We start from the raw sequence: 57,671 nt of genomic DNA, 5'->3' as shown, positions 1-57,671 counted from the left end.
CCAGTCCGGCCCAATATTCACGTTCGGGCAGGGTGGCGAGTACATCGACATCGATCAGTACACCGCGTGGTTGCCAGAAAGCGCCGACCATGTTCTTTGCGCCGGGAAGATTGACGCCGACTTTGCCACCTACCGAGCTATCCACCTGCGCCAGCAGCGTCGTGGGGACTTGGAAGAACTGCAAGCCGCGTGCAAATGCAGCGGCCGCGAAACCAGCCAGATCGCCGACGACGCCACCACCGATGGCCAGCACGATGCTCTGGCGGTCGGCACCCTCCTCGAGCATTGTCTCCCAGAGTTCATGAACATCCTCAACGCTCTTGGATTGCTCGCCAGCATCGACAACTAGCACGTGAACTTCCCACTCGTCACCTGCGAGCTGATCTCCTAACTTGTCGGCATACAAGGGATCGACCTGATCATCGGTGACAATCACCACGTGGGAACCCTGGCACCGATCGCGCATGAAAGAAGAAAGTTCGGCAAGATTGCCGCTGCCAATCTGGATGTCGTAGCTGCGGTCAGCAAGATTGACACGTGTGATCAGGGGGGACTCGGCCACAACATAAACCTCTTATTTGTTAAACGCAGAGCACGCGGAGGCGCAGAGATTTTGGGAGTAGTCGTTCAACGACAGTCCTCGGCGACCTCTGAGCTAAATCCTATCCCACCAACTCCGATGCCCGCTCGATGTCTTCGTCGGTTACGTGGATGATACGACAGAACCCTGAGTGGACTCGCACGTACTCTAGGTTGGCAATTTCTTCGGGATGGGCGTGCAGCGCAGACGCGATTTGGTACTGACGCTCGGGATCGAGCTCACAGTCTTCGGGCCAGATGGTGGAAGTTTCTACGACCAATGCTTCGCGATAGGGATCAAACTTGTCGGCCATGGACGATGGGTTTCCTTCTAGAAATTCGGACTCGTGTGCAAAAGTGCAGCACTCCTAGTATACTGACCCTTGCGGTGCGGGAAAGTCTCCTCGCTGGCGACCCAACTTGTGGCAGGAAATTGAGGATTTGTGAGCTTAGCGATGCCAACTGGAACCAAACTGGTCGCGGGACTCGCCGTTTTGGCCCTGACCTTGGGGGTCGTTTCGTGGTGGTACCGATTTGAATCGGCCCATCGCAGCACCGAATTCTGGGGGCCCACGGCAGCCGAATTGATTAACCAATCCTCGCATGTGACTGCATCGACGTTGGCCCCAGCGACCGAGGCAACGGCGGACGAAGAAGCTGAATTACTTGTCCTGGACGACGAACAATTCATCCCGATTCGAGTGCATGATGTGACGAAAGTCCCCGGTATGCTGCTTCTCAGAAAATCGCTGCTTACGGACAGAAACTACGCTTGGCACCGTGAAGTGAAGTCTCCCCACTGGCACTATTGTCTGTTGTTTGCCGAAGATGGCCAGGAATCTCGGCTGCTGTTTTCCAAGGATTTCACTGTGGTGGGGATATTGGAAAGCGCACGACTCCGTGCCGTCGATTGCCAACCTATGGCGGAAACATTGCGCCAATACTGCACCAGTGCCAAGCTGTTCGATGCTAGCAAAACCTCAGAATGACCTGTTTATGCAATTGCCGAGCAACTATACTCCGCGCCCATTTTGAGCATTTGTTCAACGAAAAAGGTGCGTGGCATGAGATCGATCGCGATCATCAATCAAAAGGGTGGAGTTGGCAAGACTACAACGGCGGTCAATCTGAGCGCTGCATTGGCTGACCGTGGGCTGCGCGTCGGACTCATCGATATGGATCCACAAGCCCATGCCTCCCTGCATCTGGGACTGGGTCACCAACCAGAGTGCAAAACGGTTTACGATTTGCTTACCAGCGATGTGGACCTCTCGGAAGTTTGGCAAGATGCGGGTCCGAATCTGCGCGTGGCACCATCACACATCGACTTGGCCGCCGCTGAAGTAGAACTAGCCGGCGTGGTTGGTCGCGAACTGATTTTACGAGATAAACTGGCTCAATCGAGTGAGGATTTTGATTTTGTGCTGATCGATTGCCCTCCTTCGTTGGGCATTCTCACAATCAATGCCCTTTCGGCAGTCGACGATGTGTTTCTCCCGCTACAACCACACTTCCTGGCACTGCACGGCCTGAGTAAATTGCTGCAAACGATCAATCTTGTCGCCCAGCGGCTCAACGATCGCCTGCGGCTGGCCGGGGTGCTTTTCTGCCTGTTCGATACCGGCACACGGCTCGCTACCGAAGTTTCTGCTGATGTCGAAGCGTTCTTTCAGGACGCCCGCAATAAACCGGGCATCTGGCAAGAAGTGCACTTGTTTGAGACGCGGATCCGCCGCAACATTCGCCTGGCTGAGGCTCCCAGCTTCGGGCAGTCGATCTTCCAGTACTCGCCCCAATCAGCGGGTGCGGAAGACTATCTGGCACTGGCAGATGAGATGCTAGCGGTTGCCGATGGCAAGCAAATTCAGCCAGAACCGCTGCGACAGGCTGCTTGAAGAAACTATGCAGATCGGGAACTCCTGCCCGATTCGTGGCTCAATAGTCTGCCTACCTCACCTTGGGCGACAACGCCCCCTTCTACGGTGCCAGCAAGTCCCTGATATCCTATTCCGGTCTGGCAAACTTTACCGACTTGGAAGACCGTGCGTGTTGAACTTTAACGATTGCAACGGTCGTATCTCTTGCACCTAAAAATTCTTTTGTGCAGCTGGTTACCTCCTGCAACTTGTCCACCTGTAACGGTCGATTGGGATTTAGGGCGGAAACTACACCCCGCCGATTGTCCTGCCTAGTTTGTTGAGCCGGTTCGCCACCGGTGACAAGCTTAATTTGAGCTCGACACGATCCCGAAAGGATTTGGGATTTGATAAATCGCAAAGGAGACCCGCGAAATGAAACTCTCGACTACCCATCTGCACAGACTGACCGTGTTGGCAGCAGTCTTGGCCGCACCGACTGGGACCGTGTTGGCCCAGCAGTATGCGGCGTATGGTTATACCTCACCACAAACGCAATCCTCGCAGCAACCCCAGCAGACGTACGCCCCGCAATACGTGGCGGCTTATCAGCCCAATGGGGTGAATATGCCTTCGTACAACAATCTGGAATCGGTCCCTCCCGGACCGATGCAGCAGGCTCCCCAGCCTGCAGCCCAGTCGGCGCCGATGCAACCCAGTTATCGAATGGCCAGTGCCGAACCTGTTCCCTCACCAAGTCCCAATAACTACGAGAGCTACTCGGCTGATTGCCCTACAGGAAACTGTGGGAACACCTACGACACCTTTAGCGGTGGTTGCCCACCGTATGTCAACGGTGGGAACGTTTGTTATGGAGTCTGCGATCCTTGCTGCCCTCGTCGTCATTGGTTCGGTGGCGTTTACGGACTGCTCATGGACCGTGTGGGTTGCGGGAGCACTCCGCTGGGATTCGTGACCACGACCCCCGGTGTAGGCTACTATCCGACCGATGATGAGGTTGTCCTGACCACTTCTGACATCGAGAACGATGTCATGGGTGGTGCAGAATTCCGCTTTGGTGCAACTTGTGCTTCTCATGGTGGCTGCGGTGGCTACGGCGGCTGTGGCACCTGCGGCGATAGCTGTGGTGGTTGTGGTCCCCTAGCTTGGGAAGCGGCTTACTGGGGTTTGGCTGAAGACACTCAAACTGCCACCATCGTAGACAACAACGGTGACGGCGAACGTACCTACGGTATGGTCGATTTCCGCGGTCTGGTTTACGACGGCCGCCCCGTGAATGATTACTTCGACTACGGTCCACCAACCACGGACAACTCAGTTGGCGGCGACGTCGAAATTCGTCAGCTACAAGCCAGGAATAGTTTCTCTGCTCAGAATCTGGAGTTGAATCTACTCCGCTTGCCTCTGCTTGGAGGTGGATTCGCAGGCTGCTGTGGTGGCGGGTCATGTGGTGTTGGTTCAAGTTGCGACAATTCCTGCGGCGGTGGAGCATGTGGCGGAGGCTGCTGTAAGCCTTGCTGTTGCCAATTAACGACCATGATCGGTGTCCGCTACATGCGTTTCGACGAAGATCTCTACCTTCGTAGTGACTTCGAGTGGATGAACTCCGGTAACTATGGCTACTTGGGCTACAACGTCGAGTCAGAAAACAACCTGGTTGGTTTCCAAATGGGAGCCAACGGTGCCTACTACATGTGTTGTGGCGGTCGGTTTGCCTTGCAGTGTGGCACGAATGCCGGCATCTACCTCAATCACATTGAAGTGGATCAATGGATGAATGGACTCGTTGGTAGTGGAGATATCACCGTGAATCCTACGGGTGATGTGTTCAATTCAAGCTCCAACGATGACCGAGTCGCCTTCTTGGGTGAATTCCGCCTCGGGGCCAGCTACCAATGCACCTGCAATTGCCGGTTCTATGCTGGATACCGTGCGTTGGGTGTCACCGGCGTTGCTCTGTCCGCCAATCAGATTCCTGGGGCTTTCACGAGCCTGGGCCAAATTGGCAACATCGACTGCAATGGCTCGATCTTCCTGCACGGCTTGCAGAGCGGTTTCGAGTTCTGCTACTAGGCGCATCAACCCTGGCCTGGCCAGGGAGTTGATAGTCTCCTGCGACTACCCGGTCGGCGCGTGGAACGCGTCGGCCGGGTTTTTTTCGTGGTCCGCAGGTTGGAGAGGACCTACGGCGAACCATAGTAGGAATGAACCGCCATGAGGAGTCTCCCCGTGGTTTTGTAGTGAACGCCGTTATCGATGGCGGTCATCGTCACGGGTCCCTCGAGGGTGGCTTCAATCGTACGGGCTGTGCCAATCTCGATCGCAACGCTGCCAGTCGTCTCGATATGCAGCGGAGACTCTGCACTTCCAGTGGTGAAGATCGTAGCACTAAATATCGCACAAGGTGTTTCGTCGACGTCCCGCAGGTCTTCAAGTTGCAACTCAAATTTCTCGACGCTTCCCATCTTGTCGAACCCCATCATCCCGGCCGCGATTTCTAGTGGAACGTCGAGTGTGTCTCCTACGCGGATCTCGCGACCAAGCAAGTACTCGGCGAGCGGATTGGGTTTGCCAAAGTTTTCCATACTTCCTACGACGATTTCAAATTCTTGCTTCGAAGGAATCGCCCCTGTGTCATCGGTGACTTGAAGTTGCTCCCCCACACGACTGATGAAATACGTCTTGCCCTCAACGACTTGGGCTATTTCGGTCGTGGGATCAGGGTTCCCTGGAGACATTTGCTTGGCCAGGGGATAGGAAACTCGCGCGCGACGTGCCTGACCGCCGGAAACTTCCATCACTTCAATTTGGCGCTGCTGGCGAGTTCGCATTGCCGTCGAACTGTCGTTTGCGACTTGGCCCGCTTGTTTGATCACTGTGCGAAGGTCAAGCTCCATGCCGACCCGCTGGGCTACTCGATCTCCTACTTGCGTGGGTTGCTGTGAGAATGTGACTACTTCCCCAGAAGAAAAAACCCGGCGTGATGCGGATGCATTGTGAGTGGCCTGCTGAACAACGGACTCAGCGGCAATGGTGGGTTGAGATAGATACCTTGCCAGGAAAAACAAAAGAAAGAACAGCGATTTTATGCGCATAGCATCTGTCCAAGCTAGACGTAAGTAGAGGGTTGTACGACTCGGGAGATTCGTGCAACTACAGTCTGAAGTCAACAGCGATTCGTCCGCTAGCACTTTGAACTCTCTCTAATAGCCGTCCCCGGAAGGGGAGGGTTCAACAAGACTCGACCATCCCCTTTCGGGGGTCGGGGACGACCCGGCTCGCCTACTGCGAAAGCAGCGCATCGAGCGCTCGCCAGGCGACCTGCCAAGAGGAGGTGCCTTGGTGGTAGGTTTCCCACCATCCGAGTAGCTTCTCAGCAAGATCGGCAGGAGCATCTTGTTCGAAGCACCAGCACTGCAAGGCTCGGGTGATCGTGGACGCATCGCATTTTGCCCATTCCACGCTTTCAGCCGCTGTGAGTACTGCGGGAATCGTTGCCATCTGTGCCAACAACGCCAATCGCTCGCCGGAGACGGCGTCAGCATAGATCGGCGCGTCGGCTTGGAGTTGGGCCAGCAGCCAACCCAGACGCAAAGCCTCCGGGAGATCTGCGTGGGGATTGGCGAGAAGGCCTTCCAAAACGACCCGATTCGCACGGAGATACGCTCGCCCATACCCGCCAACATAGGGAGCGACAAGCACGACCTCAGCGGTCTCGGCAACGAAGGAATCTTCGGTCAACTGAGCCAACATGTGCATCAAGCCGGGTCCACGGGCTTCCCATTGCTCGTGCAAAGGTCGAGCTCGCAGGGCCAGTTCGTCGACCAACTCCGGCCGCTCAGCCAGCGTGCGGGTTTCCAAGCCACTAATTGCCGCCGCTAGAACGCTGACTCGCTCTTCAGTCGCTGACTCTCGGCCATGCAAACGAGAAAGTGACACCTCGACCAGTTGGCGATTGTTTTCATAGTCCGCAGACTGACAGACGAGCATTTCGAGAACCGCAGCCACTTCCAGGCCGCATCCCTCGATGCTTTGAATAAGACAGTCACCCGGTTCGTGCAGAATCTCCGCAAATGAATTGTTGGCAGCTGGCAAACCCTCCACCGCGCACAACACCGCATGCAACGAACTGGCAGAGAGACTAGCCTTCCAACGAAGATTCATGGTACTCATGAGGACAATAGTGCGCGCAGTGCTGGCAGAACGTCAAGGGAGATATTAGCAATTGGCTGAGGAAGGAGCACAGCAAGCAAACTCACCAACCTACTCACTTACTAACTTACTCACCTCCTAACTCCCCCCTCCCATTTCGCCCTGGTAAGCATGGGAAGCGATTGCTATGATCCCCGCCCCGTTGCCGACCAGACCTCGCGTCGGTGCTTCGATAGCAGAACTCTGCGGTACCTCGTTCCGCACCAAAAAGAGATATTTCCTATGCCCTTGTCGAAGAGAGTGTTGACCCTCGCTTTAATAACCTGCTTGGTTCCCGTGGCTAGTGGGGTTGCCCAGACACAACTGCCCGATCCCACGGCAACGAGCCCCCAACAGCTTCCCGCCGAACAATCGGCGTCGTTAGGGGACCTGCAACAACCAAGTCAAATCCAACCCGTTTTGCAGCAGAATCAATCGGCTGGCGCTCCCCTTGCGCAAGTGGCCTCGGTCCCCAGCCAGCAGCAACCTACTTCCCCCACCGAACAGCAGGGGTTTGGTCCTCCGTTCCAACTCGACGCAGTCGAGCAGCAGTTCGTCGATCAGATTTTGCAGATGTGGGAAAATGCCGGGGCAGATATCAAGACTTATGATTGCCACTTCGAGCGCTGGGAATACGACCCCGTGTTTGGTCCCCCCAACGACCCGGCAATCAAGTGCACCGGCCAACTCACCTACGCCAAGCCGGACAAGGGGAGTTTCAAGATCAACGATATCCGACGCTTCGTGCAGAAAGATCCCGAGAAGCCGGGCGAATATGTCCTGCAGAAAGACGAAGTGGGTGAACACTGGGTCTGCGATGGCAAGGCGATCTACGAATACAAGCACGAAAAGAAGCAACTTGTGGTGCAAGCGCTCCCCGAAGATATGCGCGGAAAATCAATCGTCGATGGACCGCTCCCCTTCTTGTTTGGTGCCGAGGCCGCCAAGCTGAAGGCCCGCTACTGGATTCGGAGTCGGCAGGGCAACGCTTCACAAATCTGGCTCGAAGCCTACCCTCGCACGCAAGCCGATGCCGCCAACTACCACCATGTCGACGTGATGCTCGAGCGCAAAACAATGATGCCCGAAGCAATTCAGATTCACATGCCCAATGGCCGCAATCGGGCCGTTTACATGTTTGAAAAGCCCTCGGTGAACGGCGCACTGAATCAACTGTTCGGCGCCTTGTTCAATTCACCACGGACCCCGCTGGGTTGGACGCGGGTCGTCGAAGAACTACCGACCGCTCCTCAAGCGGCTCAGCCTGCGGACACGCAGTTGAAGTAGCCAGGCATCAGCCCAGTATGTCGCGATACACTTCCGCGACATTGCGCGCCATCGTCCGGGCTGAGAAATTAGCCCCGTGCTGACTCCGAGCCTGCTCACTGAGCGAACCATAGTCGTAGTAACTATCTTCTCGGATGATCTCACCCACGGCGGCGGCAAGTGCTTCAGCACTGCCGGGCTCAACTAATAACCCATCCACTCCCTCGCGCACCGCGACAGGAATTCCTTCCACCGCACTCGCCACCACAGGCAACCCCGCTGCCATCGCCTCCAGCACCACCATCGGCAGCCCTTCACCAAATAGGCTCGGCAGCACGAAGAGATCGACCTTACGCAGTTCCGCATGGATGTCGCTCACAAAGCCAGTCCAAGTGATCTGGTCCGCAATCCCCAGTTTCTCAACAAGTCCCATGACCTCGGACTCGTAGGCAGTAGTTTCAAAAGGCCCGATCGCTCGTAGATGCACATCGTGACCTTTGCCTCGCAGCAACGCTAGCGATTCGAGCAACACCTCGATTCCCTTGCGTGGCCGGAAGAGAGCCGCCATGCCGAGTGTCCAACGGCCCGTGGGTCGAACACGGGATATGAATTCTACACCCGGTACCCCATTGGCGACGTAGGCGACTCGTGCTGGAGAGAATCCATGGGCAACCATCAACTCTTGCAGGCTTGGTGATACGGTGATTAAGCGTGTGGCCCGCCTGAGCAGCCACCGCTCCAAGCGCTCGTTGACCAGGTTTTGCAGCCACCGCGTGGAATCCCTGCCCGTGGGGCTGTGAACATGATAAACAAGTGGCACGTCCGCCAGCCGGGCGGCAATCGCCCCAGCCATCAGCGAGCGGGGCGTATGGGCGTGAACCAGGGCAAAATCTTCCTGACGAATTAGCTCGGCCAGCTTGCGACCACATTGCCAATCGAACCGACTCCGCATCGGAGTGCGATAGAGCTGCACCGATTGCGACACGCGCGCCTCAGGAAACCGATCCGGCTTCACACAGGCAAACGTCACATCAAACCCAAACTGCGGCAACTCCTGGGCAAGCAGATCTTGCACGCGTTCCGCACCGGAATAATGTTCGCCATTGATGACATGCAGGATTCGCTGCGTTGAGATCGCAGATGCGAGCGGCTCAGTGGGTGCAAAGAGGGCTTCCGTCATACGGAAAGTGTAGGTCACCCGGCGCGAGGTACGATTGTATCAATCATGCGGAAGCGTTACCTGCAATTCGAATGAGCGTAATCGCTAGTTATCGGACATTTTTCTAGCGGCGGTCGACAAAGCCGCAGAACATAGGGGGCACGCTAAACTGCTCAGGAGGATGAAGCCGACACAGGTTGCGTGACGTTCAACGTGTACCTATAAGTAGGAATTGAGATATATTTGACTCAGCAGTAAGCCTGAAGTCGGTTTAAGTTCAACAAGAACTAAGCAACATTATGCCTGAGAAACTTCCCAGCGACATTACCCAGCGAGTCATTGACGATTTTGGCCATGAACACGCCACTAGGATTCTGCAACACTTGCTGGATAAAATTCCTGACGGGTTAGCGAACGGCACGCGTCATCGACATCTTCGCTGTATTCTTTACCTGTCGGAAGGCGACGAGGTTCGCTTAGATGAGTACATTGAGATGTGCCTGCAGGACACGAGAGACGTGATGCTAAATGCTGAATACGAAGGCAAAGGGCTTGTTCGAAAGAGAGATTTTGACAGGCCTTTTGGCAGGGCCAACCTCGAATGAACCGTGCTCACGGTGCTGTCACATCGCCTAATGGACGAAACTTTCCTTAACGCTACGAGGCGTCGGAGTGAAACTCCGAGGCAGTTTGTGGAGCTAGCCGTAACCATCATACCCGTGCCAAACCTCGGAACTTAGCCGAGGCTGCCGATAGTAGCGGCGTGATGGGGGCCGAAGTTTGCGGTTAGTAAGGTGTTCGGTGACTCCACTCCACAGAAATAAGGTGTGAAACACACCAATGAGTGCGGCAGACTTCCTAGGAAAACGCCAACGCTCAGGGGTTGCAACCCCTGAGCGTTGAAGGAGAGTCTGACTTGTGCAAGAAGCTTTACGCCGGTTGCAGTTCGGCTTTACGTTCGGCGATGATGTCCGTCTGGATATTGCCAGGAACGGGAGCGTACTTGCACAGTTCCATCGTGAACGTGCCTTGACCCTGCGTCTGACTCCGCAGTTCGGTCGAGTACCCGAAGGTTTCCGCCAGAGGCACTTCGGCGATGATCTTGCAGATGCCATTCTGGGTGTCGGTCGAGACCACCATGCCACGCTTGCTGGAAATCTGACCTACCACGGGCCCTTGGAATGTTTCAGGGCATTCGATTTCGGTGAGCATGATCGGCTCAAGGAGCACAGGCTTCATTCGTGAGAAATTCTCGCGGAAGCATTCCTGGGCGGTGAGCATGAAGGCCATGTCGGAAGAGTCGACATCGTGGTAGGAACCTTCAACCAACTCAACTTTGATCCCCACAACCGGATAGCCAGCCAGTGGGCCCTTCTCGGTCATGTTGCGGAAGCCTTTTTCGATGGCCGGAATGAAGTTCTTGGGAATCTTGCCGCCGGTGACTTTGTCGATGAAGAGGAACTCTCCTCCTTCGGCTTCTTCGCGATCTTCGTCGGTCATTGGGCTGATCGTACCAACAATGTGACCATACTGACCGGAACCGCCCGTCTGCTTCTTGCGTTTGTGATCGTAGGCAAACGGAACCGTGCCGCTCTCGCGGTAGCTCACCTTGGGGGCACCCACTTCAACATCCACGCCATATTCGCGGCGAATACGTTCGACGTAGATTTCCAAGTGCAACTCGCCCATGCCTGCGATACACGTCTCGCCGGTTTCTTCGTCCGTGGCAACCTGGAAGGTTGGATCTTCCTTACGGAAGCGCTGAAGGGCTTTGCCCAGCTTGTCGGCATTGTCGCGCGAGAGGGGATTGATCGACATCTTGATCACCGGTGCTGCGACAAACATGCTTTCCAACGTGCAGTAGTTCGGCTGCGCACAGTAGGTATCACCACTAGCGCAGTCGATACCCATGATCGCCACGATGTCACCTGCCTCGGCCTTGTCGACTTCTTCGCGCTTGTCGCTGTGCATCTTCACAATGCGGCTGAAGCGTTCTTTTCTGCCAGTACGTTGGTTGTAGTACTGCTCGCCTTTGACCACGGTCCCTTGATAAACGCGGGTGTAGGTTAGCTGACCATATTCGTCGTCGACGATCTTGAACGCCATGCCGACAAAAGGATCTTTGGCGTCGCTGGTGAGAGGGATTTTCTTCCCCTCTTCCGAAGGGTCGAGAGCCACAAACTGGCGATCTAATGGACAGGGGAGATAGCGATTGATGGCGTCCAGAAGCGGCTGGACGGACTTGTTCTTGAATGCCGAACCCATATAAACGGGCGTAAAACCTTGATTGATCGTAGCATCGCGGATGATCTTGTGAATGAGTTCCGCGGGAACCTCTTCCTCGGAGAGCAACAGTTCCATCAATTCGTCGCTATACATCGAAAGCGATTCGAGCAGATGATGTCGGCCCTCATCGGCCGCCGCCTGCAATTCGGCAGGGATCGGTTCTTCGCGAATGATTTCGCCATGGACGCCGTCATTGTAAATCGCCGTCATCGTAATGAAGTCGACAATGCCCTTGAAATTGTCTTCCTTGCCAATCGGCAACTGCATGGCTACCGCGTCTGCACCCAACTTATCGCGAACTTGCTTGACAACCGAATCAGGATTGGCACCCGTGCGGTCCATCTTATTGATGAAGGCAAGGCGCGGCACGTTGTAACGCTTCATCTGACGATCAACGGTCATCGATTGCGACTGAACACCACCTACCGAACAAAGCACCAAGACGGCACCGTCGAGGACGCGCAAGCTGCGCTCCACTTCGACAGTAAAGTCGACGTGGCCCGGGGTGTCGATCAGATTGATATCGACCCCTTTCCATTTGACCGAGGTGGCAGCACTGGTGATCGTGATGCCGCGCTCTTTTTCGAGCTCCATGTGATCCATGGTTGCGCCATCGCCACCTCCGCGCACGTCCTCAATCTTGTGAATGCGACCAGCATAAAAGAGGATGCGCTCACTGAGGGTGGTTTTACCCGAATCGATGTGCGCCGATATACCGATGTTTCGTACGTTGCGAAGGTCCATAATTAAGCCTCAACCAAACAATCAACAATCCCATGAATTAATAAATCAAACACCAATACCACGTAGACCAAACCACGAGGAGGTGTCGCAGAGGAACTCCCGAAAGGCGACAGCCCTCCAGGCTAATACTCAGAATTCCAACAAGGGCAACTTAGAGTCACCCTGTCGCTAGGCGGGGTAGACTGCTATTCTGACTCGTTAGAACTCGATTAGCTAGTGCAAATGCGGTTTTTCCCGTGCATTAATCTCTTGCCACTGCTGGACACTTGTTCGGTCCAGCACCGCACAAGATTAGGCATCGGCGGCACTTGCGCGAATACCGATTTTCGTCTGACCCAAGCTTCCTAGCCCCTCCAGGCTCTGGAGTACACTGTTCGGCCCACTAGCTACGTCCTTAGAAAACTGATTGCTATAGCGTTAAGTGCTTTGTTTGTAGTGAGATACGCAACGAAGCTCGATCCAATGTGAGTTCAAGGAATGCTGGCATGTCTGCACCAAATGAAGATTCTGTGAACCAGACGGCAACGCCGCTCCCTGCGGGCTGGCTCTCTCGCTGGCCGGCGGTTACGTTTCTCCTGCCGTTTGCTGTATTCATGCTGGTGGGAAGCCTGGAGCCGACTCCTCCGAAATCTTCCCAGAGTGACAATCTAGGGGAGGCTGTCCTTGAGACCGAGTCCCTGGATGAAGTCATCGATTCGCCTGCAATCGACGATTTCTCGCCCGAAGAGGGGGGCCTGCTTCCCAAGATTCCCTATGCATACTATCCCTGGGTCTACACACTGAAAATTGTGCTGACCTTGGTTGCGATGGCACTCGTTTGGCCCGGCTATCGCACGTTTCCTTTTCGGGTGAGCTGGCTGAGCGTCGCCGTAGGGGTAGTGGGAGTCGTTCTGTGGGTCGCGCTCTGCCATCTCAGGCTGGAACCAAGAATCATCGGCCCAGTGGACCGCTTCCTGGGGAGTTTTATTCCAGGTCGTGAACCGGGGGAAATTCCTACGATCCACCTCCTGGATCTCCTGGGAACTGGCGAGCGAAGTGCGTACGATCCACTCACTCAGATGGCGGGCCAACCCGTCGCGGCTTGGGCCTTTCTAATCGTTCGCTTTATCGGTCTGGCCTTGATCGTGCCGATCATCGAGGAGTTTTTTCTCCGCGGATTCCTGATGCGATTCGTCATGCATCAACAGTGGTGGAAGGTGCCATTTGGCGAAGCCGATGCCACCGCCTTGCTGGTTGGTACGCTGGTCCCCATGATGATGCATATGGGGGAACTGTTTGCCGCGGCGGTATGGTTCAGTATGATTACCTGGCTAATGCTCCGCACCCGCAACATCTGGGACTGCGTGGTCGCCCATGGAGTGACAAACCTGTTGCTGGGGATTTACGTCGTGCTATTCGACCAATGGCAGTTGATGTAGAGGGGGAGTGAGTAAGTGAGTAAGTGAGTAAGTGAGTAAGTGAGTGGGTTTCTAGCACTACCTACTCACCTACTCACCTACTCACCTTTCACTTACTCACTCCCCTACTCACCCAAACGGCTCAACTCAATTCGACTGCCTCGAAGTTTTCAGTAACATTAAATATCACAAAACACCATGCCCAACTCAATCACCCCCGACTCGTCGCTCATTCCGCCGCGGTTTCTGTTTCGCTTCGCTGTCGAGATCCATCGCTGCGAACCCCTATGGAGTGCTGCAGGAGTTTCGTTGGACGAGAAATATGCGCTCCCCATGCTTGCGGAACTTGATGGCCAGCGCCAACTGGCCGAGGTGCGGATGGGATGGAGCTCGCAGGGTTTAGCCTGGTGGGTTCGTGTCGAAGGAAAGAGCCAACTCCCCTGGTGCCGGGATTCGCGCCTCGAAGACAGCGATGGGCTGCAGGTGTGGGTCGATACCCGTGCGACGACCAATGTGCATCGAGCCAGCCGTTATTGCCATCGCTATACCTTCCTGCCACGCGGAGGGGGGCACACGGCCGAAGAACCGGTGGCAGATCAGTTGCTGATCAATCGAGCTCGCGAAAATGCCCGCCCGATTCGCCCCCGCGAGCTGCAGGTGAAAGCGAAGGTAACCAAATCAGGCTACGAGCTGTCAGCCTTTGCACCGGTGGTGGCCCTCTATGGCTTTGACCCCGTCGGTTCGCCCCGGTTGGGATTTACGTACGCTCTCTTGGATCGCGAACAGGGTCTGCAAACCTTCTCAAGCGGTCCCGAGTTTCCTTATGAAGAAGACCCCAGCTGCTGGGCTGAAGCGATATTGGTGGAGTGATACTCTCCCTCAGCCGGACGGCCACGCCGTCCGGGATTGATCCCGGAGGACGTGGTCCTCCGGCCAAGAAGATCACTTGCCACAATAGTCAATAATTCGAGCGATCTCACTCTTGAGATCCGACCGCTCGACGATCCGGTCGATGTACCCATGTTCGAGTAGGAACTCGCTGGTCTGAAATCCCTTGGGGAGTTCAATGCGAATCGTGGCTTTAATGGTTCGCGGCCCCGCGAAGCCAATCAGCGCTTTCGGCTCAGCGAAGATGATATCGCCTAGCGATGCAAAACTCGCCGCCACGCCACCCATCGTGGGGTTCGTGAGCACAGAGATAAAGAGCCCTTGGGCTTCGTCATAGCGGGCCAGTGCGGCAGAGACTTTTGCCATCTGCATGAGCGAATAAATCCCCTCGTGCATCCGCGCCCCACCCCCCGATCCGCTGATAATAATCAACGGAAGGCGTTCCGCCGTTGCACGTTCCACGAGTCGCGTGAGTTTCTCTCCCACGACCGATCCCATGCTTCCCATGATGAACGCCGAGTCGGTGACGCCAAACGCCACTCGTCGTGCCCGGACCATCCCGGTGCCGGTGAGGGCAGCATCGCGGAGGCCGGTGCGCTTTTGTTCTGCAACAATTCGGTCGCTGTATTTTTTCTTGTCTTCAAAGCCGAGCGGATCGGTGGGGCTGAGATCGGCATCCCATTCCTCGAAAGTGCCGGCATCGAGAACGGCTTCGATGCGACCCCGCGCACTCAGATACATGTGGAAACCACACTCCGGGCAAACGTTCATCAGCCGTTCACACTCTTTGCGGAAGATCATCGCTCCGCAATCTTCGCAACTGAGCCACAGTCCACTGGGGACTCCGCGCTTCTCCCGAGCCGGCTTCGCCTGTTCTTTCGCCATTTTTGTTTCGCCGGTTGCCATGCTGGCAGGTTCTCGGTCGATACCAGAGGGGTTTGCTATTCTTTTCCGATAGTCAGACTAGTATACCAAGGGTGACATTTGCTAACCATGCCGAGGCCTGAATGTCCAATGCCCAATGACCAATAAATTCGAGTTTCCTGCCTCCCCAACTTTGTGCATTCCTATGAGGACGCCGAGGTGTCGGTTGGCCTGCTCCGAAGGTGCTTACTCTGCGCTCGGCGTACTGCCTGCGATTGCCAGGGGCTGGGGTGCGGGGATCAACTCCCAGGCTGGGCGAGACTGGCAACAGGACTGCCAAAGATTGCCAAAGTCGGCGTCCCGCAACACGTGAACAAGTATGCTTGCCAGCGGCTCTGGAACCACAAATGCGACGGTCCCCTCCTTGTGTTTCTTGCTCAGTTTGGCGACTACGTCCTGCAATCTTTCCTGAGCTGCTTGCAGGGTTTCTCCCTCAGGGGGGCAGACCGTCTCGGGATTCTCCAACCATTTGCGATACACCTTCGGCTGGTTGCTCTTTACGTCGGCGATGAGCATTCCCTGCCACAAACCCAGATCAAGATTCCTAAGGTTTTTGTTCGATTTCACTTTCTGATTCAGAAAATCCGCAACCAACTCGGCCGTCTGCTGCGTCGCCACGCCGGGACCCGCAAAGATCGCTTCCACAGGGATCTGACTCAGCTCTCCTGCAAGTCCAGCCACCTTCTGGCGCCCTTCATCACTTAAGGGGAGATCGATGGTCCCTTGGATTCGACCTTGTGTGTCGTAATCCGTCTGTCCAGTTCGTATGAGTAAGATGTTTAGCATAGTTCTTTGGTAGTTTACCGTGTGGTAGTTCTTGGTTGGTTTTACCGTTTGACTGTGTATGTTAGCGATTCACTTGGGCCAATCGCTGCAGTTCAACGAGACTTGCTGCGTAATCGGGTGTGCGGAAAATGGCCGAGCCTGTGACAAACATCTCAGCCCCGGCTTCAGCACACGCGGCGATCGTTTCAGCACTCACTCCACCATCGACTTCAACAAGCACCTCGGGGGGGAGCATCGCGCGCAATTCACGCACTTTGCTCAGAACGCTTTCATCAAATTTCTGCCCGCCGTATCCCGGCATCACTGTCATGGCCAGCACATAGTCGCAGGCTTCGAGATAGGGTTCAACAGCCGAAACTGGCGTGGGGGGATTCAGAACTAGCCCGGCCGCGGAACCGAGGGACCGAATCTGTTCGAGCAAGGGCCGCGGATCTTCGACCGCCTCAATGTGAATCGAGATGAGCCCTGCACCCGACTCGACAAACTGTGGAATGTACTTTTCGGGATTCGTGATCATCAGGTGCACGTCCAACGGCAACTCGGTGACACGTCGCACCGCTTCGATGATCGTGAACCCATAGGTGATGTTGGGGACGAAATGCCCGTCCATGATGTCCAAATGCAGAGCCCGCGCCCCAGCCTCTTCGACCGCCCTGACCTCTCGCTCTAAATTGCCAAAATCGCAAAGCAGCATCGACGGCAAGATCACCGGACGCGTGGCGCGCAACTGGGCAAACGTTAATCCGTTACTCATAGGGCTTAGCAATAGATTGAGTCGGCAGGATCAGGCTACGTACAAATCAAAAAGTAATTCGTTTTTGGCCGACAATAGGCGGGGATCTTCAACAGGGGGCAGATTCTAGCAATCTCCCCGGACAATCTCTACGGGGACTTACGTCGGGGAAATGGCATTATTTACGTTACTTATTTGTGTGTAACACTTTACGACGAATCTCTTCCTGCAAGAAATCCGGCCGTAGGGGGCCATTGCCGGACTAATTGTCGTCCAGATCCTCACTCTGTGGTAGTTCCGCTGGTGATTTGATATTCAGCAAATGGTTGAAGCGATCTGTCGTGCGATAGACGCGCCCGTTGGCATTTTCTGTAGGGCGATCCAATTGCAACAGCCCTCGGCGAATCAACTGATTCAGTAGCGCTGTGCTCCGCGAGCCGCGCACTTTCGCTACGTCTTCGGCACTCACCGGCTGACGGTAGGCCACAATCGAAAGCACTTCGATGGCATGCGGTGACAGTCGCACTTGGCGAGTATTGCCGCTGAGGCGTTGCCGCACTGCTTCCTGTTCAGCACTAAGCTGCATGCGATAGCCGGCACCTTCGCTCACGATCCGATAGCAGCAGTTGGTCTCGGCGTAGACTTCATTGAGTTCTTCGATCAGTGAATCGACTTCCTGCGGGGAGACATCGCGGATATGTGCTGCCATGGAACGATTGCTCAAGGGGCGCCCATCTTCTTGGCCCACGAACAGCATCCCTTCGACAATCATCCGGGGGGACAGAACTTGCTTCTCACATGCGTCATCGGACTGCCCTTGCTGAACCTCATCGAGCGACTGGGCCAACTCACGATTGGTGGCTTCTGGATCCGCTGGCTCGCCGGAGTCCGAAGCAGTCAAACGAGCAAAGGCAGCCGACAGGCGCTGGAGCGAGAATCTGCTCGCAGCATCCTCAGGCGCAGCCACTTTGTCTGCAGAGTTCTTTCCAGAATCAGTCTGCGGGGATTTGGACATCGCTGAGAATAATAGTACTCATCGTGTGCGAGCAGCAAGGGCGGTATTGATCTCGATGCTAGCATTCGAGTCTGGGCTCGACACGTGGAAAGTGCCTGAGCTAAAAATCGGTGAATTTCAATCAATTTCCCTCTCAATTTTTCAGAGTCTATGAATCTTCACTTACTCGCCCAAGCTGCCTCCACGGCCGCCAGTGAATCAGCCACGAAACTCAATGCCACAGAGATAGCACTCAAGCAGTTTTGGCAGAAGTTCTGGACAATGAACTGGAAGACGATCGAAGGAAGTGAGTGGCTCTTCGCGGCCCAGTACTACGGCTTTCGGGCGATGCTCGTCGTGGTGCTGATGATCCTGGCCTGGACTCTGTCCGGCTGGCTCTCCAGCGGGGTGCGTCGCGGCCTCACACGTATCCGATTTGACGAGACGCTTACAAAATTCCTGGCTAAATTGGTCCGCTGGGCCGCCCTGCTGCTCACAGCCCTGACTTGCCTGAGTTTCTTCGGCGTGGAGACCACCAGCTTTGCTGCCTTGATCGGTGCTGCGGGCTTGGCCGTCGGTTTAGCGTTTCAGGGGACGCTTTCCAACTTTGCCGCAGGGGCGATGCTGCTGATTTTTCGTCCCTACAAAGTCGGCGATACGGTGAACATTGCCAACCACTTGGGCAAAGTGAACGAGATCGCGCTATTCACTACCGAGATCGATACCTTCGACGGGCGGCGGATCATTATTCCCAATAGCTCGATCTATGGTGCGGTGATCGAAAATATCACCTACCACCGCTCCCGCCGCGTCGATATCGCGGTAGGAACCGACTACTCTGCCGACATCGACGAGACCCGCCAAGCCTTGGAACGCGCCATGGCCATCGTCCCGCATGCACTTCAGGATCCGGAGCCGGCCGCAGTGCTCTTAGAACTGGGTGCTTCGAGCGTCAATTGGTCGGTGCGGGTGTGGGTCAATCGCGACGACTTCGGGGACGCCAAACAGGCCCTCATCCGGGCGGTAAAAATGGAACTCGACCGCTCTCAAATCGGCATTCCCTTCCCGCAGATGGATGTGCATCTCCAACCAACCAGTGGTGACGAAAAGGCGGCCTAACTTGCCGCTGAGCCCTTTGGGCGTTAGCCTAAAGCTTGCCTGTTAAGAAAACCTTAGCCGGAGGTACACATACCTCCGGGGAATCTCCCGGATCGCGTGGCGGACCGGCTAGGGGCCACCTCAAGCGGGGAATATCTCAATGGACGTTCACAACCTGGAATCCGTCCCGGCTTTTACTACCAAGGATGGTTCGGAGATCCGCGAATTGCTAGCCCATCGCAATTCGTGCATCACAAACCAGAGCCTGGCCGAAGCACGGCTGCCAGTTGGCGAACGTACGGACCCGCACTATCATCCGCTCTGCGAGGAAATATACTATTTACTCGAAGGATCGGGCAGAATGCAGATAGAGGACGACGTGCAAGACGTTTCTCCAGGCGACGCCATCGCCATCCCGCCAGGAGCACGCCATCAAATCACGAACACCGGCAGCGAGACACTTAGGTTCCTCTGTTGTTGCGCCCCCGCCTACGAGCACGAAGACACCATCCTGGTCGACGACTGGCCGGCGTAGAAGATGGAACATATGCCGGAAGCTGACGCATCCGGCTCGCCAATATCAAACCACAGACAACCAACAACGGACAACTGACGATGCCACAATTCCGCACCGAACGCGATACGATGGGCGAGATGCAAGTTCCCGCCGATGCCCTGTATGGAGCTTCCACCGCCCGCGCGGTTGATAATTTCCCGATCTCCTTCGAACCAGTTCCCGCCGCGATGATCCATGCTTTTGGGCATCTCAAAGCGGCATGCGCTGAAGCGAATCGCCAGCTCGGCAAGCTCGACGGCAAACGGGCCGACGCGATCATCGCTGCCGCCAATGAAGTTGCCGAAGGGAAGCACGACCAGCAGTTCCCCGTCGATATCTATCAGACCGGATCCGGCACTTCGACCAACATGAACGCCAACGAAGTGATCGCCAATCTGGCAAACGAAAAGCTGGGTTTCGGGGTCGGCGCCAAGGGGACCGAAGGGGCCGTGCATCCCAACGACCATGTCAACATGGGTCAATCCTCGAACGACACGTTTCCTACTGCGATGCACATCGCCGCGGCCAAGGTGATCAAGGAGAATTTGATCCCCAACTTGGAGCGGCTCCAACAGGCGCTCGCCGAGAAAGCGACCGCCTGGGACAAGATCGTCAAGATTGGCCGAACTCACTTAATGGATGCCACCCCGATCCGCGTGGGCCAGGTCTTCGGGGGCTATGCTGCCCAGGCTGAATACGCGGTGGTACGGGCAAAGCAGGCTCTTAATTTACGCACAAATCTGGAAATTGGCGGCACCGCCGTCGGCACGGGCATCAACACACATCCACAGTTCGCTGCCAAGGTGTGCGCAGCCCTTTCAAAGCAACTCGGCATCGAGTTCGAAGAAGCAGCCAACCACCCCGAGGCCCAAGCCGCCAAGGATGCCTTCGTGAGCGCCCACGGCGAACTGAAAACGATAGCCGTCTCGCTAACCAAGATCGCCAACGACATCCGCCTCTTGGGTTCCGGCCCGCGCTGCAGTATTTTTGAGTTGTCGCTGCCCGCCACGCAGCCCGGCTCCTCGATCATGCCCGGCAAAGTAAACCCGGTCATTTGCGAGTCGGTCATGCAGGTAGCCTGCCGGGTGATCGGCAACGATGCAACCGTCACCACCGCTGGCTTGGGTGGCGTGGGTTCACTGTTTGAGCTCAATGTCGCCATGCCGGTGATGATCGACGCGTTCCTGGAATCGATCAAGCTCTTGGCCAACTCGGCCGGAGTGTTCGTTGATAAGCTCGTGAAAGATCTGGAAGTCAACGAGGAACGTTGCCGCGAGTTAATTGACCAATCACTGATGATGGTCACTTCGCTAGCACCCGTGGTGGGTTACGAGCAAGCAGCCACCCTGGCCAAAGACGCCTTCAAGCAGGGCACCACGATCCGCCAATTATGCCTCGACCGCAAGATCTTGCCCGAGGCAGAACTCGACAAGGCGCTCGACCCGGATAGCATGACTCGCCCGCAGGCGTAAGAGCCTTGTTGGGATCCTGCTTTGGTAGGCCTTTGCTAGCACCAAGCCCAGCTTTGCTGGGTGAATAGGCAATCCACCCAGGTAATTCCGATTCTTTTGAATGATTCGATTACAGCGACTTTGCCGCTGCAGACGATACCTAGGATCGAGGCGCTCTACGTTCAGGCGCCCGGTTAGTTTATTGGCTCTGCAAAGTCCCCACACTTGCGGATCGGAAATCATGAAAAGCTCTTTACCTACCTGTTTCGTTCATAAACTCTGCAACTCGATCTACCACACGCTCTGCGTAGTCGGTTGCCTCGTGGGTGCTGCCACTGCTAGTGCTGACGACGGGTCGTTTACGTTTGTCGAAGATACCTCGGTTGTTGAGGCTTCGCATGCGCAAGACTCGCCAGCATCTCGCAACGGGGATTCGTTCGTCTTCGTCGAAGAAACCTCCGCACCAGCGCAGACCGTTGCGCCACCAAAGCGCGGCGATATCAAGCTGGTCAGCGATATATCCGAAGAGCAGGCGATTTATCAAGAAGCGACCCAGCTCGAAGTATCGCAGTCGGCGATATCAAAGCCAGTCAGGCGTCAACCTACAATCAAGCAGCCCGCTGCAAACAAAATCAAAGTTTCCAAGCCTGCTCCGCTCAATGCTGTGGGACAACTGCTGGTGGATGCCCATTTTCTGTCGCAGACTGCCGGCACCACGACCGACTACTCAGACGTCATCGATCTCGGTGTGGAGGCCATCCAACTTGGAGCCAAGGGCGAGAACAAACAGTACGCCAATCAGTTGATTTCCTGGGCGTTGAATCGCCGCGGACAGCTTTATTCCGAAGAGGGAAAGAGCGACCTTGCAGACGCCGATTTTCATGAAGCACTCAAGTTCGATCCCAAGAACTGGCGAGCCCTTCACAATCGGGGTGTCTCCTACGCCGAGACGGGGCAATTCGCCGAGGCGTTTGATGATTTCAATCTGGTCCTCGAAATGAATCCAGAGTTTGGCAAGGCCTACACCAACCGGGCCACGCTGTTCGTGCAGGCAGGTGACCTTAGTAGTGCTGAACAAGACTACCAACAGGCCTGCCGCTTGGATAAAAAGCTCTCCTCGGCCCGATTGGGTCTAGCACGAGTCTGTCACATCGGCGGACGTTGGGATGAAGCCTACGCTCATTTCACCGCCGCCGCGGAACTAGCTCCCGAGAATCCGGCAATCCTCTGCAGTCGTGGTGATTTGCTGGCAGACATGGGCCGCTATGCCGAGGCACTGGCTGATTACGCCGACGCGATCGAAATCAAACCGAGCTTTGCCCATGCCTATCGCAACGGTGCCTGGCTGCTGGCCACCTGTCCGGACGAAACTTTTCGTGATTCGGAAAACGCCGTGTTGGGTGCACGCCAGGCACTCGAATTTGAGTACGGCGACCGCCATGTAGCGCTCGACACCCTCGCCGCCGCATTGGCAAATGCCGGCAACTACGATGAAGCGATACAAACATTGGAAGAGGCCATCGAAGTGGCCCCCTCGGCAAGCCGCGGTGATTATCTAGCACGAATCAAACTTTATGAATCGGGCACCCCCTTCCGTACCCAACCAGTAGCGGTTGTTTCGCAGGCGGCTTACGAGGGTGAGTAGGTCCCGCTTGCCGAGCGGGAACCTTTTGTTCGATATTGATCCGAAGCCAGGTTCCCTTTCGGCAAAACTGACCTACAAATTCACAATCTCTGCATCCATCGTCGCTAGCTCGACCACCGCCAAAGAGTGCGGGTTGGCACGGTAGAGGGCACCGGGATTCAATACCAGTGTGTCGCCTACTTTCTCAATCTTGGCGACGTGGGTGTGTCCATAACAGACCAGATCGAATTCACCGCTGGTGGTGACCTGTTGAAACTTGCGGTGATCGTCGCTGTGCAGCAGCGCAATCCGGCGACCGGCGATTTTCAAATCACCAAATACACCGTGACAAGTTTGCCCCGCCTCGGCGATTGCCGCAGCAAGTTCTTCGCGATCATGGTCGCAATTGCCGAAAACGAAATCGGTTGGCCACTCGGCAAACAGCTTTGCCACGACGGTCGAGCAGATGTCGCCACAGTGAAGTACCCGTTCGACGGACAGACTCTCAAGCAACGTGATCGCGGCCTGGGTATTAGCCACATGGGCATGGGTGTCGCTGACTACACCGATTCGCATGAGAAGAGTTCCTTATAGTACCATAGTAACATAGAGTTCTGACTCCAGCCTGGCGACTCGCTCACGAAGATTTTCTTCGACCTCGGCCAGGCAATCTCCGTCAGCAAGAACGGTGAGAATAGGTTCCCCGGTCGCAATTTGTGTATCCGTGTTGGGAATGTCCGCCAGCTCTGGGTTTTCGATTGAACCGGCGCGGTGGAGGAGTCCTTCGCTGATGTCGCGCGAAATCGCAAGTGGGCGTTTTGCGTAGAGAACAGCTTTGCCGGCGCAGGCGTGGGTGCTGGTGACCCTCTCTACCACTTCTGCCGCGGCGGAGGTACGAGGGTTGACTTCGACGGGCCACACATGGGAATCGTCGTAGATAAAATCCACTCCAAACGGTCCGCTGAGTTTGAACTCTTGCATTAAGAATTCACCCATGCGAACGAGCTCTGCTACTCCCGCTTCAGGAAGCCGCCAAGGCGAAAGTGTACCTGCGTATTGAAATTGGCGCGCCCCGGTCCAAGTTTCGCCGACTAGTTGGCGTGTGATGCCGAGCAATGAGCAGCTCGGATCTGACGCCAAGAACATGGCGGAGCCTGACAACCCAGGCACTCGACGCTGCCAATAACCTTGAGTTGACAGGCTGCTGGGATCAAGTTCGCTCACTCCACTGCCGCTGGCCCCTTGGCCCGTCTTGTGCAGCCAATCGCCCGAACCGGGGGGCTGACCATGGCAGAGGTGAGTTTCAGGAAAGTTGAGCCCAACTGAGGTGAGAGCTATTTGTAACAAGAGTGGATCGCGCACCGCTCGCAGCATCGAACCGGCGCTACCTCGCAGGGGTCTCAAAGCAGCCATTCGGTCAACGAGATCTGGATAGTTCTCTAAAGCACCCGTATAGAGCCATTCATCGCACTTGGTGCGTGAGAGCCATTCGGCCAAACCGTGCGGATAGTTGGTCACCTGCTCGACATCACAAACTCGCCGCAGGTCGGCATCGGCAAACAGATCTGCCGCGACGACGGCGTGGCCCTGGCGAAGCAAGGAAAATGCCGCTGCCCGAGCACTGGCACCAACTACGGCTATCCTGCTGCGCTCTACCATCACATACTCAATCCGCCTGTGAATTCTTGCCGCCAAATCGGCCGCGGAATTCGTCAGCCGGATATTTCTCCGCGTTCAACACCATCTTGCGCCGGTGGGCGGTGGCGATATCGATCCCCAGCGAATTGGCCAGGGCGAGCGTGTAACTCAGCACGTCAGCCAGTTCTTCGCCAATGGCCGTGAGCTTTTCCTCATCAGAGGTGACCTTGCGCGACTCAGGAAGGTCAACCCATTGGAAGTGTTCCATCAACTCGGCAGCCTCGACTGCCAGGGCCATGGCAAGATTCTTGGGGGAGTGAAACTGCTGCCAGTCGCGCTCGTCGACAAACTGGCGGACCAGTTCGCGCAAGTCGGCAAGGGTGGTTTGGGTGTCGTCCATGGAAGCTCTTTGCTGGGTACTGATTAAGAAATGGGACGCGGATAAACGCGGATGGGGCTGATTGACGCAGATCAAACTTGGAGAGATTGTAGCAAGAATTGCTCAATCATGCCGCGACGCGAATTGCCGAACCAGAATCGAAGCCGGGCAGCGACTTTTGGCGGGGGGGATTGCGACGCTCGAAGTAGCGCTGGCGATAACCGTCGGCCAGGTGTCCCATCACCTCCAGCACCAACAGATCGGCCCGATTCATTACATGCCGGGCACTCCGCGAGCCAAGTCCCTGGACCAGATCCTCAAGGACCGTCACATGCAATTGCAGCGCGCGTTGCGCAGAAACCTCCGACGCGGCAAGCAATTCGCTCAGCTCGGCCATCTCGTTGGTCAAGTTGCCGACGCCCATGATCACGTAAGTTCGCAACAACTCTCGATAGTGGTTGACGAGTGGCTCAGGCAAATTCAGTGGCACATCAACCGCTGCGGTGGCGGCTTTGGCGAGGCAATCGTCGAACTCGGTCAGCACGTCTCCTTGCTCCGAGGTGGCCGTGGGGTTCTTCAGCACTTCCAGGTCGGCGATCAACAAGCGTTGTTGCTCAAGCAGACGCTGTGCTTCGAGATGCTCCTGCTTGAGTCGTTGCCGGTCGGCTTGGACCATCCGCCGGTTTTCGCGCTGGAGTTGATGGCGTTCGATTGCTCGGGCAAACTTCCAGAGCAGGCCCCGGACTGTAGTCTCAGCGACACAGCAATAATCGTCGGCTCCTACCTCGTAACAGAGGGCATCGATCTCATGTGGTCGCTGCGAACCCAGCAGTATCATCGGCTCCTCGTTCCCACCAGCCCGCAGGCCTTCGACCAGATCCAAAGCGTCGAGCACGGGTGGCTCATGACTGACGATCACGGCATCGAACACTTCATCGCGGAGCTTGGCAAGTGCTGACGTGACTCCGACCACTTCTTCAAGCAATATCTGCGTCGCGCTATCGGCGGCAAAGGCCTCAGCCAACCAACCACCCGTGCGATTGAGCGTAGTGATGTACAGCACCTTCATCCGCGGCGGCAGCGAGCCCTTCATAGGGCGGCTGGGTGAAGTCGGCTCAGTTTTTTTGGCAGCGTTGTTCATAGCGAGAAAGAGTGCGAGAGGAAGAGCAATTGCCGCGCGAACTGTAGAACGGCACCGCGGGGGCGTCAAGAGAAGTGCAATGCTAGCAAAACTGCAGCGAGCCGGGTCGTCCCCGACCCCGAACATCCTTCAGCTGAGCTCTAATCGTCTCTCCGCCTCTCAATGTTCATCCACAAGAATCAGTATCCGCAGCTGCCTTTCCGAGTGTTCAAAGGAGTAAACTCGAATTGCCCCTCGAGTCCCTTTGATGCGATATAGGAAGCTGAACTGTTGCAATCGTTTAAAAACCTCAGAGTTGGAAGTTCCGCCATCATTCGTTCCCCCCTGAGATTGACCAACAATAGTACCGCCGAAACCTCTTACTTTCCGTTCGATGTATTCACGGAATCTTGGCATCACAACTTCTTGAAAGTTTTTGATGTCAGGTACGGTGAGTATGAGACTTGATTCTCTTTCACCTCCGCTCCAACTGGAATTTCCACTTCCGATGCTGGTTCCTCCAAATTCAATCGGCACGCTCAAATCAGCGCAAAGCGTTGCTAGAATTGATCTTTCCTCAAGCGTGGAAATAAATGCCGTGGGTGAGTATGGCCTATTGGTTACGTAAAGAGCTAAAAGCACTGCAATCAGCGCCATCAAGAGAAGCAATTCACGTATAGAAAATCGCCAGGTTCTACATTGAGTAGAGGATTCCATTCTTACAATTTTACAGTGCCGCTAGTGACTAAGCGAGAGTGCCTAAGATTAATAGGAACATGGGGCAGAAGGATTTGTGAGAAACTTGTTTCGTTCCCTTTCTCTATTAGTGGTCCGTTAATAAATGCGATAATCGAATCTATTCCAGGTTACTCAAATCGAGTTCATCCTGCTTGAATGCCCGGACGCGGTATATAACCACATAGCTGCCATCGATCGTGTAAATAATTCGATGGGTTGGCCTGCTGCCGAGACCAAAACTGACTTGCTGAATGCCTGCCTTGCGTAGTGACTTCTCGTCTGCTGGCGGATTCGTCTCGGCCGTAGAGGCCAGCTTGAACATCGCCGCATAAATCCCCTCTAGCCAGCGAAGGGCTTGCTCTGGCGAATGGTTATCGGCCCACCAGCGGTGATTGGAAAGAGTATCGGTTTCGGCTGGACCGGTGATGACAACGCGGCGTTTCATGCCTGGGAAGTGTCGATGCCAAAGCGTTCTTGAAGTTCCCCGCCAAATTCTGCGAGTGGTCGACAATCCCCCGCATTATAGGCGTCAATTCCTTCTTGCACGGCTGCGACTTCACGGGCTTCGGCCGCGAGCTTTTCGACATACAAGTTCACGTCACCGTGGAATTTCGCCAAGGTCTGATACGCTTCATCAGAGATTTCAATCATTCTCATTGCTGGTTCTCCTCTACGCTTCAGTATACATCGAATTGAATCAGTTAGTCAAAAGCGAGGTGATAGTTCTGTGTTGTTTGGTTTTCTACAAGCTGGGCGTGAGAAAAATCTCCGACTCACCCGTCTCGCTCCGACCAATCAACGCCGCTCATCCCCGCAAGTGCCAGCATCAACGCGTGCGTTCCACTACGAGCATGCCCTTGCTCGACAAGCTTGCCATAAAGCTCGTTTGCCAGCGCAAGCCCGGGCAACTTCAGTCCCATCCGCTCGGCCTCGGCCAGGGCGATGCCCATGTCTTTGACAAAATGCTCAACGAAAAATCCGGGATCGAAATTGCCTGCGATGATGCGCGGTCCCAGGTTGGATAAGGACCAGCTCCCTGCAGCTCCCGAGGCAACCGATTGCATCACACGTTCCAGGTCGAGGCCCGCTCGGTGGGCGTAGAGCAACCCCTCACAGACGCCGACCATGTTCGAGGCGATCAAGGTTTGGTTGACCATCTTGGTGTGCTGGCCCGCACCCGGTCCTCCTTGCCAGACCCAGGTGGTGCCCATGATTTCCCAGCAGGGGGCCAAGGCTTCAACCTGCGCTTCGTCGCCACCGATCATGATCGACAACGTGCCATTACGCGCCCCGACATCCCCGCCGGAAACGGGCGCGTCGATGTTGACAACTTCCCGCAGGGCAGCCTGCTCGGCGATTTCGATGGCCAGACTGGGGCGACTCGTCGTCATGTCCACCAATACGTTGCCCGGCTTCGAGCCAGCCAGTGCGCCGTTCTCACCTAAGATTGTCTGCTGGACATCGGCAGGAAAGCCGACGATGGAAAACACCACATCGCTCGCCTGAGCCACTTCGCGAGGTGAGTCGGCCCAAGTTGCCCCGAGTTCCAAAAGCGGCTCCGCCTTGGCACGAGTACGGTTGAATACGGTCGTCGTGTAGCCTGCTTTCACAAGGTGGCGACACATACTCTGGCCCATTACGCCGGTGCCGATCCAGCCGATACGGGTTTTCTCGGGGGAAATGGAGAGGGTCATGGGTTACTCATGGGAAGGGGAAAAAGAACTCAATTGCCAATTTACAATGAACAAGGCCCAATGACCAAGGGTTGAAATCTCTTCCAACCCTTGGTCATTGGGCCTTGGAAATTGGTCATTTCCTTTTCTTGCCCTGGCTGCGCAGCCGTCTACAATTAGGCAACCTATTCAATTAACCGGTTTTGCGCATGCACAGGATGGGCACTTTATTCATGGATAAATATCTCCCTAGTTGGAAAGCTTCCTTCGTCGGCTTCGTTCAGGATTTTCTACAAGAGTCGGTTGCTCAGCTACGGCTCTTGGCAGACGGCTCGCAACTCAACCGCCGCACGAAAGCAGCCTGGAGAAAAGGGCACAATGCACAGGCCTGCTATCTAGCAATGGGCCACCATCGACGCCGACTGGCACGTCGTGCTGAAATTCGCCAACTTGTCGAAGGTCCCGTGAGGTATGAATGACGATTAGTAATATCCCCTTTGCCATTGGGATTTAGTCATTCCTTCGTGCTTGGGTATTTCGTCATTCGTCATTCACCACTGGTGGCTTCAACGAATCGTAGATCGGTGGATCCTTCCACAACGTGGGGATCAACATCGCCGAGAAGCACGCGGCGAGCATCGGCAGCAACTGGGTGTAGCTTCCGGTGAGTTCGATCACCAGGATGATTCCCGTGAGGGGGGCTCGCACCACCGCTGTGAAAAAGGCGGCCATCGCCGTCACGGCATACGTCGTAGGGTTTGTCGTCACTGCTGGGACCCAGGTTTGACAAAGATTGCCAAACATCAATCCTGCTTGTGCGCCCAGCACCAACATCGGTGCAAACAGCCCGCCCGGTGTTGCTGCGGCGTAGGAGATAGCTCCCAGGCCGAACCGGATGAGAAACGCTAGAGGCAACATGAAGGCAACCGTTTTCAGATTTAAGGCGTTCTGAGTAATCGGGTCCCCCCCTCCCACGATCTGAGGAGCGTACCAGGCGAGTAATCCTACCGACCCCCCAATCGCTGCTGCGCGCATGACCACTGGCCAGGACTGTAGCTTTTTACTCAGCGAAATTGCACCCAGAATTGCACGATTGTACGCAACGCCAAGTACTCCCAGCACCACACCGAGTACCATCGAAGCACTCACCGAAAAAGTGGTAGGAAAGGGGAGCATTTCGACATCAAAATCAGGCCGATCCCCCAACAGCAATCTTGCGACTGTGATGGCACCTGTTGAAGCACCGAAGGTCGCAATCGTCATGCGAGTATCAAATTTTCGCACCAACTCCTCCAACACAAACACCGCGCCTGCAATAGGAGCATTGAATGCTGTGGCCAAACCAGCACCGGCCCCGGCAGCGAGCAACGAACGATTGTCCACTCCGCTCAGACCAAGCTTTCTGCCAAGCAGATGAGAAATGCTCGCTCCCATCTGCACGGTGGGACCTTCGCGCCCGAGTGCTAGACCCGAGCCAATAGCCAACAGTCCGCCGAGGAATTTAACGGGAACGAGCTTCATCCGAGTTGGTGGCCGCTCATCAAGCAAGACGGCTTCCACATGGGGAATGCCACTTCCTGAGGCCTCTGGAGAAAACCGCTCAACGAGCCACGCCGCAATCGCGGTTGCAAACGCACATGCGGCAACGACCAGCAGAAGTCCCCCTGCGCCATAACTTTGAGAAGAAGAAAGAACAGAATCCCGAAAGCGATCTGCATGATCCAAAGAAAGTCGGAAAAGGGCCCCAACCAAGCCCGCGCAGGCACCAGCCACATGGGAAGCGAGCGCTAATATCAAAAGGTGACATTGCTGTTGATCCGTTGCCGAGCTGATTGGCTTGCGAATCGACATGAACGCTACTTTGGATCGTCAAAATCAAACACGTAGCGATCGATACAGGCCAGCGCACCGACTGCGAGGGCAGATGCGACAAACGCGCCGGCAGCTTGGGCACTGTTCATCAGAAAAAGGGTGCTGTCCACATCGGCTCGATTGATAAACCATTGAACAAGCATCCAAACCGCTTCGCAGAGAAAAAACAGTCCCAGGATGAACGCCACCCAGGCGGCGAGTTCGATCATGCGTTCAAAGAGCCATTCCATGTTCTTACCTTGTCACTAACAATTAAGGACCCCGGGCGAATCGTAGAATCGCGACTATGTTGAAATGAGCCTTGCGTTGGGATTCTCCCAAAAACTTAACTACTTTGGCACCGTGTCGCAAGCAGCCAGGAGTTTTTCTACACCTTGCCGATGGCAGAAATCGCCAAACGACTCCTCTTGCTCTCGGGCCTCTTTGAAATAGCGGAAGACGTTCACCAGATCGGGAATGACTTCCTCTTCGGGTACCAAGTCTTTGTAGATGAAGTTGAGCCGATCGCCACAGACACGACCTCCCAGGAAGATCGTGTATTTGCCAGCCGTCTTGCCAACCAAGCCAATGTCGGAGTTGTAAGGCCGAGCGCACCCATTGGGGCAACCGGTCATGCGGAACGTAAACACTTCGTCCTTCAGATCTAGTTTGTCCAGTTCAACGTCAAGTTGGTCAATGATACTTGGGAGCACCCGTTCGCTTTCGGTAATCGCCAAACCACAGGTCGGCAGAGCCGGGCAAGCCATCGACCACCGCCGGGCGTTGGAGATATCTTCGCTAAGCGGCACCCCATGGCGGCGCAAGATCTCGAACAGCTTGGGACGATCTTTCTCTGCGAGATCGCAGAAAATAATGCTTTGATGGGGAGTCAATCGCAAGGGTGGCGCCATAGTGGAGCAAATCTCACGCAGCGCCGTCTTGAGACGAAAATCTCCCTCGTCCTTGATTCGTCCGTTTTCCACGTTAAGGCCATAGAACCACTTGCCGTCCCCCTGGGCCTGCCAGCCCATTCCATCATTGAAGCCGTGGACAACGACGGGACGCGGGTCGGGTAGATTTGCGCCATAGTACTCTTCGACCTTTTGCTTGAACCGGTCGAGACCCCAATCATGGATCAGGTATTTCATGCGGGCAACCTTGCGATCCGCGCGATTGCCAAAATCGCGCTGTACTTTGACGATTGCCGTCGCGACATCGATCGCCTGATTCGGAGTGACAAAGCACATCGCCTGTGCAACTGCCGCAAAGGTCTTTTTCGCGCTGGGAGTGACACCAAAACTACCACCGACGAGTATGTTGTAACCGACGATTCTCCAGTTTTCGCAGATGGCCAATAGACCGACATCGTTGGTGTAAACGTCGGCACTGTTGTCGCCGGGCAGACCAATCGCGAACTTAAATTTCCGAGGGAGGTAAGTTGGTCCGTAGATCGGTTCCACGACTTGTCCGTTACTGCCACCCGCCTGATGCTTCTCCCCCGTTTCCTCATCCGTGAGCCAAAGTTCGTAGTAGGCACCCGTATGGGGTGTCAGGTGAATTGCCAGTCGCTCGGCCAGATCCTGCATCTGGTCGTAGACGGGGTCACCCTTATAGGGGCACGGCGAGCACATCACATTGCGCTTCACGTCGCCGCAGGCGGCGATGGTAGTGAGCTTCACATCGTTGATCCGGCGGATAGCCTGCTTCAAATTCTTCTTGAGAACACCATGCAGTTGCAATCCCTGACGGGTCGTAATGCGCAGCGTACTGTTGGCAACCTCGTCGCCCAGATCCATTTCGGCTAGCAGTTGCTCGCTCGAAATGATGCCACCTGGAATGGCAGTTCGCAGCATGAAGCTATAGGACTTGCCTTCTTTGGACCGCTCGTCGCGGTTATCTTGCTGGTAGGTGCCGTGGTGCTTGAGTAGCTGGATACTCTCCTTACCAAAATGGTCCGTGCCATCGGCCAATTCCTGCGGAATCGGCTCGAGGAGATAGTTGCTCGCCAGCTTGATCTTCTCGACGGCACTCACTTTCTTGCTCTTATCGTCACTCATCAGAATCTTCGTTCGCCTGCTCGGCACAGTTTACCTATTTCAGTCAAAACCCCAGAAGAATCTATGATACTCGCCCGAACGGGTTTCGACCATATTGACCCCCAGTACTCCAGAAGAACTATAAAGTCAAAAATCACGGAACTGCAAATGCCCAATTTCCAAGGACCAATGACCAGAACAGTCGGGTTTTCTGCTGAAACTGGTCATTGGTAATTGTACATTGGTCATTTCTCCCACAATTGCTGACGAACTTCGCAGTTCACCTGACCGAGTGGGCTGTGAAAGAGTTGAATCAGCATGAATCTGGGTCTAGGATGCCCTGCATGAAACACAACCAACCGAGCGATTTCTCACTCAGCAACCGAATTGCCGTCTGGATTGCCACTGGTTTGGGCATCGGTTGCGTCAGCCCTGCTCCGGGAACCGTGGGAGGCCTGTGGGGAATCCCATTGGTCTGGGCTGTCAGTTACCTGCCGGAGATTGGCTGGCAGCTATTGGCGATACTTGCGATTCTCATTGTCTCCGTGGGCATCTGTACACACGCCAGTAGGCTGCTCGGTAAAAAAGACCCCCAGGAAATTGTTCTGGATGAAATCGCCGTGCTGCCTGTCGTCTTCCTGGCCACAGGAATTGCCAATTGGCGAGTTCTGCTCGCAGGGTGGCTCCTATTTCGGGTGTTCGATATCACCAAGCCTCCCCCAGCACGACAGGTGGAATCGCTCCCTGCTGGGTTGGGTATCATGGCCGACGACGTGGTCGCCGCACTCTACGCCTGTGCCGCCTTGTGGGGATTAGCGTGGCTCGACAAGGCATGGGATTGGGGACTGCTCACGACTGTCGCTTCGGGTTAGAATCTTTGGTTTAATCGAAAAAACAACCTTATAGCCTTGGGCGCCAGGCCCATGGTTTTCCAAATGTCAACCATGGGCTCCCGCCCACGGCTACTACTAAGATCATCCCGCCATGACCGCACAACTCCTCGATGGTAAATCGCTCGCCAAACAAATCCGCGCCGAGTTGGCCGAGCAGGTTGCCAAGTTCAAATCCGAATCAAATGTCACGCCCACACTTGCCGCGGTACTGGTGGGAGACGACCCGGCCAGCGATGTCTACGTGCGCAACAAGCGCCGCGATTGTACCGAAGTCGGGATCGAAAGCGTGCTTCATCGGCTTGGAGCAGACACTACTCAGACAGAACTACTCGCGCTGATCGAAAAGCTCAATTCCGACCCACAGGTTCACGGTATCCTTGTGCAATTGCCGCTTCCCAACCAGATCGATACTGAACAAGTCCTCGAAGCGATTGCGCCCTGCAAAGACGTCGATGCCTTCCATCCAGAAAATGTCGGTCGACTGGTACAAGGCCGTCCGGTGTTTCTCCCCTGTACTCCACACGGCGTGGTCGAGCTCTTGAAGCGCAACAATATCTCAACCGCCGGCAAACACGTTGTCGTAGTTGGTCGTAGCGACATTGTCGGCAAGCCCCTGTCGATCATGCTCGCGCAGAAGGGGGCCGATGCGACCGTGACGATTTGCCATAGCCGCACTCAAGATTTGCCAGCGGTAACTCTGCTAGCCGACATCCTGGTGGTGGCCATCGGCAGGCCAAACTTCATCACCGCTGACATGGTGCGTCCCGGAGCAGTGGTAGTCGATGTGGGTATCAACCGGACCGACGCGGGGCTGGTGGGTGACGTCGATTTCGACGCGGTTAGTAAGGTCGCCGGACACATTACGCCCGTTCCAGGCGGCGTCGGGCCCCTCACCCGAGTAATGTTACTCATTAATACCCTCAATGCCGCCCGAACCGCTACAAAGCTGTAGGCCGGAACAAGCCGTGGGCAGGGGGGGTGGCTGCCAGCGGCGTCCAAATTCTGTATCATGGGTAGCCTCTCGACTTGCACTTTGCGCAAACGTAATTTGGGACGCTTTCTCTTGATAACTCCTTTCGGACAACTCCTTGGGCAACTGCGCCGCCGTGCCGGCTTGGGCCTGCGAACTTTTGCCGAGCTCGTGGATGAGCGTGCTTCGACGGTGAGTGCCATCGAATGCGGCATGCGTACCCCCTGGCATCGTCAAGAAACGCTCTCATTGGTAGCTGATGTATTAGGCTTAGTCTCGAGTTCGCCTTTCTGTGATGAATTTTTCCAATCGGCACGCAACACGAATTCGGATGGTGGATCCGTCAAACAACCCCCTCCTGGCATGCTGGGTTGGTGGTGGACTACGGACCACGCTTCTGCCCTGGACCAGAGGGCGATTCAAGATCTGGCCGAATTCATAGGTGCAACAAGTGGTATTTCTGCAGAGTATTCAGCCGACGAAACGGCCACAGCTGCCCGCGAGCTGACCCGCTATCCAGCACTCACCGAACTTGCCGCTGAATGGCGCGTGCGCAAATTGCTCGGTCGACGCGAGGCGCAGTTTGCCGCCGCACCGGTTGACGTCGAGGCGGTGCTAGAAAACCAGGCCGGTGTGCGTCTGGAGATCATCCCCGGACTGATTCCCCATTTCAGCGTGCAAGCTTGTGCTGTGATGCGCTCGGGCGAGATCACTCTGTTGGTAGATCGAATCGTCGCCGACTCCAGGCCGCTCGCCTCATATCGGGAACTGTTGGCCCGCTGCTACGCGCCTCGGGCTTTGTGGATCGATGCGGCTAAGGATCTTCCGGCGGATTGGTTTTTGGAACTACAGCAGACTGAAGATTGGCCGCAACTTTTGCGAGATTGCGAACGGTTTGCCCTCTCCATGCTATTGCCAGCCGCACCAGTTCTCTCGGCCGCCTCTTCTGCTTACCGCGAAGTGGTCGAACAACAAGGTTGGGTCGAAACCGATACCGCGGCCTGTGCCGTCCGCAATCGCTTGGCCGAACAATTCGCGGTGCCCCCACTCTTGGTCCACACACGACTGGTCCGCTGGCCCTGCCACGTCTACGGTCGCATCGCTCAAGCCCTGGCGGCAGAAGAATTCGAACTACCGCCGGTGGATTGGTTCGAAGTACAAGAAGAACCACGGCAGCAGTTGTTGTTTGAGAAAAGCGAGCCGGTTCCACAACTCCCCTAGCCGGACCAACACCTTGGTCCGGGAGAGTACTGCTGCGCAACCGCAGGCAGCTGTGCCTCCAGCTGGAGATTGCAATCAATATGGCAGGTCACTTCGAGGAATCTTCAATTGAATAACACATCAACATCACTATTTCATCCCAGCCGCCGCCGCTTCCTACAAGCAGCGGCAGCCACCACCGCGCTGACGGCTCTGCCGGCACTAGGCACCGATGCCCTGAAGTTCGACCATGGCAAAACCCGCCGAGTCGGGCTCATCGGCTGTGGTTGGTATGGCCCCAGCGATTTGTGGCGGTTGATCCAGGTCGCTCCAGTAGAAGTCGTCGCACTTTGCGATCCTGACCAACACATGCTCGCCAGCGCCGTAAATATCGCGCAAGAGCGTCAGCCATCGCACAACAAGCCACAGACCTACAAAGACTATCGCCAGATGCTCGGCGAGCACGAGCTGGACATCGTGCTGATCGGCTCGCCCGATCACTGGCACGCGTTGCAGGCCATTGCGGCAATCGAAGCGGGTGCTGACGTCTACTTGCAAAAACCCATCAGTGTCGATGTGCTCGAAGGGGAAGCCATTCTCGCAGCGGCCCGCAAGCAGAACCGCATTGTGCAAGTCGGCACCCAGCGCAAGAGTACCCCGCATTTGATTCGTGCCAAACAGGAGGTAGTCGATGCAGGACTCTTGGGTGATGTTGGTCACGTGGAGATGTGTTGCTACTACCACATGCGAGCCAATGGCAATCCGCCGGTCGAGCCGGTGCCCGATTTCTTCGACTATGAAATGTGGACTGGCCCGGCACCGCTGCGACCCTATGATGGTCTGCCCCATCGGCGGTGGTGGCGGACCTTTATGCAGTACGGCAACGGCATCGTCGGTGACATGTGTGTCCATATGCTCGACACGGCCCGCTGGATGCTCGAATTAAAATGGCCCAATCGCATCACTTCCACCGGCGGCATCTACGTGCAGACCGACGGCAAATCAAACATCTCCGACACCCAAACAGCAATTTTCGAGTTCGACAATTTCAATGCCGTCTGGGAGCACAACACCTGGGGAGCAGCTACCGATCCCGACTACCCGTGGGCGCTGTTCATCTATGGAGATAAGGGAACCCTCAAGGCAAGCACCAAGCAGGCGGACTTTATTCCGCTAGGCGACTCCGCCAAACCAATCCACTTTGATTGCGTATTTGAACGCGAACAATATCCAGAGGATCTGGCTGAAAAAGACATCGAACTAAACGCCGCTCCCGCTACTCGCCGCCACATGCAGGATTTTCTCACTGCAATCGACCAGCGCACCCGCCCTGTGGCAGACATCGAAGATGGTCACATCTCCGCCGCAAGTTGTATCCTGGCAAACGTGGCGATGGAGCTGGGCCGCCCACTAGTTTACGACCCAACGCGAAAAATCATCGTCGAAGACGAAGAAGCCACCCAGCGGTTGAGCCGCGATTATCGTGATCCCTGGCAGCGCCCAAAATAGGTCCCTCTGCCGAACGGGAACCTTTGTTCACACCTCTTTCGACGCACCACAATGTTCGCAGGCCGGCAAGAGTCCGTAGCGGATTGCTCCACAGCTGTCACACTTCTCGAAGAGCGCGGTAGCACAAGCAGGACAAGTGTAGGGCTCGTCGGCCACGTTGGCGATCGGTTGCGACCGCTTGCGGAGACTCCGTGTCGACCAGGACATGAACTTGAGCGGGCCACGGCGTATTGGAAACTGACACACGGGGCAAAAGAATGATTCATAAGCTTCACGCGACTGTTTGAGCCGTGCATCTCGACTGGGCTCCGCCACCATCTTCAACAATCTCGCGAGCAGAAAGCCAATCACTACTAAGGAAGACAAGATGAGTACGTACTTGAAATAATCGGCCGGAAAGTATTCGTGCATCACCAGAAATACTTTTGCCAGTAAGGCTAAGTCCAGCGCGCAGATCATCGCCACGTAATTGCCGTTGCGATACTTAGCAAACAGAAACCCACCCAAAATCAACAGCGGGGTCAACACGCCAATTTTGATCGCTGCCAGTCGCCAATCATGTTTCCGCTGAAGTTGCGAAAACTCTTCCCTCACAGGCTTCAAGGCAGTATCGAGTCGCTGGCGATGTAGTCGCTGCTGTTCCTGCAGGTCGGCTAGCTGCTCTTGTAAAGCAGAAAGCGATTCATTGTATTCTTGATCTTGCTTTTGATTCTTCAGGAATAATTGCTGGCTCTCTGAGAGAGCCTGTTGTTGTTCTTCCGGAAGATCCGCTTGTCGCTCGATGCTGATTCGCAAGAGCTCAAGGAGTTGATTCAACGTCTTCTGCGAACTGGCCGTGCTGTCGCGTAGGAGCTTCTGCCGCCGCTGAACATTGTCAATTTGCCTCTTAACTTCGGTGATCGAGGTTTCGATTTCCTTCCCAGCAGTGCGCAGCTCCGGATCGATGCGGGCCGTCTCAAACTCATTCCAGTCGGGCCCCGGCAATCTCCCAATATCTCGAAGCACAAACCCAAGCAGCCAATAAATCAACAACGTTAGCAAGACACTAAACGCCCCGATCAGCACCCGCTGCCACCAGGTCCCCCGCCGCTCATTCTCCTTAGCAATTGTTTGCACAACTCCACCTGACGCCAAAAACTGATCTGCTGGTCATCTCCCGGCTTGTACTAATAGTCGTCGCTTGCAATGTCCTCCCGGCAGAGAAAAAAGTCAACCAAGAATATTGGTGCACGTAGGGTGGGTAAGACACAGCCCGCTACAAGCTCAATTCCCTAGACCACCCAATCAAAGAAATCTCTTGATGTGGGGTCTTTCTCGCCTTCTAGAACCACCGACTCCACTAACTCGTCTCCAAGCTCCATCTGATCTCTCGCCACAGGGCGGAAATCGGACAAGAACTGACTAGAAGTACCATAGACTTGCCATCTCCGCCACATACAAAGAGTAGGCTTGGCCAGATCCTGGCTAGGACAGGCGGCCACGATTGCGGTTTTAGGCAGCGAAAGTAAAATGATAGACATCCCGGTGTTCTGATATCCGATAACTTTTGCAACACGATCGCACATAACGAATCCGAATAGTGGGAGTGACCAGACTGATTGCAAGACGCGCGGGGTCGACCCTGTGTTGCTGATTCTAATAAGATAAGAGTTCCTTTATGGCGCAAAGATCACAGTGGCTACTAGCCACCAGTCTAAGCTTGTTCTTTGCGCTGAATGCCTCAGCCGATCCTCTGCCGGTGTCTGGATTGAAGGTATCCGAGCTGGACGTATTTGATGCGACCATGCAGAACTTCATGCAGCTCAATGGTATCAGCGCAGGTGTCGCTGCAATAATGAAGGATGGGGTTCCCGTGTATCGTAGAGCTTTCGGCTGGCAGGATGCGGCGCAAGCGACACCTCTCGGCCCGGACGCGGTCTTTCGATTAGCGAGCGTCACGAAACCACTAACGGCAGCTTTGGTTCGCAATCTCATCGCAGATGGAATGCTGAATCTGAACGATCGCGTCTTCAGCCTTGGCACTCCTGGTACGGGACTCTTGAACTACGTACCATTCGGGACGCCGGATCCTCGCTTGCAGAGTATTACTGTGGATCATTTATTGCGTCATCGAGGTGGGTGGGATCGGAACACCGCTGGACCAGGGGGCACATACCTCGATTTGACCTACCTCGAACAGCAAGTCGCATCTGACATGGGTCTATCCACCCCGCCCGGTCGCGACGCCACGACTCGGTGGATCATGGGAAAACCGCTGCAGTTCAATCCAGGTGCCCTCGATCGGTACTCCAACATCGGCTACCTCTTATTGGGCTTGATAGCGGAGAGCGTTATCGGAAAACCCCTCATTGACCAGCTCCAACAAGATCTTTTTGCCCCATTGGGTGTTACCGCCGAGAAAATTGTCGCTGGGCGCACATTCTCTGAGGATCAAGATAGCCGCGAGCCCTACTATGATTCTGCCGGCTCGATTTCGTCAAACGTATTTTATCCCGACCACAGTGCTCAACCTTTTGTCCCAAGCCCCTATGGCGGTTGGGATCACGAAGCTCGCATAGGGCAAGGCGGGGTTGTTGCCGATCCGCTAGCAATCTTGGAATACTTGGACACCTATCAAGTGAGCGGCGATGCCATTGGTGGACCTCGACCTGCGCCAGGCACCTGGAGGTGGAATCACACAGGCAGCCTGAGCGGTGTGCAGACGCTGGCGAGACAAAGAGGCGACGGAATCAATTACGTTGTATTCTTTAACAAACGCAGTTCGAGCAATTCCTACGCCAGCCAAATACGCAGTATCTTCGATGGCATCTTCGATACGGGTCAGATTGCAGCCTGGCCATCTACTGATATTCGCGATGTGGATAGTTTTCTGAGCGCGGACTTCAACACCGACGGTTTGGTCAATGACGAAGACCTCTCCTTCTGGCAACTTGCTTACGCTGACGGTCGCTCGTTCGGTGACGCCGATGGCGACGGCGATTCTGACGGGCAAGATTTTCTTGCGTGGCAAAGACAGGTTAGCCTCAGTTCCATGGCAACCATCGCCTCTCAATCCGTGCCCGAGCCAACAGCACTGCTCCTCCTAGTCGGAACATTATGCCTATCCGCAAGCTGCTCACGAGGGTGACCGTTTAACTATTACCGCAGCCTCACCGAATCGACGACTGGCTACCAACAACATCCCCACAGTTCCAAGCAAGGGAAAAGTCGAGGGCTCGGGAACGCTCGTTGCCCCGGCAATCGTAGTTGGCGTTGTACCGTAGTTCCCTTGCCAATTGGTCAGATCCCCGACGCTCGGGTCGCGTTGCCATGCCAGAAAGTCGGCGCCGTCTACGTCCAAATCGCCATCGAAATCAGCGTTGTCGTCCAGAAAGGTCGTCGGCGATCCCGCGTTGATCCAGGCCGTGTACCAGGAATTGGCAACCGCTTCAGAAGCCTCTTGAAACAAGACTTGAGTGATCGCGCCGGTATCGTTCCACATGCCTGAGTAGTACTCCTCGGTCGGAAGCCCTGCATAGAGATCGTCGGCGGCCAACACATCTGCGACGAAGGGGTAATACAGGTCGATTCCGTCGAAGACGAAATCGAGAACTGACGTCAGATACTCGGCGCTGGTCGGAGAAAAAGTCAACTCATCGAGGTGTCGCACAATCATTTCCCCTTCGTAACGAGCATGAATCCCACCGTTGCCGGTATACTGTCCGTTGTAATTCCTCGTAAGATGAAACGGGTTGTGCAAATCTTCGATGTAGTGCGCTTGTGCCGCCGCAACATCCAAGAGTTCTATCCAATCGTTCCCATCTACAGCAGCAGCCATCTGATCAGAAAGCGTATCAATATATGCAGCGAACGTCCAAGGCGCGGTCCCTTGAGACTGAACGTGCGATTCACCATACATCGCAACCACGTCGTCATAATCGCGCGGAAAGTTACCCTCGAAAAACGAAGGATAGTTATCGATGTCAATCCAGTGAGACCCAGGAGGCTCCGACGCTGCCTGCGCGCTCAAATAGTCACCATGCTCATCAAAAAACTCTCGAAGTGGTTGAGGAAGATGTTCAATGGCCCCCGCAGTAATATGCGAATGCCCGTGAGTCCACCAAGCTGCTGCGGGTTGCGCGCTGAAGGTAAGCAAGGCGCAAAATGCAAGTCCACTTAGGCATGGCCGATGTCGGCTTTCGTTGCAATAAGGGATGCCTAGCATGATGGTCCTTTGGGCCGACATTTCCCTGCAGGATGAGTCTGGAACCGCTCCAAGCTTGCCGTGCCAATCATTATAGCAAGCAGTGTCCTCCGTCCAGAACTGGCATTTTACTGCATACCTTTGCCCCACCCAGTCTCTAGCCGCTTTCCTCTGACCAGCGCCTTGCGCCTTTTCTCCCATTGGCCCAACAATCGTTGCAGAATTTCACTCCCCAATCGCGAATACCGCAATCCCTGGCAGCGCCCAACGGTGGGCTGAGCACACGAAATGTAGCCGCCATGCGCCCGCCAAGTAGAGCTCGGCAAAGCGGAGCGATTTTTCCAATTCGTTCCAGAAAAGGTAAAAACGGAGGAGAGGTGAAACGGTGCGGGTCGAATATCCGTGTAAACTGAGAACCGTTCCATTCTCTTCACGAAGGCCAATCTTACCAAACAACTAATTCGTGAATGCCTCGGTCATTTTGGGATTCACTTCTGGATTGGCAATCCAGTACTGCTTCCACTTTTTTTCTGTTCGTTCTATATCCTCTTCTCGGTCTCTTCGAGCCATCCGCTCATGAGGGGTCTCATCAGAGTTTAGGAGTGAATCGAATACAGAATCTACGAAGAATTCGCCGAAACTTGAACTCGTCTGGCAACCTAAACTGGTCAAGCACAGCAAGACGACAAGAAACAACCGAACCAACAATTGTCTAACCTCTAACTTCCAGACGATAGCGCATTCTATCTGGCTAATGGCTAACAACTAATCGCTAATCGCTTCTTCCTACCCCGCCATGCGATCGATCCGATTGCTCACCATTGGTTCGACAAACTCGTTTGCCGCGCAGTGGTACTGCATCACGTAGGCATCTTCGGGGGAGTCTTCGTAGTAGGACCGCAACACATTGGTCGCGCGAAAACCGACTTGCTTGAAGAAGAGCTGGGCCGCGAGGTTGGTTTCGCGGACTTCGAGGGTAATTCGTGTGCGACGCTGGCTGGAGAGCTTGCCTTCGAGCTTCTCGGCCATTTGCCGACCGACACCGCGCATTCGCATGCTGTCGGCCACCGCAAAGTTGAGAATGTGCAACCGCGTCTTGTGCAGCTCATAGATCATGAAGCCGACAACCCGTTCGCCTTGCTCAGCGACCATGCCGATGCAATTGCGTTGCCGCAGGCAACGGATGAAGTCTTCCTCAAACCAGGGGAACTCGAAGCTTTCGCGTTCGATCGAAAGTACCTCGGGCATATCGCGCCGAATCATCCAGCGGATATGAACACGAAGCTGCTGTTGTTGACTATGACTCATCGCGGCTTCCTTCCGTGTCAGCCTATCGGAAATCAGATTTTGCTGATTGAGTGGTGTGCTGGCCTCGTCCTGTGGGGCCGTATCCAAGGCTTTCAAGCAAGCAACCCAATCACAGAGTTTGCCCAGCCAACCTTCAGAAGGCTTCCCCTTCTGAGGCATCCAAACACTACTCTGAGGATTGCGACCATCCTGCCGCATCATTCCACCGCCGCATCGTGCTTCTTGGATTAGAACTTCTCGACGAGTGGAAAAGGAAATTACCAAATGCCTCCAAATCTGCCAAGCGAGAAACTCGGACCGCAACCGACCAGCCCGAAATATTCGCTAGCGGGTAGGCCAAATTGACGTCCTGGTGCAGAAAAGTTCACCCAGAGCACCACCGGTTGTAAGGGTTTATCCGGTGGCAGCAGCTAGACCAGTAAAGAACTCACAGAAGCCGCCGGCGAGTCTCTGGGGTGGCGTCTCGGACTCCAACGATGGGGTAAAGTTTGGCGAGCAGAGCAGGGAATGATGGAGTCCAGGATCTAGCATGCCTTCATTTCCAATAGGCCCCCTCCAATAAGACAGCCTGAAGTCTGAGCCCCAAACAAGAGAACACCGCAGCCTCCCATAGCCTCCTATTTTGACCCACAGCTAGATCGCCAATCCCTTGCCATGACCTCAGCTTTCGAATCTTCCACCGAGCCAGCCACGCCGCCAAAATCCGACGCAATTGCGCGACGCGAGTTTCGCCTGTTCAAGTGGGGAACGATCTTGGCCTTGGCATTGGGATGTGCCTGGCCACTGACGCTGAATTTGGTGGATCCCGATCTTTGGGGCCATGTGCAGTATGGACAGGACTGGCTCGCCGAGGGCCAGTTGCCGCGCACCGCGACGCACACCTTCACCGCGGAAGGATTTCGCTGGATCAATCACGAAAACATCGCCGAGCTTGCTTTGGCATACGGTTACGAAAACGTAGGCGGACCTGGCATGTTGGTTGCAAAGTGCCTGATCGGGATGGCCGTAGTGCTATCGATGGTTTGGATCGCCACGCTCCGAGGCACGAATCCCTACATTGCGTGGGTGTGGATGCTGGTCGTAACGACCAACTTGCAGCCATTCTTCCTGCTCCGCCCGCAGTTGCTTAGCTTTGTGTACTGCGCAGTCACGCTCGTACTCCTGGACCGCGCATTTTGCCACTGGCAACAGCGACGCGAAGTTCGCTGGGGACTGTTGTGGTTGTTGCCTGTGGTGGTGGCCCTCTGGGTGAATTCCCACGGTGGCTTCCTCGCGGGACTTGCAATTATTGGCGCCTACTTGGGCGGGCGAATTCTCGAACTCTTGCTATCGCATCCCTCAGCCGGACCGCCACGCGGTCCGGGAATGCTGGAAGCAAGTGTGCCCCCGGCTGAGGCATCACGTCTCGCCCTTAGCAATATCAACCGGTCGAAGGTGGCTCTCTTGGCATTAGTAGGAGTCGCCTGCCTCGCTGCGACTTTCGTCAATCCCTACGGCCTGGAAATGCACCGCTGGTTGGCCACATCGCTTAGTCAGCCGCGCCCCGAAATTACCGAATGGCTTGCGCCTCATCCTGGAGATCCCGTCTTCTGGCCCTGGCTAACGATGATCACTATCGCTGGAGTGAGTCTCCTGGCAAGTACTCGGCGCCGCGATTGGGTCGAAATCGCTATTCTGCTGTTGGTCGTCTGGCAGTCGGCAATGCACCTGCGGCATGTTGCATTTGTCGCGCTGCTGTGTGGCTACTGGATCGCTCCCCATTTGCAATCCGCATTGGGCCATTTGTTGCCAAGTGGTGCCGCCAAGGGCGGTTTGGTGGCGCTGAGCCCTCGGATGCGGCGAGGTGCAGTCGTTGCCCTCCTGGCAGTAATCGCGTTGCAGAGTTTCGCGATTGACGAGCGGCTCAAGAGTTTCCCCGTCGATCGGGGCCGCTACCCGGTCGATGCGCTGCAATTCATGGCCGACCGACAACTCGATGGCCGCCTGGTCGCCTCATTCAACTGGGCCCAGTACGCAATTGCGGCGCTCGCTCCCGACGTAACACTGGCCTTCGATGGTCGCTACGACACTTGCTATCCGACCGAGGTGGTCGATATGCATTTTGATTTCTTACTCGGCGAAGCCGATGGCAAGCGATGGCGAGGACCCGACTCGGGTCCGATCGACGGCACGCGGGTACTGAAGCATGGCGACCCCGATTTGGTGCTGATCGACCGCCTCTACGACAATCCCCGCAACATCATGCAAGCCGAAAGCGAGAAAACAAATCCCCAGTGGGTGCTGCTCTATCGCGACCGCGTGGCGGAATTGTGGGGCAGCAGCGATCGATTCAACGACCCCACCAGCCACGACTACCTGCCGCAGGAACTAAGAGTCCAAGACCCCGGCCCCCGCGATGGTGCGGTCCCTTGGCCAGCCCTACCCATCCACATCACTGGCAACCAACTTGCCAGTGAGCGACCGCAAACCCCGGCAAACGACGCACAACTTTAAGTACTGCAATCATTCATCCCAAAAAGAAATAGGCCGCGGAGAAACGCGGATTAAGCGGATCCACACGGATCAGAAGAGAACATATTCCCAGATCTGCGAATATCAGCCTAATCCGCGTTCATCAGCGTCCTATTTCTTAATTGATTCACCGACACCTAAACCAACACGAATCACCATGGCCAACACACTCGAATCACTCACGCTCTTTTCCACCAAGCAGCATGACAAGGCTGCTCCACAGGTACCCACCAGCGACACCGAATACCTGAAGCGGATGGAAACGATGCTCAGCGAGGCCGAGTCGACGCTGGCCACGGCCGACGCGATCTCCACGCTGCCTGCCAGCAACAAGCGTAAGAGAACGTCACTCGCCGTGTCGGTGGTAATTCCCGTCTACAACGAGCGCGACACGATTGTCGAAATTGTCCGACGCGTACAAGCCGCCGAGATGCACACCGAGATCATCATCGTCGACGACTACAGCCTCGACGGTACCCGGCGAATGTTGTTGCAGCTTGCCCAGGAACCCGACATCGAAGTGCTGATGCACGGCTACAATCGCGGCAAAGGTGCCGCGCTGCGAACCGCCTTTGCCGCGGCCAGCGGCGACGTGATCCTCATCCAGGATGCCGACTTGGAATACGACCCAAACGACTATGCCAAGCTCCTGGAACCACTAGAGCAGGGAACCACCAACGTAGTCTACGGCTCACGTTTCCTGGAGGGCGCCCAGCAAGATCCTTCGCGTTTGCACCGCTTTGGCAATTGGCTGCTCACCGCTCTCTCAAATCGACTCACAGGTCAAAAACTGACCGACATGGAAACCTGCTACAAGGTTTTCCGCCGCGAGTTGCTCGACGAGTTTTCCCTCGAGCAAAACCGCTTCGGTTTCGAACCCGAATTCACCGCCAAGCTCTCCAAGGCCGGCGAGCGCATCACCGAAGTCCCCATCCGCTACGATTCGCGCAGCTACGACTCCGGCAAAAAAATCGGCCTCCGCGACGGCCTCAACGCCCTCTGGTGCATAGCCCGCTACGGCTGGTGATCGAGCACGCCCAAAACACGGACGAAGAGTCTCAGACCAACGAACATCTATACACATCTTGCCAGGCTAACGTCACTGCAAGCTAAGTTGTTTCAACTTGAGTTCAACAGAGTAAGGAATCTGGAGTTGCCGATCATCTCTCATGTGCTCCTGAACAACGGCCTCGAATTTTGCATGACGTATGAGCCCTAAGTCCTTGTCGAATTCTATTTGGCGCTTACCCTCAAGCATCAATCGAGGGGGCTTTTGTTCTCCGAGGGTGCTGAATTTCCGAAGTGCTGAAATCTTTGCGAGCGACTCCGTTTCTTCTTCAATCGAGTAATCTATTTTATCGAGCGTAGCGCAATCTTCTCCACGCAATCGAGTCACTTGGGAACGTTCTTCCACATCGGTGCTCTTCGGAGTTGAACTTCCCTGAGAGTATTCACTCTCTGATCCATAAGGCCGACTAATAGGGGCTATTTCAATGTGTCCGAAGTCCATTGCAACCCAAGCAGGTTCCACCGCACCGCTAAGCTCCTCAAAAACCAATTTGCCCAGTTGTTCGTAGCAGAGCGGCAAAACAATGTTTCCTTCGTAGTCAGAGATCTCTCCCATGTGATTAACATCAAATGAGCCTACTACGGTTTCAGGGAATCGCTTGGCTTCCAGAAGGAGCGAAGGAGAAAGTGTGCTGATAAATCGATTCTGATTCGACGTTCGTCCCTTGATCTGTTCCCACTTGTAAATTACACGGTACCGATTGGTGGCAGACTCATTCCTCTTGACTTTGACCATGGCTACAGACCGTACCACCTTCTGGGCGAGGTCAGTTCCGGACAAGGCACCCCTCTGAGTTTCAGAAGTTGAGTAGACATTGAGTCCCGACAACAGATGTCGCACCTCAGCGACAGGAACTGCGATTCCAACTTCGTTCACGCGAATGCCTGAAAACAAAGCGATTGCGATCCCGATCACTGCGCCAGTGTCATCTACAAAAGGGCCACCACTATTTCCTGGGTTGATGGTGGCATCAACTTGGAATCGCTGCTTGCCAGATCCCAAGTCCTCCACTCCACCAGTTACAGTACCGCTATTGATTCTCACACCTGTGCCCAGCAAGCCCGGAAGGGGATAACCAATAACACGAACTTGCTGCGCCAATTGAATCTCGTCCGATTGAGCGAGCGGCAGAGCAGGAAGACCGTTGGCCGAGATTCGCAACAATGCCACGTCTCTTAAGCGGTCGAAAGCCACAACATCCGCGCTATAAGTATCTTCACCTATAACAATACTTACTTCTTCTGCATCCTGCACGACGTGCGCACAAGTTGCCAAGATACCATTGGACGAAATCACAAAAGCAGTGCCCGAACCCAAGGCCTCTTCATCGTGGGGTTTCGCATCAGCCTTTATCGAGAAACTGAGTTCTCCCGCAATCGAGTAACTTCGAGGTCCATTGTTTGCACGAAGGACGAGATCGTAAACAAAGCGACGCCCCTTTTCCAATCGATAGGTGAAGGGAGTGGTCGTACTGACCGGAACGAGATTCCCCAAAATCTTGGATGAAAAGAGATTAGCTGTATCAGTAACGTCTGCCGTTCTGGGATCAAGGTTGGATGAGGCAGTTGGTACTTCCGTGTGCGTCAACTGTTTCGCCTGAGAATTTGCCAGAGAAGGGCTACCACGCGAAAGCATCGAACCAAGCAGCACCGCACCACCGAGAATCAACAGCAAGAGTAGAGCAATCCCTCCGAGATACAAACGGTCCGCGTGCTTGGATGGAATCAACAGCGAAAAGAGTTTGCCTCCCCGAAAAGAGACATCGTAAAAATTGTCGGCATCCGACTGCGACTTACTTCGCCCGGAAAGTGAACTCTGGTTCGAGTAGAATTTCCGATGGCAACCTGGGCAGTTGATCTTTGATTCAGTCTGCGAACTACGATATCGCAATTTTGAATTGCAATAGGGACAAGTGACCGATCGGTAGTGCATGGCAAACTACTCCAAAGCTCCTTGGTATTTACCAACCTAAAGTCTAATCAATCGAATCAGAAATTGCGATTCTTTCTGGAGTAGTTTTCCAGACGTTTTTGCCTCGCAGCGAGTACGCAGTCGCATTTCAGCAGAATGAGAGAAAACCAGTGACTCACTGATCACAAATCACACTCCGATCTTTGTGTCTACTCCCCGTGCGCCACATATCGGCTTGCCCAGCAGGCGCTTCGTAGCAAAGCGGCCACAGATCGCCGCTGGAAGCCCATCCCGTCATTCCCGCGCAGGCGGGAATCAGTCGCTAGGTTGACCTACCGAATCCAGGATCCTCCTGCGTGCTTTCCACACCAATCCCCGTCTTTTCTGACTAGCGCCTAACAACTAGCGCCCAGCGCCTTATCACCTCCCAGCCATTAGCCGGCGGTTGAGCGCAGCAACACCGCCGGTTCGAGTCATTCACAGGCCGCTAAGCATCCTCAGCTTGACTGCGCGAATCGTTCATAGCTGCGGGCGTGGAAAAAGACCTCTGCGGCGAAGGAACCGTTCAATGTTTGCGAAGTTGATACACCCTCTGCGATTTAGCGGTTCTGCCTTCTGCAACCTACTCCGGAATTCGGATGTAAATCTGGTCAAATTCGTCCTGAACGGAGGGAATTGGCTCTTTAGGAGTCAGATTCATAACCAAGTCTTTCTCCAAGTCACGCACCCGATACTTCCAACCCTCTGGCAACCGCTTAAATTTCTCACCCAACGTAGCCAACTCATCTGTCGGAATCTTGTGTCCCTGCAGCACGTAAACGTGGCCTTCGGCGTCAATGATTTCATACACTGGTTTGCCGGCGTCCCATGTCAGGTTCTGATATTTGGCAGGATTGAATACCTTGTATTGGGCGATCTTAAGCGTGCCGGGTGGAAGATGCGCACCGAACACCATATCGATGCCCGCCACCTCGACTGGCTTAGATGCCATGACACCAACTTCGTCCATCGACCACCATTGCGGGCCGTTCTTGTAGACCGACTCGGCCCCGAATTCTTTCGCGAGTGCTTCGACGTCGAGGTTGTCCCACCATTCGAGGTTGGCGGGGGCTAACGGCGACGTGCTGTAGATGTCGTTGCCTACTTCGCCATAGTTGAACACCAGCTCGCAGTATTGATAGCCGCGCGAGTCGGGCAGGGTCTGCAACGTGAGCGTCATCTGCTTTCCCTGCCCGGTGGTCATCTCGACCTTGGCTTTATCGGCCTCAGCAGATGTAGGACTCGCCGTCTTGCTTTCAGAAACCGAAGAAGATTTGGAGTCATTAGCCGACTCCTGTTTGCAGCCGCCCGCTGCGACAGAAAAGGAAAGCAAAATGATAGCGATGAAAGAATTCGGCACTTTCATGGTTTGGTTGCTCGGTGTGTTTCGAACTGTCCTTTGGTGGTGTAATGGCCCTTAGGGAAGTAGGGCCCCATAACTTCCGCTCCGGTACCCGGCTTGGTGATGTTGTCGGGCCGTTGTTTCCAGGTTGGACTGTTCCCCATGATTCGCAATATGAGCATACCAAAATCAGAGCGGTTGCGGGGATCGCGGAGCCCTTCGCCGCGTGGGCTCCATTTCACCCAGGCAACACCGTTTTCGTGCGTTGCGTTACTGGGGCGATCTTCGGGCCGGCTGACGACAATCGTGTAGTTGCGGTCCTCGTCCAGCGGAACTTGAAAGTCAGTCAGCCCGTCAACGACTTGGCCACTGGGCACCGCCTCACAACTAACGAGTGACCAGTACTGTGTTTGCCCGGCTGGCATGGTCGCAGCCCCTTGGCCGTCCTTCCCCGCATAGGTATTGGGGAACGTGGGCATTTTTCCCTGCATGACATACACCGGTCCATAGTGGCGGGAAAGGTAGGTCACGAGATAAGGCCCCTCTCCACCTCCCTCCATCGCACCTTCGTAGGGAGTTTTTGCTCGTTCCTCCGGCGACTTGAACACACCGACCACCGAGTATGCGATTGTCCAAAACTTCTCCCACTGAGGTGGGTTTCGCGCGGGTGCAGTAGCTGGGGTCAAACTAGGGTCGTTGTCCTTTGCATGCACGAGTTCTTCCCACTGATCCGTTGTCATCGGCTGCTTCGTTGCCTCCGTAAACGGCTTGGCAAACTGCGACACCACATCCTCGGCGGGTAACTTGCTTCCATCCGCGAGTTCTGCATCGTAGCTCGGCAGGCCCCTCTTAGCATACGGAATGGTCGGCGGCCCCCATCCGGTACCGTCTTTATTCTGGTCAGGCAGATAGATTCGGATCACTGCCTGGATGTCACGTCCCTCAGTGCCAACGTACAGCGTATTTTCGGGGCGACTTGCTGAGTCTTGCGGCGGATCCTTTGCTATGACATGAATGGTAAAGCGTCTCTCCGACCTCAATCGATCGGCACCTACCCGAAAGGGATTGGTCGAGCCCGAGTCGGGTACGATATCCGGGCCCCGCAATGATTCTCCCATGGCAACAAACGTGTTGTGCTCCCACTTGTACAGCGCAAACTGGAAAAACCTCGCGTAGGGAAATTCGCCGCGCAGCGTCATGGAACTTCCCGCTGGCATGCTGAATCGTCCCAGAAAGTAGGTCGATCGCATGTCGGGCCACAGGTTCGGATTCTGAATCGGTTGAGGGTTTTCTAAGTAGTTCCAATAGACCCAGCCTCTGGGACCCTGGAACAACCCGTCGTGGCCATACCGCTCGTCCGTGCGAATAGTGCTCTCCAGAGATCTGTCGCCGAACCGAACTGGGTAAGGCGGCACAATCAAGGGATGCCCCGGGGCCCCCTGAGTCTGCGCCGAAGCGCTCGATGCCACGACGGCAGCAAGCAAGATCGAGGTCACACCAATGCGTTTAAGTCTGCTATTTTGCCAATTATCCTGATGTTTGCTCATTTCGATTTCCTTAACAACGCTTGCCCAACTACCCTTGCGTCCTGGTATTATTTGACCAGCTCCGGGTCAGGAGGCGTCCAGTTTCCCTCGATGATCTGCCAGCCAGGAAGATAGCAGCGGACAACGTAATTCCACCCAGCAGTGATCGGCAGATAGTTAGCGGACGATGGATCTCCGCCAAAATGAATGGTCACCGTGCCATCATCGTTGCGTTTGGCCGTGACGCTGTTAAACGAGTACGCATTAAGGTCATTCGGCGTGAAGAACCCGTCCTTGTTATAGACAGTAACCGACCAAAATGCTTCTACCGGCACATCCTTAGCCATCGTTAGGGTGTAGGCAACCTTGCCATCGTTTTTCTCCGGCGTAAAGCTGAAGTACATCGCTCCACGCTGTGGGTTGCCTCCCCAACCAGCTGCGGAGCCAAGCAAGTGCTCGATGGGGTCCACCTCGCCACGACGCCCAAAGGCATCGGAAAATCCATTCAACTTCATGGCCATCGCGTTGAGTTGCTGTCGCGTCTCAACCAGAGACTTCTCATCCCAGTCGGGAACCTGCAACTTGCCGGGCGACGCTTGCTTTACTTGAATCGCGTCTTGCAGCGTGTGTGCTTTCTTCATGTCTTCCGCACTGCTCGGGTCGGCGAATGTGCGGACCAACACCATCGCATAACGCGTACCGACCGAGTCGATAGTCAGCATCACGTCACCGGCGCCGTTTTTTAGTACCGGGTTGTACTCGTCCTGGTCGATTACGAGCAACGATTGAAAGCGGTCCTCGGAGTCGGGCATGGTGACAGTTACTGGCGAGACCAAGTCGTATACGCCAAACGAGTAAAGTGTGTCGCGATTACCTCGGATGGTGACCTGATCTTGGACGGAATAGGGTTCCCGCATGTGCAACAGCTTTCCGACGCCACCGGCTTTATCGGCGTAGCTCTTGAATTGCCGGTCTGTCTCCGCTCGGGCGTAGTTGAGTACGTTAACCGGATCGCCAGCAAACGATACAGATGATGCAAGGCAGAGAAAGAAAACAGATGTCAATCGTGCTAAAGCCATGACACACCCTTACGTGAATTAAACAAAAAAGCCTAGAAGCAGCCAACTTCTGGATAAGCCCGGTTTATAACTTGTCGAAGTCAACTGTCTATTGTTGGGGAGATTTTCAATCTGACGATAGATGCCATCCATGGCAACTCGAATCTGCGTTTTGCCGTAAACACCGAAATCACGAATCAACCTCCGAACTCCTGCAAAATCATCGTCCTAAGCTGCATCGTGGTGTGGCCGTCATAGGTGATGCTCTCCCGCTGTATCGCTTCACTTGTCCGCTGCTACGCCGGCGAAACGAAAAAACTCGAAAACCCCATCCCATTGTAGCACGACTCTCCGAGTCGTAACTAAGAACCTATCCAATCCCAGAACCGACTTTGCTCAAAAGTAGCTTGGGGCTCGGACCCGAGATTTAGAGCATTCGTCCAAACGGGACGGGGTCCCATTCTACGTTTTGGGATAGGCACTAAGTACCAGATGCGACTCGGAGAGTCGCGCTACATTAGATCCCAAGCCCCTTCCGGTCACTCACGTTCGCGGCTGGCCAATGATCGCTGCGCGGCTGTTTTTGAGATGGCCCAAAAATAGTTGTGGAAATCCCTCGCGACATCTAGATAATGGGGCTTGCGATAAGTGATGGAAACTTACCAGCGCCCGCAAAGCATTGCGGGATTGCTCGCGCTAGGTCCGCGCGCTGGAGGAGTTTGGCGGTTTGGACGAGCAAGGAGCGGCCAGTTTGGTGGGGTTCTGTTTACAAAACCTCGCCGCTCCCGAGGCAACGTGATTCGCGCAAGTCGTGATCCGCCAACGAGTTGAAGCCCAACGGACCGACCGATTGAGAGGGGGTTTTGTTTTGTAGAAAAAGTTTGCGACAAAATGTACGCCGACAAAACCCCACCTGCGGTGCGCAGGATCAAAAAAGATTCGTGAGCTTTCCACTCACCACCAACCACAGTCCACCAACCTCTATCCCCAGCTCTTTGACAATCGAAAACGTTCCTACCATGCACGAAGCTGCGTCGTGGCTATGGATCCGGTCTAATTGCTAGCGCCTAGCGCCTTCCAACCCCTTCTCCGCCGTCTCGGTCGTTGCGCTTTTCTCCACCGGCACGAGCTTCAGCGAGTCGATCATCTGGCGCTCGGCATCGGCGAACTTTTTGCCTTGGGAACTTTCCAGCGTCACCGAGAGCGACAACCGCGGGCAATCGTCTTCGGCGACCAGGTAGTGGCGCCATTGGATCGGCACCTCGTTGACCGTCCCGTTGGCGATCACGCCGAGGCAGTGATACCCGAGCGGGGTTTCCCATTCGGTCGAGGCCGACACGGTTTCTAGTTTGTCCTTGAGTGCGTCGCGGACGTCCCGTTCGAACTCGTCGAGCGCTGTCTGCCGTCCTTCGCTCCGCGGTGGCAATACGGTCAGATTGCAATGCGCGGCCAACTGGTGATCGTGCAGATAGCGAAACGAAAACATGTCTCGCTGCTCGGCCGTGATGTACCAGGCAGGGTCGTATTCAAAACTGAAACTCCCCGAGGTCGATTGATATACTAACTTTCGCTCCAAGGGCTGACGAATCTTCCCCGCAACTGCGGCGACCTCGTCGGGCATGCTGAACGACTTGGCGCGCGGCTTCAACGTGACAAACGCCTTGGCCACCACGTCGAGCCCGGGGACGATCTCAGTACTCTTCCGCGATTCCTTGATCGCCAGGTTGAAGGCCGTGATCCGCTTCTCGTCCAAGTGGAACAGATACGCTCCACGCAATTGCAACTCGGTTGGCGCACCATCGACCGTACCATCCACGGTGCCGGCCAGGCGAAGCTGGACTTCGCGCTTGTTCAGTTTGGTCACCACACTCGAGACATCGCAAACCGCCACGTGATCCATTGCCAACAGCGACTGCAACGTCGCCTTGTCGTGATCCCAACTTTCTCCTTCGGCCATTTCCTTGCCGGGCAGCAATTGGTCGATGGCAAGTGAGTTGGCGACGATATTCACCAGATCGAACTGCTCGCGGGTAAGCATCTGACCTGTGGCGGCCAAAGTATTCTCACCGTCGCGGATTTCAGCGAGCAGCAACGCATTATCGGCAGGCAACTTGCGGTCGCTTGCTTGTTCGGCGACTTCGATGTGGGCCTCCGCTTGATCGTATTGCCGCACCGACCGAGCAGGCTGCTGCGAATCTGCGTCCCAGGCAATGATTTTCTCGCGGTAGGAAAAGTTACCTAACACTTTCAGCGGAAGCTGTTTTTCCTCTTCCTCGCCGACGACAAGCATTTCGCCCCCCACCTCGAGTTTGACGGTCACCTCCGTCGTAGTACCCGGCGAGATCTCAGATTTGAGCAAATAGGTCGCCCCCTCCTCGGCCAACAGGGAAGTGGCCTGAACGGCGAACAGCAACAGGGTAAGAGCGGCGCGCATAGACGGTGAACCTCGTTAAGCGAAGACAACAAATACGGTTGGAATAGAGCAGTCAGATGCGGCGGAGTGTATCGGTGTTTCCGCGCCGGGAACAGAACATTTTGGCGGTCTGGGGGCTTTGGCACCTTGTTCTTTGGACAGTTCTCTGCCACCCAGGTCACAGAGGACTTTGCTGGAGATCCGCCAAAAGCCCGAAAAGAAGCCCCAAAAGCTGCAATTGTAGATTTTCCAAATATTTCATAACTTGTTTGCTACCAGATACTTAGATGGTCATGAGTGCCGCAACAATGTGGAAAATACTCGAATGTCCACGAACTTTCTATCGACCCAAAACGACTAATATGCGTACAAACTGTAGGCCAGAAAGGGGCTAGCAGACTGCCCGAACGGGTCAAGAATGCTAGCCATCTGGCGAACTGACAGAGAGAGCAAGGAAAGAGAGGCTGCGATTCAGCCTGAATGAATAAGACGTTGTGGGCGAAAGATTCGCACGGAACACCACATCAAAGTGCATCACGCACGCAGACCGCGCTTGGAAACAGAGAAGATTGGGAAGAGGTGGACCATGCATACTGATTATAAAAGCCCCGCAATACGATGGTATCGCGATGCCCAACAACAGGCGTCGCGCACCGATATGCTTACGCACATTGAAACTGCCGAAAGGCTCATTGCCAGCATCGACGCCGAGGCGACCTACCCTGCGGCGGAGGTCTTGTCGCAAATCGACGGGCGACCACTCCCCGAAGCGGGCAATCGCAAGATTTCCGGCACCGACCTGCTCAACGATCTCCGCCTGTTGGTGGAAGATATGTCCGACATGGTCGAGTTGGCAGCTGAAGCCGTCGGCGAGCAAGTTTTCACGGTCGAAGAACTCGCGAAGCAATTCAACGTCTCGACCAAAACCATCTCGCGTTGGCGGGCTCTGGGTCTGGTAAGCCGTCGCCTGGTGTTCGATGGTCGCAAGCGAGTCGGATTCCTGCGCAGCAGCGTCGACCGGTTCGTCAAGAACAACGCCGAGCGTGTGGAGCGCGGTTCGCGCTTCAGCCAGCTCTCCGACAACCAGCGCGAAGAGTTCATTCAACGAGCCCGTGAGATGGCCCAAGCCGGTCAAGGCCAGGGCGAAATCTCTCGACTATTGGCCGAGCGTACCGGACGCAGCGTGGAAACGATCCGCGCAGCCCTGCGGACTTTCGACACGGAAAATCCCGACGATGCGATCTTCCCCGCCGGCAGCGGTCCACTCACCGACGTGCAGAAGAAGAACATCTTCCGCGCCTACCGTCGTGGTGTGTCCGTGGACAAGCTTTGCCGCGATTACAATCGTACCAAGACCACCGTTTATCGTGTGATCAACGACATGCGAGCCGAACACATCAAAGAGTTGCCGTTAGACTACATCGACAACCCACGATTCTCGCGCAAGGGTGCCGACAATGCCTGCTTGGGACCGATGCCCGAAGCAGAAACCGCCACGCGCAAAGCACGGCGTCCCTCGGGCTTGCCTCCCTACCTGGCGAGTCTCTATGAGATGCAGTTGTTGACCCGCGAGCAAGAACAGCACTTGTTCCGCAAGTACAACTACCTGAAATACAAGGCGAACAAGCTCCGCGACACGCTCGATTACGAGCATCCCAAATCGACGCTCATGGACGAAATCGAGTCGCTGCATGAGCAGATCGTCGACTTGAAAAATCAGATCGCCCGCTGCAACTTGCGGTTGGTAGTCTCAATCGCCAAACGGCACGTGAAGCCTGATCAGAATTTCTTTGAGCTGGTGAGCGATGGCAATTTGTCCTTGCTGCGAGCGGTGGAGAAGTTCGACTTTGCCCGCGGCAACAAGTTCAGCACGTATGCCAGCTGGGCAATCATGAAGAACTTCGCCCGCACGATCCCCGGCGAGTATCGCCAGCGCGATCGGTTCCGCACGAGCTACGACGAACTGTTTGACGCAACTCAGGAAAAGCGCGCGAACCCCATGGTCGAGGAGACCTTGCAGCAAGATCGTGTCTCGAAGATCCAACGGGTACTCGGCCGTCTTGACGAACGGGAACGTCAGATCATCGTCGGCCGATTCGGCCTGGACCACTCCAAGGAACCTCAGACCTTGAAGCAGGTCGGCGAGGAACTGGGCGTCACCAAGGAACGCATCCGTCAGATCGAAGCCCGGGCGCTCAACAAGCTGCGACTCGCAGCCCAAGAAGAAAAGATCGCGTTGGAAATCTAATCACCTCCCAAGCTAGATTTCCGACCCAGCCCCGACCATCCCCCTATGGTCGGGGCTTTTTTTGTTGATCAAGCGACTCCAAGTGGCAGCCCTGCAGAAGAATTCTTGATAAGCCAGGTAGTAGCCCTCGCAACAAATCATGAAGTGGCTTGCAATCTTGTCCTATGTCTTGCTTAATAGGGAATTGTCTCTCGCAGAGGCACTGAGACAGCAGAGTAGCAAACCCGAAATCTCTGCGCCTCTGCGTCTCCGCGAGAAACTATCATAAATGGTGCTAATGACCGCGATGGTTTGCCCCCGCGAAGCGAGTTCGATTGCATGGCACGGAACCAACTGCCCAATTTCTTGTTGTTGCAAGTCCGAAATCAAGACGATCATATGCGCGAGCAAGAGGTCGACTGTTTTGCCCGAGCCCTCACCTGCTCAAGGCAGAGCATCGAACGCGTTGACCTGCTTCGCGCAAATCCCACCAAAGCCGACCTTGATCGAGCAGACATTGTTCTGCTGGGCGGCAGCGGGGACTACTCCGTCACGGATGAGGGGCCCTGGCTCGAGCGGATTCTCGATTCACTGCGGCAATTGGCCGATCTGGCGAAGCCTACCTTTGCTTCGTGTTGGGGATTTCAAGCCTTCGCTCGGGCACTCGGCGGAAAATGCATTCACGATCCGGCCCACGCGGAACTGGGCAACGTCGAGTTAGGATTGACGGTCGCGGGCCAAACCGATCCCCTGTTTGGACAGTTGCCGCACAGTTTTCTGGGCCATGCGGGACACGAGGACCACGTCGTTGCACTGCCACCCGGTGCAGTCCTGCTGGCTTCGACTCCGGAAGTTCGCAATCAGGCGTTTCGCCTCGCAGATTTGCCCATCTATTGCACGCAGTTCCATCCAGAACTCGATCGCGCAGGCTTCTTGCAACGCGTGGAGGCCTATCCCCGATACGTCGAACAAATTGTCGGCATACCGTATGGCGAATTCGCCGCGACCTGTCGAGAAACGCCAGAAGCAAATACTCTATTAAAGCGATTCGTTGAGCTTATCGGGTGACAACTACACATCCAAATTCTTCACATCCAACGCATGCTTCTGGATGAACTCGCAGGGGTTCAACGTTGTCGCCCAGACAGTCACTTTGGTTTCTTGCTTTGGCTGGCTGTCGTTAACTTTCTCATTCGCACTCTACCATACTCGATAACGCTGAAATTCCCGGACCAATCGTCGCGACTCTGGAGAACCTCAAACGTATGGTTGCTATCAGATTGCGGATTGTTCCCTGCTAGGCGAATGAGGACTACTCCACAATCCGAGGTTAAGCCATAGCGAAAAGCAAGTTCGCCGAAATCCTTGTCATGCGTAACTACAATGATAACGTCCTAATTATTGCGCAGATTGTTTGGGCAGCCCCTGCTTGGTAGGAATTGGATTGTTACGATTCATTCCCCCAAGCGAAGGAGACTGCCACGATGGCGAGTTTAACAGGAAGTACTGAAAACGGAAGCATGG

The 57,671-nt window shown here is 55.2% G+C and carries 52 protein-coding genes (1 of these 52 cut by a window edge); 21 read left to right on the top strand and 31 right to left on the bottom strand.

Annotation, left to right across the window (positions count from 1 at the left end; translation table 11 throughout):
* Window positions 1-562 carry the 5' portion of a 3-dehydroquinate synthase gene (gene aroB / locus Pr1d_RS02570; RefSeq protein WP_210417865.1) on the bottom strand. The gene continues 542 nt to the left of window position 1, outside the view, so only the first 562 of its 1,104 coding nucleotides appear in the window; it begins with the start codon at window positions 560-562; its stop codon lies beyond the left edge, outside the window.
* A gap of 100 nt (window positions 563-662) precedes the next feature.
* Entirely contained in the window at window positions 663-893 is a 231-nt protein-coding gene (locus Pr1d_RS02565; RefSeq protein ID WP_148072060.1) for a hypothetical protein, read from the bottom strand.
* A gap of 141 nt (window positions 894-1,034) precedes the next feature.
* On the opposite strand from Pr1d_RS02565, the gene Pr1d_RS02560 reads away from it, so the two are divergent.
* From Pr1d_RS02560 to Pr1d_RS02550, 3 genes are all read left to right on the top strand, one after another.
* Complete coding sequence (locus Pr1d_RS02560) at window positions 1,035-1,568, top strand: hypothetical protein (RefSeq protein WP_148072059.1); 534 nt, start codon at window positions 1,035-1,037, stop codon at window positions 1,566-1,568.
* 75 nt (window positions 1,569-1,643) lie between these two features.
* Window positions 1,644-2,474, top strand: coding sequence for a ParA family protein (locus tag Pr1d_RS02555; protein WP_148072058.1), 831 nt, complete (start codon window positions 1,644-1,646; stop codon window positions 2,472-2,474).
* Between the two features lie 396 nt (window positions 2,475-2,870).
* The gene (locus tag Pr1d_RS02550; protein ID WP_148072057.1) at window positions 2,871-4,529 is read left to right on the top strand and encodes a hypothetical protein; all 1,659 of its coding nucleotides are present in this window, start codon (window positions 2,871-2,873) and stop codon (window positions 4,527-4,529) included.
* Window positions 4,530-4,639: 110 nt separating this feature from the next.
* Here Pr1d_RS02550 and Pr1d_RS02545 read toward each other — a convergent pair whose 3' ends face one another.
* On the bottom strand, window positions 4,640-5,551 hold the full coding sequence (locus Pr1d_RS02545) for a hypothetical protein (RefSeq protein WP_148072056.1): 912 nt from the start codon (window positions 5,549-5,551) through the stop codon (window positions 4,640-4,642).
* A gap of 187 nt (window positions 5,552-5,738) precedes the next feature.
* Window positions 5,739-6,629: a hypothetical protein gene (locus Pr1d_RS02540; RefSeq protein WP_210417864.1), complete on the bottom strand. Its 891-nt coding sequence runs from the start codon at window positions 6,627-6,629 to the stop codon at window positions 5,739-5,741.
* A gap of 261 nt (window positions 6,630-6,890) precedes the next feature.
* Here Pr1d_RS02540 and Pr1d_RS02535 point away from each other — a divergent pair, with 261 nt between their 5' ends.
* The gene (locus tag Pr1d_RS02535) at window positions 6,891-7,934 is read left to right on the top strand and encodes a TIGR03009 domain-containing protein (RefSeq protein WP_168205022.1); all 1,044 of its coding nucleotides are present in this window, start codon (window positions 6,891-6,893) and stop codon (window positions 7,932-7,934) included.
* Window positions 7,935-7,941: 7 nt separating this feature from the next.
* Here the strand turns inward: Pr1d_RS02535 and Pr1d_RS02530 are convergent, their stop codons facing one another.
* A complete protein-coding gene (locus Pr1d_RS02530) occupies window positions 7,942-9,093 on the bottom strand; it encodes a glycosyltransferase (protein WP_148072053.1) in 1,152 nt (383 codons plus the stop codon).
* Window positions 9,094-9,371: 278 nt separating this feature from the next.
* Between Pr1d_RS02530 and Pr1d_RS02525 the strand changes: the two genes are divergently transcribed.
* Window positions 9,372-9,677 (top strand): hypothetical protein, encoded by a 306-nt coding sequence (locus Pr1d_RS02525; RefSeq protein ID WP_148072052.1) that lies wholly within the window; start codon window positions 9,372-9,374, stop codon window positions 9,675-9,677.
* A gap of 325 nt (window positions 9,678-10,002) precedes the next feature.
* On the opposite strand, the gene fusA is transcribed toward Pr1d_RS02525, so the two are convergent.
* Window positions 10,003-12,102, bottom strand: coding sequence for an elongation factor G (gene fusA, locus Pr1d_RS02520; protein ID WP_148072051.1), 2,100 nt, complete (start codon window positions 12,100-12,102; stop codon window positions 10,003-10,005).
* Window positions 12,103-12,587: 485 nt separating this feature from the next.
* On the opposite strand from fusA, the gene Pr1d_RS02515 reads away from it, so the two are divergent.
* Together Pr1d_RS02515 and Pr1d_RS02510 are read left to right on the top strand one after the other, a co-directional pair.
* Window positions 12,588-13,520: a CAAX prenyl protease-related protein gene (locus tag Pr1d_RS02515; RefSeq protein ID WP_148072050.1), complete on the top strand. Its 933-nt coding sequence runs from the start codon at window positions 12,588-12,590 to the stop codon at window positions 13,518-13,520.
* A 177-nt stretch (window positions 13,521-13,697) separates the two neighbouring features.
* Window positions 13,698-14,369 carry a DOMON domain-containing protein gene (locus Pr1d_RS02510; protein WP_148072049.1) on the top strand — a complete coding sequence of 224 codons (672 nt, stop codon included), beginning with the start codon at window positions 13,698-13,700 and terminating at the stop codon, window positions 14,367-14,369.
* 72 nt (window positions 14,370-14,441) lie between these two features.
* On the opposite strand, the gene accD is transcribed toward Pr1d_RS02510, so the two are convergent.
* From accD to scpB, 4 genes are all read right to left on the bottom strand, one after another.
* Window positions 14,442-15,293, bottom strand: a complete 852-nt coding sequence (gene accD / locus Pr1d_RS02505; protein WP_148072048.1) for an acetyl-CoA carboxylase, carboxyltransferase subunit beta — start codon at window positions 15,291-15,293, stop codon at window positions 14,442-14,444.
* Between the two features lie 204 nt (window positions 15,294-15,497).
* Window positions 15,498-16,097 carry a histidine phosphatase family protein gene (locus Pr1d_RS02500; RefSeq protein WP_148072047.1) on the bottom strand — a complete coding sequence of 200 codons (600 nt, stop codon included), beginning with the start codon at window positions 16,095-16,097 and terminating at the stop codon, window positions 15,498-15,500.
* A 61-nt stretch (window positions 16,098-16,158) separates the two neighbouring features.
* A complete protein-coding gene (rpe, locus tag Pr1d_RS02495) occupies window positions 16,159-16,851 on the bottom strand; it encodes a ribulose-phosphate 3-epimerase (protein ID WP_148072046.1) in 693 nt (230 codons plus the stop codon).
* A gap of 241 nt (window positions 16,852-17,092) precedes the next feature.
* Entirely contained in the window at window positions 17,093-17,845 is a 753-nt protein-coding gene (gene scpB, locus Pr1d_RS02490; protein WP_148072045.1) for an SMC-Scp complex subunit ScpB, read from the bottom strand.
* A 150-nt stretch (window positions 17,846-17,995) separates the two neighbouring features.
* Here scpB and Pr1d_RS02485 point away from each other — a divergent pair, with 150 nt between their 5' ends.
* The 4 genes from Pr1d_RS02485 to Pr1d_RS02470 all read left to right on the top strand — a co-directional run bounded on the left by Pr1d_RS02485 (window position 17,996) and on the right by Pr1d_RS02470 (window position 22,574).
* On the top strand, window positions 17,996-18,943 hold the full coding sequence (locus tag Pr1d_RS02485; RefSeq protein WP_148072044.1) for a mechanosensitive ion channel family protein: 948 nt from the start codon (window positions 17,996-17,998) through the stop codon (window positions 18,941-18,943).
* A gap of 139 nt (window positions 18,944-19,082) precedes the next feature.
* A complete protein-coding gene (locus tag Pr1d_RS02480) occupies window positions 19,083-19,457 on the top strand; it encodes a cupin domain-containing protein (RefSeq protein ID WP_148072043.1) in 375 nt (124 codons plus the stop codon).
* Window positions 19,458-19,537: 80 nt separating this feature from the next.
* Window positions 19,538-20,950 carry a class II fumarate hydratase gene (locus Pr1d_RS02475; RefSeq protein ID WP_148072042.1) on the top strand — a complete coding sequence of 471 codons (1,413 nt, stop codon included), beginning with the start codon at window positions 19,538-19,540 and terminating at the stop codon, window positions 20,948-20,950.
* A gap of 220 nt (window positions 20,951-21,170) precedes the next feature.
* Window positions 21,171-22,574 (top strand): tetratricopeptide repeat protein, encoded by a 1,404-nt coding sequence (locus Pr1d_RS02470; protein WP_168205021.1) that lies wholly within the window; start codon window positions 21,171-21,173, stop codon window positions 22,572-22,574.
* Between the two features lie 72 nt (window positions 22,575-22,646).
* On the opposite strand, the gene Pr1d_RS02465 is transcribed toward Pr1d_RS02470, so the two are convergent.
* From Pr1d_RS02465 to Pr1d_RS02430, 8 genes are all read right to left on the bottom strand, one after another.
* Complete coding sequence (locus tag Pr1d_RS02465; protein ID WP_148072040.1) at window positions 22,647-23,129, bottom strand: YfcE family phosphodiesterase; 483 nt, start codon at window positions 23,127-23,129, stop codon at window positions 22,647-22,649.
* A gap of 12 nt (window positions 23,130-23,141) precedes the next feature.
* Window positions 23,142-24,212: an ATP-grasp domain-containing protein gene (locus Pr1d_RS02460; protein ID WP_148072039.1), complete on the bottom strand. Its 1,071-nt coding sequence runs from the start codon at window positions 24,210-24,212 to the stop codon at window positions 23,142-23,144.
* 7 nt (window positions 24,213-24,219) lie between these two features.
* Complete coding sequence (locus Pr1d_RS02455) at window positions 24,220-24,591, bottom strand: nucleotide pyrophosphohydrolase (protein ID WP_148072038.1); 372 nt, start codon at window positions 24,589-24,591, stop codon at window positions 24,220-24,222.
* 106 nt (window positions 24,592-24,697) lie between these two features.
* Window positions 24,698-25,663: a PleD family two-component system response regulator gene (locus Pr1d_RS02450; protein ID WP_148072037.1), complete on the bottom strand. Its 966-nt coding sequence runs from the start codon at window positions 25,661-25,663 to the stop codon at window positions 24,698-24,700.
* A 207-nt stretch (window positions 25,664-25,870) separates the two neighbouring features.
* The gene (locus tag Pr1d_RS02445) at window positions 25,871-26,350 is read right to left on the bottom strand and encodes a hypothetical protein (RefSeq protein ID WP_168205018.1); all 480 of its coding nucleotides are present in this window, start codon (window positions 26,348-26,350) and stop codon (window positions 25,871-25,873) included.
* Window positions 26,351-26,546: 196 nt separating this feature from the next.
* Window positions 26,547-26,873 carry a type II toxin-antitoxin system RelE/ParE family toxin gene (locus Pr1d_RS02440; RefSeq protein ID WP_148072035.1) on the bottom strand — a complete coding sequence of 109 codons (327 nt, stop codon included), beginning with the start codon at window positions 26,871-26,873 and terminating at the stop codon, window positions 26,547-26,549.
* Window positions 26,870-27,085, bottom strand: a complete 216-nt coding sequence (locus tag Pr1d_RS02435) for a hypothetical protein (protein WP_148072034.1) — start codon at window positions 27,083-27,085, stop codon at window positions 26,870-26,872. Before Pr1d_RS02435 ends, Pr1d_RS02440 begins: the two co-directional genes overlap by 4 nt.
* Window positions 27,086-27,201: 116 nt before the next feature.
* Window positions 27,202-28,122 (bottom strand): NAD(P)-dependent oxidoreductase, encoded by a 921-nt coding sequence (locus tag Pr1d_RS02430; RefSeq protein WP_148072033.1) that lies wholly within the window; start codon window positions 28,120-28,122, stop codon window positions 27,202-27,204.
* Between the two features lie 212 nt (window positions 28,123-28,334).
* Between Pr1d_RS02430 and Pr1d_RS02425 the strand changes: the two genes are divergently transcribed.
* Window positions 28,335-28,580 carry a hypothetical protein gene (locus Pr1d_RS02425; protein ID WP_148072032.1) on the top strand — a complete coding sequence of 82 codons (246 nt, stop codon included), beginning with the start codon at window positions 28,335-28,337 and terminating at the stop codon, window positions 28,578-28,580.
* Window positions 28,581-28,641: 61 nt separating this feature from the next.
* On the opposite strand, the gene clcA is transcribed toward Pr1d_RS02425, so the two are convergent.
* From clcA to Pr1d_RS02410, 3 genes are all read right to left on the bottom strand, one after another.
* Complete coding sequence (gene clcA / locus Pr1d_RS02420; protein ID WP_148072031.1) at window positions 28,642-29,952, bottom strand: H(+)/Cl(-) exchange transporter ClcA; 1,311 nt, start codon at window positions 29,950-29,952, stop codon at window positions 28,642-28,644.
* 5 nt (window positions 29,953-29,957) lie between these two features.
* A complete protein-coding gene (locus tag Pr1d_RS02415; protein WP_148072030.1) occupies window positions 29,958-30,203 on the bottom strand; it encodes a hypothetical protein in 246 nt (81 codons plus the stop codon).
* 99 nt (window positions 30,204-30,302) lie between these two features.
* Window positions 30,303-32,009, bottom strand: coding sequence for an NADPH-dependent assimilatory sulfite reductase hemoprotein subunit (locus Pr1d_RS02410; protein WP_148072029.1), 1,707 nt, complete (start codon window positions 32,007-32,009; stop codon window positions 30,303-30,305).
* 323 nt (window positions 32,010-32,332) lie between these two features.
* Here Pr1d_RS02410 and Pr1d_RS02405 point away from each other — a divergent pair, with 323 nt between their 5' ends.
* The 4 genes from Pr1d_RS02405 to Pr1d_RS02390 all read left to right on the top strand — a co-directional run bounded on the left by Pr1d_RS02405 (window position 32,333) and on the right by Pr1d_RS02390 (window position 36,560).
* Window positions 32,333-32,860 (top strand): phosphatidylglycerophosphatase A family protein, encoded by a 528-nt coding sequence (locus Pr1d_RS02405; protein ID WP_168205017.1) that lies wholly within the window; start codon window positions 32,333-32,335, stop codon window positions 32,858-32,860.
* 112 nt (window positions 32,861-32,972) lie between these two features.
* Window positions 32,973-33,833 (top strand): bifunctional methylenetetrahydrofolate dehydrogenase/methenyltetrahydrofolate cyclohydrolase FolD, encoded by an 861-nt coding sequence (gene folD, locus Pr1d_RS02400; RefSeq protein WP_148072027.1) that lies wholly within the window; start codon window positions 32,973-32,975, stop codon window positions 33,831-33,833.
* Window positions 33,834-33,944: 111 nt separating this feature from the next.
* A complete protein-coding gene (locus Pr1d_RS02395) occupies window positions 33,945-35,072 on the top strand; it encodes a helix-turn-helix domain-containing protein (RefSeq protein ID WP_148072026.1) in 1,128 nt (375 codons plus the stop codon).
* Between the two features lie 108 nt (window positions 35,073-35,180).
* Window positions 35,181-36,560: a Gfo/Idh/MocA family protein gene (locus tag Pr1d_RS02390; protein WP_148072025.1), complete on the top strand. Its 1,380-nt coding sequence runs from the start codon at window positions 35,181-35,183 to the stop codon at window positions 36,558-36,560.
* Between the two features lie 27 nt (window positions 36,561-36,587).
* Here Pr1d_RS02390 and Pr1d_RS02385 read toward each other — a convergent pair whose 3' ends face one another.
* Together Pr1d_RS02385 and Pr1d_RS02380 are read right to left on the bottom strand one after the other, a co-directional pair.
* Window positions 36,588-37,676, bottom strand: coding sequence for a hypothetical protein (locus Pr1d_RS02385; protein WP_148072024.1), 1,089 nt, complete (start codon window positions 37,674-37,676; stop codon window positions 36,588-36,590).
* 155 nt (window positions 37,677-37,831) lie between these two features.
* Window positions 37,832-38,080, bottom strand: a complete 249-nt coding sequence (locus Pr1d_RS02380; RefSeq protein ID WP_148072023.1) for a hypothetical protein — start codon at window positions 38,078-38,080, stop codon at window positions 37,832-37,834.
* A gap of 137 nt (window positions 38,081-38,217) precedes the next feature.
* Here Pr1d_RS02380 and Pr1d_RS02375 point away from each other — a divergent pair, with 137 nt between their 5' ends.
* Entirely contained in the window at window positions 38,218-39,687 is a 1,470-nt protein-coding gene (locus Pr1d_RS02375; protein ID WP_148072022.1) for a serine hydrolase domain-containing protein, read from the top strand.
* Here the strand turns inward: Pr1d_RS02375 and Pr1d_RS02370 are convergent.
* Both Pr1d_RS02370 and rimI read right to left on the bottom strand, forming a co-directional pair.
* Window positions 39,676-40,764, bottom strand: coding sequence for a PEP-CTERM sorting domain-containing protein (locus tag Pr1d_RS02370; protein ID WP_210417863.1), 1,089 nt, complete (start codon window positions 40,762-40,764; stop codon window positions 39,676-39,678). The genes Pr1d_RS02375 and Pr1d_RS02370 overlap by 12 nt on opposite strands.
* A gap of 765 nt (window positions 40,765-41,529) precedes the next feature.
* Window positions 41,530-42,210 carry a ribosomal protein S18-alanine N-acetyltransferase gene (rimI, locus tag Pr1d_RS02365; RefSeq protein ID WP_238476619.1) on the bottom strand — a complete coding sequence of 227 codons (681 nt, stop codon included), beginning with the start codon at window positions 42,208-42,210 and terminating at the stop codon, window positions 41,530-41,532.
* Window positions 42,211-42,705: 495 nt separating this feature from the next.
* Between rimI and Pr1d_RS02360 the strand changes: the two genes are divergently transcribed.
* Window positions 42,706-44,544, top strand: a complete 1,839-nt coding sequence (locus Pr1d_RS02360) for a hypothetical protein (protein ID WP_148072020.1) — start codon at window positions 42,706-42,708, stop codon at window positions 44,542-44,544.
* 175 nt (window positions 44,545-44,719) lie between these two features.
* Window positions 44,720-45,589, top strand: coding sequence for a glycosyltransferase family 2 protein (locus Pr1d_RS02355; protein WP_238476618.1), 870 nt, complete (start codon window positions 44,720-44,722; stop codon window positions 45,587-45,589).
* Between the two features lie 72 nt (window positions 45,590-45,661).
* Here Pr1d_RS02355 and Pr1d_RS02350 read toward each other — a convergent pair whose 3' ends face one another.
* From Pr1d_RS02350 to Pr1d_RS02330, 5 genes are all read right to left on the bottom strand, one after another.
* On the bottom strand, window positions 45,662-47,563 hold the full coding sequence (locus Pr1d_RS02350; RefSeq protein WP_148072019.1) for a S1C family serine protease: 1,902 nt from the start codon (window positions 47,561-47,563) through the stop codon (window positions 45,662-45,664).
* Window positions 47,564-48,164: 601 nt separating this feature from the next.
* The gene (locus Pr1d_RS02345; protein WP_148072018.1) at window positions 48,165-48,947 is read right to left on the bottom strand and encodes a hypothetical protein; all 783 of its coding nucleotides are present in this window, start codon (window positions 48,945-48,947) and stop codon (window positions 48,165-48,167) included.
* Entirely contained in the window at window positions 48,944-50,470 is a 1,527-nt protein-coding gene (locus Pr1d_RS02340; protein WP_148072017.1) for a hypothetical protein, read from the bottom strand. Before Pr1d_RS02340 ends, Pr1d_RS02345 begins: the two co-directional genes overlap by 4 nt.
* Before the next feature lie 47 nt (window positions 50,471-50,517).
* Complete coding sequence (locus Pr1d_RS02335; protein WP_148072016.1) at window positions 50,518-51,528, bottom strand: DUF1214 domain-containing protein; 1,011 nt, start codon at window positions 51,526-51,528, stop codon at window positions 50,518-50,520.
* 1,039 nt (window positions 51,529-52,567) lie between these two features.
* Window positions 52,568-53,941 (bottom strand): hypothetical protein, encoded by a 1,374-nt coding sequence (locus Pr1d_RS02330; protein ID WP_148072015.1) that lies wholly within the window; start codon window positions 53,939-53,941, stop codon window positions 52,568-52,570.
* Window positions 53,942-54,506: 565 nt separating this feature from the next.
* On the opposite strand from Pr1d_RS02330, the gene Pr1d_RS02325 reads away from it, so the two are divergent.
* On the top strand, window positions 54,507-56,168 hold the full coding sequence (locus Pr1d_RS02325; RefSeq protein ID WP_148072014.1) for a sigma-70 family RNA polymerase sigma factor: 1,662 nt from the start codon (window positions 54,507-54,509) through the stop codon (window positions 56,166-56,168).
* Window positions 56,169-56,486: 318 nt separating this feature from the next.
* The gene (locus Pr1d_RS02320) at window positions 56,487-57,215 is read left to right on the top strand and encodes a type 1 glutamine amidotransferase (protein WP_238476617.1); all 729 of its coding nucleotides are present in this window, start codon (window positions 56,487-56,489) and stop codon (window positions 57,213-57,215) included.
* An 80-nt stretch (window positions 57,216-57,295) separates the two neighbouring features.
* Here Pr1d_RS02320 and Pr1d_RS26590 read toward each other — a convergent pair whose 3' ends face one another.
* Window positions 57,296-57,532 carry a DUF5615 family PIN-like protein gene (locus Pr1d_RS26590; protein ID WP_390622080.1) on the bottom strand — a complete coding sequence of 79 codons (237 nt, stop codon included), beginning with the start codon at window positions 57,530-57,532 and terminating at the stop codon, window positions 57,296-57,298.
* Window positions 57,533-57,671: the final 139 nt, after the last annotated feature.

The organism is Bythopirellula goksoeyrii, assembly GCF_008065115.1.
In the GTDB taxonomy this organism is placed as follows: domain Bacteria; phylum Planctomycetota; class Planctomycetia; order Pirellulales; family Lacipirellulaceae; genus Bythopirellula; species Bythopirellula goksoeyrii.
This window is presented reverse-complemented; position numbering and strand designations above follow the sequence as displayed.

Bases quoted from the DNA above. Each gene is read 5' to 3' on its own strand.
- scpB (WP_148072045.1), bottom strand. From the start codon at position 17,845: ATGTCCAAATCCCCGCAGACTGATTCTGGAAAGAACTCTGCAGACAAA.
- rpe (WP_148072046.1), bottom strand. From the start codon at position 16,851: ATGAGTAACGGATTAACGTTTGCCCAGTTGCGCGCCACGCGTCCGGTG.
- Pr1d_RS02460 (WP_148072039.1), bottom strand. From the start codon at position 24,212: ATGGTAGAGCGCAGCAGGATAGCCGTAGTTGGTGCCAGTGCTCGGGCA.
- fusA (WP_148072051.1), bottom strand. From the start codon at position 12,102: ATGGACCTTCGCAACGTACGAAACATCGGTATATCGGCGCACATCGAT.
- Pr1d_RS02350 (WP_148072019.1), bottom strand. From the start codon at position 47,563: ATGCACTACCGATCGGTCACTTGTCCCTATTGCAATTCAAAATTGCGA.
- Pr1d_RS02435 (WP_148072034.1), bottom strand. From the start codon at position 27,085: ATGAGAATGATTGAAATCTCTGATGAAGCGTATCAGACCTTGGCGAAA.
- Pr1d_RS02535 (WP_168205022.1), top strand. From the start codon at position 6,891: ATGCCCTTGTCGAAGAGAGTGTTGACCCTCGCTTTAATAACCTGCTTG.
- Pr1d_RS02540 (WP_210417864.1), bottom strand. From the start codon at position 6,629: ATGAGTACCATGAATCTTCGTTGGAAGGCTAGTCTCTCTGCCAGTTCG.
- Pr1d_RS02410 (WP_148072029.1), bottom strand. From the start codon at position 32,009: ATGAGTGACGATAAGAGCAAGAAAGTGAGTGCCGTCGAGAAGATCAAG.
- Pr1d_RS02380 (WP_148072023.1), bottom strand. From the start codon at position 38,080: ATGTCTATCATTTTACTTTCGCTGCCTAAAACCGCAATCGTGGCCGCC.
- Pr1d_RS02370 (WP_210417863.1), bottom strand. From the start codon at position 40,764: ATGCTAGGCATCCCTTATTGCAACGAAAGCCGACATCGGCCATGCCTA.
- Pr1d_RS02510 (WP_148072049.1), top strand. From the start codon at position 13,698: ATGCCCAACTCAATCACCCCCGACTCGTCGCTCATTCCGCCGCGGTTT.
- Pr1d_RS02360 (WP_148072020.1), top strand. From the start codon at position 42,706: ATGACCTCAGCTTTCGAATCTTCCACCGAGCCAGCCACGCCGCCAAAA.
- Pr1d_RS02425 (WP_148072032.1), top strand. From the start codon at position 28,335: ATGGATAAATATCTCCCTAGTTGGAAAGCTTCCTTCGTCGGCTTCGTT.
- Pr1d_RS02325 (WP_148072014.1), top strand. From the start codon at position 54,507: ATGCATACTGATTATAAAAGCCCCGCAATACGATGGTATCGCGATGCC.
- Pr1d_RS02405 (WP_168205017.1), top strand. From the start codon at position 32,333: ATGAAACACAACCAACCGAGCGATTTCTCACTCAGCAACCGAATTGCC.
- Pr1d_RS02345 (WP_148072018.1), bottom strand. From the start codon at position 48,947: ATGAAAGTGCCGAATTCTTTCATCGCTATCATTTTGCTTTCCTTTTCT.
- Pr1d_RS02515 (WP_148072050.1), top strand. From the start codon at position 12,588: ATGTCTGCACCAAATGAAGATTCTGTGAACCAGACGGCAACGCCGCTC.
- Pr1d_RS02560 (WP_148072059.1), top strand. From the start codon at position 1,035: ATGCCAACTGGAACCAAACTGGTCGCGGGACTCGCCGTTTTGGCCCTG.
- rimI (WP_238476619.1), bottom strand. From the start codon at position 42,210: ATGCCTCAGAAGGGGAAGCCTTCTGAAGGTTGGCTGGGCAAACTCTGT.
- Pr1d_RS02440 (WP_148072035.1), bottom strand. From the start codon at position 26,873: ATGAAACGCCGCGTTGTCATCACCGGTCCAGCCGAAACCGATACTCTT.
- Pr1d_RS02430 (WP_148072033.1), bottom strand. From the start codon at position 28,122: ATGACCCTCTCCATTTCCCCCGAGAAAACCCGTATCGGCTGGATCGGC.
- Pr1d_RS02555 (WP_148072058.1), top strand. From the start codon at position 1,644: ATGAGATCGATCGCGATCATCAATCAAAAGGGTGGAGTTGGCAAGACT.
- Pr1d_RS02530 (WP_148072053.1), bottom strand. From the start codon at position 9,093: ATGACGGAAGCCCTCTTTGCACCCACTGAGCCGCTCGCATCTGCGATC.
- Pr1d_RS02545 (WP_148072056.1), bottom strand. From the start codon at position 5,551: ATGCGCATAAAATCGCTGTTCTTTCTTTTGTTTTTCCTGGCAAGGTAT.
- Pr1d_RS02475 (WP_148072042.1), top strand. From the start codon at position 19,538: ATGCCACAATTCCGCACCGAACGCGATACGATGGGCGAGATGCAAGTT.
- clcA (WP_148072031.1), bottom strand. From the start codon at position 29,952: ATGTCGATTCGCAAGCCAATCAGCTCGGCAACGGATCAACAGCAATGT.
- Pr1d_RS02355 (WP_238476618.1), top strand. From the start codon at position 44,720: ATGGCCAACACACTCGAATCACTCACGCTCTTTTCCACCAAGCAGCAT.
- Pr1d_RS02375 (WP_148072022.1), top strand. From the start codon at position 38,218: ATGGCGCAAAGATCACAGTGGCTACTAGCCACCAGTCTAAGCTTGTTC.
- Pr1d_RS02565 (WP_148072060.1), bottom strand. From the start codon at position 893: ATGGCCGACAAGTTTGATCCCTATCGCGAAGCATTGGTCGTAGAAACT.
- Pr1d_RS02320 (WP_238476617.1), top strand. From the start codon at position 56,487: ATGGCACGGAACCAACTGCCCAATTTCTTGTTGTTGCAAGTCCGAAAT.
- Pr1d_RS02550 (WP_148072057.1), top strand. From the start codon at position 2,871: ATGAAACTCTCGACTACCCATCTGCACAGACTGACCGTGTTGGCAGCA.
- Pr1d_RS02330 (WP_148072015.1), bottom strand. From the start codon at position 53,941: ATGCGCGCCGCTCTTACCCTGTTGCTGTTCGCCGTTCAGGCCACTTCC.
- Pr1d_RS02335 (WP_148072016.1), bottom strand. From the start codon at position 51,528: ATGGCTTTAGCACGATTGACATCTGTTTTCTTTCTCTGCCTTGCATCA.
- Pr1d_RS02465 (WP_148072040.1), bottom strand. From the start codon at position 23,129: ATGCGAATCGGTGTAGTCAGCGACACCCATGCCCATGTGGCTAATACC.
- folD (WP_148072027.1), top strand. From the start codon at position 32,973: ATGACCGCACAACTCCTCGATGGTAAATCGCTCGCCAAACAAATCCGC.
- Pr1d_RS02470 (WP_168205021.1), top strand. From the start codon at position 21,171: ATGAAAAGCTCTTTACCTACCTGTTTCGTTCATAAACTCTGCAACTCG.
- accD (WP_148072048.1), bottom strand. From the start codon at position 15,293: ATGGCAACCGGCGAAACAAAAATGGCGAAAGAACAGGCGAAGCCGGCT.
- Pr1d_RS02500 (WP_148072047.1), bottom strand. From the start codon at position 16,097: ATGCTAAACATCTTACTCATACGAACTGGACAGACGGATTACGACACA.
- Pr1d_RS02485 (WP_148072044.1), top strand. From the start codon at position 17,996: ATGAATCTTCACTTACTCGCCCAAGCTGCCTCCACGGCCGCCAGTGAA.
- Pr1d_RS02340 (WP_148072017.1), bottom strand. From the start codon at position 50,470: ATGAGCAAACATCAGGATAATTGGCAAAATAGCAGACTTAAACGCATT.
- Pr1d_RS02450 (WP_148072037.1), bottom strand. From the start codon at position 25,663: ATGAAGGGCTCGCTGCCGCCGCGGATGAAGGTGCTGTACATCACTACG.
- Pr1d_RS02480 (WP_148072043.1), top strand. From the start codon at position 19,083: ATGGACGTTCACAACCTGGAATCCGTCCCGGCTTTTACTACCAAGGAT.
- Pr1d_RS02525 (WP_148072052.1), top strand. From the start codon at position 9,372: ATGCCTGAGAAACTTCCCAGCGACATTACCCAGCGAGTCATTGACGAT.
- Pr1d_RS02415 (WP_148072030.1), bottom strand. From the start codon at position 30,203: ATGGAATGGCTCTTTGAACGCATGATCGAACTCGCCGCCTGGGTGGCG.
- Pr1d_RS02455 (WP_148072038.1), bottom strand. From the start codon at position 24,591: ATGGACGACACCCAAACCACCCTTGCCGACTTGCGCGAACTGGTCCGC.